The sequence below is a fragment of the Actinomyces sp. HMSC065F12 genome (genome assembly GCF_001814535.1).
Taxonomy (GTDB): Bacteria; Actinomycetota; Actinomycetes; order Actinomycetales; family Actinomycetaceae; genus Pauljensenia; species Pauljensenia radingae_A.
In genome coordinates, this window is record NZ_KV817041.1 from 114,763 (window position 1) to 172,433 (window position 57,671).

Consider the following 57,671-nt stretch of genomic DNA (forward strand, 5'->3'; position numbering starts at 1 on the left):
CTTTTGATAGTCGCTGTCCAATCTGTTGCATAAGCTGCCTCGACCATAGAAAGGAGGTTTTGAGCGCAGCAGACTCTGTCTTCTCAACAGTGGCTCATCACGCGCATCGGGCGCACTTGACGCAGCATTGGTCACATGTGACCCCGCATGAGGGTGTGCCCGCTCCCCTGCCTCAGCCCGGGAGCAAACCTACAGTGTTACTTCACATCACTGCGCTTGCGGCGCGTTGTCAACGCAACATCTCCCAGCAAGAGCACTCCAGCAAGAACATCCGTGTTGAGCGTGTACACGTGGCTTCCGTGAGACCTAGACACGTCGGTTTTGCACACGAAATTTATTAAAACTGGCGTGAGCTGCATGAAGATTCACGGAGGTGCTAACCTGCGGTGTGCCCGACCGACGCCACAGGGAAAAACCCGCCGTACTGCAATAAGATGACCCTGATGCAAGAAACACACTTGTCCGCCAGGACATGCCAGGAACTGCGATCTCACATCGACCAGCATCTGAAGCCCGGTGACCGTCTTCCCTCGGAAAAAGACCTCGCCACACTGCTGTCGGTGTCGCGTACCACTGTGCGCGCAGCCCTCGAACAGCTCTGGCTTGAAGGCAAAGTGGAACGCCGCTGGGGTGCCGGTACATTCGTGCGCAAATCCGCCGAGCTCCCTCAGCACATTGACCAGGTCTTCGTCGACGTCCAGTCAATCGACACCGTGTTCGGCACATTCGTCCAGCGCGGCCACCAGGTTTCCTACCTGGATACCGCGTGCGAAAAAGTCACGCCACCCACGATTGTGCGCGCGCTTCTGCCACCCACCTCTGAGAAGGAATGCTGGCGCATCACGCGCGTCATCGGTGTGGATGGGGCTCCCGCAATGCTGGTCTACGATCACATTCCGCTCAGCATTGACGGCGTTGACCTGGATCCGAGCCCGATGATCGAGTCAGTGACCACGCTGACCAAACTCACCGACGAATGGGGTATCCGCATCGAACGCAACGACGCGACTGTGGAAGCCATATGCGCTCCGCTGGCAGTTGCCGAAACGCTCGGCATCAAATTGCGCACCCCCATCCTGCGATCCACTCAAACCGCCGAAGTGCGCGACGGCCTGGCCGTTGCCGTCACGCTGATCTATCAGAACCCGGCAGTGATGAGCGCACGCGTCGTCCGCGCGCAGCGATCCAACTGACGCCCGACGATTCGATCAACACACGGCGTCGCCCTCGCCAATTCTCCAAAAAGAGTTATTGACGAGGGCGCCCGACCGCCGCGAACCGGCGACCTAGAAACGCGAACGCAGCGCGCTTTCCTGCATGTCGCGAAGCTCGGTGATGTCAGCCATCCAGCCGTTGCCGTTGCCTGAATCAGTCAGTACGTCACCGCCGGTGATCACCACCATGTCGCCACCGGTCGTGCCGATGCGCGCCGCCTGCACGCCCTCAGCCTCTGCAGCTGCGTACACCGCCGGCAAGGATTCTTCGGCCACGGCCACCATCGCTCGGCCCTGCGACTCAGACAGCAACATGACGAAGTCATCCACGCCTGCGATGCCAGCTGCCTGCGCGATGTCGAAACTGCCGCCGATGCCGAAACGAAGCGCCGAATCCACCAGCGACTGGATCAGACCACCATTCGACAGATCATGTGCCGCGCGGATCAAAGGCTGTCCATCAGGGCCGTCAGCCGCAGACAGTGCTTCCAGGACTCGGCCCAATGCCATCTCGGCTTCCAGATCAACCTTCGGGGGCAGGCCACCGAGGTGATCATGCACGATGCGTGCCCACGCCGACCCGTCCAGCTCATCGCGGGTGGAGCCGAGCAGCACCACAGCCAGCCCTTCAGCGGTCCAGCCAGACGGATTTGCGCGACGCACGTCATCCATCACGCCCAGCAAGCCGACCACCGGGGTGGGGTTGATCGAGGAATCAAACTGACCTTTTTCCGTTCCCGAGGAGTTGTACAGGGAGACGTTTCCGCCGGTCACCGGCACACCCATCTCCACGCAACCGTCAGCCAGGCCTTCCATCGCGGTGACCAGCTGCCACATCGCGTCCGTATCCTCCGGATTACCGAAGTTCAGGCAGTTCGTGATTGCCACGGGGCGAGCACCCACCGTCGCGACATTGCGGTAGGCTTCCGCGAGCGCCTGGCGGGCACCCTCGTACGGGTCAAGTTTGGTGAACCAGCCGTTCGCGTCCGTTGACAGCGCCACGCCCGCACCGGTTTCTTCGTCGACGCGCACCACGCCGGCATCATCGGGCTGCGCGAGCGCCGTGTTGCCCTGCACGTAACGGTCGTACTGATCTGTCACCCACGCTTTCGACCCCTGGTTGACGTCCGACAGCACCGTGCGCAGCGCCTCATCCAACTCGGCGGCAGTCTGCGGGCGCGCCAAGCCGGCTGCCTCCACAGTGTTGTCCTGCAGCTCGTCCTGCCATGCGGGACGCGCGTACGGGCGGTCATAGACCGGTCCTTCATTCGCCACGGTCTTGGGATCCACATCCACGATGCGCTGGCCGAAGTGGTCGATCGTCAGGCGGCCATCACCGGTGACCGTGCCGATCACGGCGGCTTCCACGTCCCACTTGTCGATGATTTCGAAGAAGCGCTCACGATCTTCAGGGGTCACGATCGCCATCATGCGTTCCTGCGATTCGGACATGAGGATCTCACCGGCTGTCAGGGTCGGGTCACGCAGCAGCACGTTCTCAAGATCCACATGCATACCGGAATCGCCGTTGGCAGCCAGTTCCGAGGTGGCGCACGAGATTCCCGCCGCGCCCAGGTCCTGAATGGCCTGCACCACGCCTGCGTCGAACAGCTCGAGGCAGCATTCGATCAGCACTTTTTCCATGAAGGGGTCACCGACCTGCACCGAGGGGCGCTTAGTGGGCATGCCGTCGTCGAAGGTTTCCGACGCCAGAATCGAGGCGCCGCCGATGCCGTCGCCACCGGTGCGTGCACCGAACAGCACCACCAGGTTGCCTTCACCGGACGCGTTCGCCAGGTGGATATCGTCGTGACGCAGCACGCCCAGGCACAGGGCGTTGACCAGCGGGTTGCCCTGGTAGGACGGGTCGAACTCGGTTTCGCCGCCGATGTTCGGCAGGCCCAGGCAGTTGCCGTATCCGCCGACACCGGCCACCACGCCGTGCACGACACGGGCGGTGTCCGGGTGGTCGAGTGCGCCGAAACGCAGCTGGTCCATCACGGCTACCGGGCGTGCACCCATCGACATGATGTCGCGGACGATGCCGCCCACACCCGTGGCAGCACCTTGATAGGGTTCCACGAATGAGGGGTGGTTGTGCGATTCGACTTTGAATGTCACAGCCCAGCCGTTGCCGACGTCGACGACGCCGGCGTTCTGTCCCATGCCGACCAGCAGGTGTTCGCGCATGTCGTCAGTGGTTTTCTTGCCGAACTGTTCGCCCAGGTGTTTCTTCGAGGACTTGTATGAGCAGTGCTCGGACCACATCACCGAGTACATGGCCAGTTCCGCGTTGGTGGGGCGGCGTCCCAGGATCTCGCAGATGCGCTGGTATTCGTCGTCTTTCAGGCCGAGTTCGCGGTAGGGCATCGCTGTGTCGGGCGTGCGCGCGGCGTCCTCAACGGTGTCGGGGGTTTCGACCGGGATAGGCGCGCCTGCCGCGCCGCGGTCAGCGTCATGTGTGGGGGTCATGTCAAGCTCCAGATTCTCAGTTGTCCACAGGCTGTGTCCACATGCTTGTGGACGGTGGCGCCGTCGCGCCTGCTTCCCTGTGGATCAAATTGTGTATGGGTTGTGGATAGCGGGGTCATGGACGAGGGCGAACGCCGCTGCGTCGTCATGCCTCACTTACCCCACCAATGTGGCCAGTGCGGAAGCGAACAGTGTCAGGCCGTCGGTGCCGCCATGTCCGGAAACCTCAACGGAGCCGTCCCCGCCGAATGATTTCGAGCGCTGCGCGCGACGAACCGGTCCGAAACCGCTTTCCACGGCGTGCTCGGGGTGCGGCATGAGGCCAACAACGTTGCCCTGCTTATTCGTGATGCCGGCAATGTCGTGAGCCGACCCGTTCGGATTGACATCCACGTAGCGGAACACGACGCGACCCTCATCCTCAAGCCGCTTGATCGTGTCGGCGTCAGCCTGGAAGCAGCCTTCGCCATTCTTGAGTGGGACTGTGATCGTCTGTCCCTGCGTCAGGCTCGAGGTCCACGCGGTGTCCGCGTTCTCCACACGCAGCGTCTGATCGCGGCAAATGAACTTCTGGTGCGTGTTGCGGATCAGTGCGCCTTCCAGCAGGTGTGACTCACACAGAACCTGGAAACCGTTGCAGATGCCCAGCACCGGCATGCCTGTGCGGGCCGCGTCAACGATCGGCCCCATAATGGCGGACACCGCTGCAATGGCGCCGCACCGCAGGTAGTCACCGTAGGAAAAGCCACCGGGCAGAATTACTGCGCCCACGCCCTGCAGGTCCGTGTCCTTGTGCCACAGGCGCACCGGCTCACCTCCGGCCAGACGCACAGCGCGAGCCGCATCCTGGTCATCGAGCGTGCCCGGGAAAGTCACGACTCCGATTTTCACCTTCGGACTCATTGCGCATCACCGTGAGCGCCCTCGTCAACGAGAAGTTCTTCGACGCGCACGACGTCCTCAATAATCGGGTTTGACAGGACTTCTTCAGCGGCGCGGCGTGCCTGGGCGAGGTGCTCATCCGTGACGGCGCCCTCCACATCCAGGTGGAAGCACTTGCCCTGACGCACAGATGTGAAACTGGAAATTCCCAGTCGCGGCAGTGCGGATCCGACTGCTTTTCCTTGCGGGTCAAGGATTTCTGGTTTCGGCATCACTTCAACAATGATTCGGCCCACTGGGTCCTCCTGGTTTCTTAAGGTGTCGGCGGTTAATGTGGTAGCTCTGTCAAACGGTTCACTGACGTGGCTGGTTGCCCGGTTCCGGTGCCTGACCGGTGAGCAGCGTGTACGCATCGACGTAGCGTTGACGTGTCGCCTCAACGATCCGGTCAGGCAGGCGCGGCGGCTGCTCGCCACTGGCGCGATCCCACCCGGATTCTGCGGAGGTCAGCCAGTCGCGCACATACTGTTTGTCGAAGCTGGGGGTCACCTGGCCTTCAACCCACTGGTCGGCGGGCCAAAAACGCGACGAGTCCGGTGTGAGTGCCTCATCAGCCAGGACCAGCTCACCGCTGTCCGGGTCAACACCGAACTCGAACTTGGTGTCAGCGATGATGACGCCGCGCTCGCGAGCGATGCGCGCCGCCTCCGAATACAGCTTGATGGACGTGTCGCGCAGCGCTGCCGCCACGTCGCGCCCCACCATGTCGGCTGCACGCTCGAAGGAGATGTTTTCGTCGTGTTCACCCAGTTCAGCCTTGGCTGCGGGGGTGAAGATCGGTTCAGGCAGTTTCGAAGCTTCGGTCAGGCCTTCCGGCAGGCGGATCTCGCACACTGTGCCGGACTGCTTATATTCCGCCAGACCGGAGCCGGTCAGGTATCCACGCACCACGCATTCGATGGGATACATGGTGAGCTTCTTGCACACTACTGCGCGCCCTGCGACCTGGGCGGGCACCGGCTCATCAAGCAGATGGTTCCCCACAATCGAATCGAGCTTGTTCATCCACCACGTCGACAGTCCTGTCAGCACCAGGCCCTTGCCGGGGATTTCGGTGGGCAGAATATAGTCGTAGGCGCTGATACGGTCCGACGTGACCATCAGGAGTACGCGCCCGTCCTCACTTTGGTACAGGTCACGCACCTTGCCAGAATTAACGTGTGTCCACCCGTCCAGTTCGACTGCCTCACTCATTTTCTTCTCCCTCACTCCTTGCGCTGAACTGCTGATATGCGTGCGCCTAGGCGCTGAGTCCGTCTGGCCATTGCGCGATGTCACGCCGAAATTGGCATTCAGGGAAGTCAATGCGTTCGATTGCCTCATACGCTGCGCGGCGTGCCTCGTCAATGGTTGCTGCACGCGCCACGACGTCCAGTACGCGTCCCCCATCAGCGACGAGGGTGGCGTGCGCTTCACTGTCCTGCGCTGCGCCGACACTTTTCGTGCCGGCGTGGATGAGGTGGACTCCGGGGAGTTCCTCTGCGGCTTCGGCTCCGCGGATCGTTTGGCCGGTGCGCGCACGAACGGGGTATCCAGGTGAGGCCAGGACGACGGTGACTGCCGCATCGTCACTCCAGGTCGGGGCCGCGACTTGGTCAAGGGTACCGCGCGATGCTGCGTCGAGCAGGTCAAGCAGTGGGGATTCGAGGCGCTCCAGGACGACCTGTGTTTCCGGGTCACCGAAGCGGACGTTGAATTCGACGACACGCACTCCGTTCGAGGACATCGCCAGCCCGCAGTACAGCAGACCGGTGAACGGCGTACCGCGCTGCGCCATGCGGCGCACCGTTGGTTCTGCGATGGTGCGAACAACCTCGTCGGCAAGTCCGTCGTGGAGCCACGGCAGCGGCGAGTAGGCACCCATTCCACCGGTGTTCGGCCCTTCATTGGCGTCCTGAAGGCGTTTGAAGTCCTGTGCCGGAACCAGTGGGACGACGTGTGTACCGTCGCTGATGCAGAACAGGGAGACTTCCGGCCCATCGAGGTAGTCCTCGATGACAACGGCACCGTCGGGACGATCCAGACAGTGGCGCGCATGTTCGCGTGCAGCGTCAGAGTCAGCGGTAACCAGCACACCTTTGCCTGCGGCCAGTTGATCGTCTTTGACAACGTGAGGGGTGGTGCATGTGCGGAGCGCCTGGTCGACCTCATCCATTGTTTGACAGGTGAAGGAGCGGGCAGTGGCGACGCCGGCCTCGTCCATGACAGTTTTGGCAAAAGATTTTGATGCTTCGAGGCGGGCGGCTTCCTTGCCTGGGCCGAAGCATGCGATGCCCTGCGCGCGAACCGCGTCAGCCAGTCCGGCGACGAGGGGGGCTTCCGGTCCGATGATGACCAGGTCAGCGTTCAGGTCGCGTGCGCGCTGCGCGATGGCGTCCGAGCTGTTCGGGTCAGCGGGGTTGGCATCACCGAAGTCCACGGGCGTGGCGATGCGGTCGATTCCGGGGTTTCCGGCTTGAGCGAACAGTTCAAGCGGTGTGCCGCGTTCAGCCAGAACACGGGAGTGTGCGCCAGTACGGATCAGTGCGCGCGCGATGGCATGTTCGCGCCCACCATTGCCAATGAGCAGAACCTTCACACCTTCAGCCTACCGAACTGTCAGGCCGTAAACGACGCCTCAGTCCCTTACTTTCGGTTAGACCAGTCACCCCCACAGGCTTTGTCATGTCCTATGTCGAGTACATATGACCGGACAAATACGGCGGAGCCTGTACGCGATCTCTGTCTAAGCCGGTCGTGTCACCACTTGCCATTCGGCCTGGTGTCGCGGCTGCCATCCAACGGGTCGACGTCACTGTTGGTTTCCTTCGAGCGCCGGTTGAGTTCCTCGCGGCGGTCCTTCTCCTCCTGGGTTTCATCCGCGTACGGATCTTCGCGCTTTTCTGGAGCAGGCGTGGAGTTCGGATCATTGCCTTGATCGGGCTTCGGCTGGGGCTGACGGGTGCCGCCACCCTGGCCATCAGAATCGTCCTGTTCCCCGTCCTTTCGATCCTTCTGACCGTCAGGCAGCTGGTCATTCGCACGATCGCGCTTAGGTGAAATGCGGTCATTTGTCTGATCCGCCGGCGAGGACTGCTGATCGGACTGCGAACCAGAACCGGAATCAGAGTCGGAATCCGAGTCGGAATCTGAATCTGAGCCGGAGTCCGAATCCGACCCGCCACCGCTTTGCGACTGGTCGCTGCTTTGCGACTGATCACTGCTCTGGGATTGATCACCGCTTTGGGAATTATCGCCACTTTGTGACTGATCACTTTGCGGCTCGTCGCCGCTTTGAGACTGGTCACCGCTTTGCGGCTGACTGGTATCATCGGGCGCCCGGCAGATCTGAATCAGTTCGAGCGCCTCGTCGTAGGTATCACGCGCGCCCAGATGATCACCCTGGGCTTCCAGCCCGTCAGCCATGATTTCTTTTCCAACGGCCAGGTTGTTCCTGACCATGCATTCATAGGAGTAAGGCTCGATCGTGCCGTCCTCGTTCCTGACGGCCTTGGGCACCAGCTCGAACGCAGTCGACAACTGAGAAACACCGCCGTCAACCTCGCCTTCAGCCAGGAAAGTCGTGCCCTTGTTGTAGAACGCAAGCCACCGCTCCGGTCCGCGCTGAGTGACCGTCATCTGACCGTCGTAGCCGCCCATCGCTTTGTCGTAATTTCCGGAGCGGTATGCCACCCCAGATGCGTGCGACCACAGTGTCAATCCGATCAGGAATGCCGCTGCCAGCAAGACGATCAGCATGAGCGGCAACGTCCACCACAATAATGCGAGCGACCCGCGGGCACGGGTCTTCGACGCAGCTTTACCGGCAGAGCGCCCACCGTGCGACGACGCACCTGCACGCGAAGGATGCGCGCTGGCATCGTCATGTGGAGCCTGCGCACTGGCTCCGCCCGCAGAGGATTGCGGACGAGCAGAGTCGTACGGTGGCTGATCAGATGACATGAGCCCTCCTCATCTTGCGCATGCGGGCCACGATTGCCGAGGCTTCCCATGCCAGCAACACGGCAAACACCAATGCGAACGGCCAGACGTAGTAGCGGTACACCTCAACTGTGTCACGTGACTCCGATATCAGCTTGCCCTCAGAGTTGAACTGAGCAGCATGGTCAATAATCGACCCGTTATCGGGCGAATGGACATAGTCAGCACCGAGCTGACTGGCGACCTCACGCAAGGCACCTTCATCCGCAGATGAGATCCCGTCCCTGGAAGGGTCCTGTGGGTCGGGGATGTAGCCGGACTGGGATTGATCGAGTGAACGCGCCTTCATCCGGCCCCCCTCGGCAGTTCCATACCCGATGACCAGCGCACCGTCACATGCCTCTGCCACTGAACGCCAGTCCCCAACTCCCTGCGAGGCATCCTCGGTGTTCTCCCCATCGCCCATGACGACGACATAGCGCGAGTTTCCGCCGCGCGATTCCTGAGCCTTGGTGAGGTAGCTGCGCAGGTCACTCACAGGGCGCGCCAATGATGAGCCCTGGGACGAGGAGGACAGTTCCTGGCCCATGATCTGCATGTACGAGTCGATCGCGCCGATGTCGCTGGTGACGGGCAAAACCCGCTCAATGTCACGATCCCACGTGAAGATTGAGAACCTGGCGGCAGGCATGTGGTCAACGATCGTGGCAATATCCGCTTTGACGCCGTCGAGGCGCGGCAAACGGTCAGGACCATAATCTTCGGCCGCCATCGATCCTGTGCGGTCGATAACGAACCACAGTTCAACATCCGAGGTGGTGCTGTGCGACTCCTGCTTGATGGACGGGCCGGCAAGCATGAATGTCATGAGTGAGACGATCAGAAGGCGGCGAACCAGATTCACGCGCGAACTCATCGCACGTCTGCGAGCGCCCCAGACGCACAGTGCCACGCATGCAATAAAGAAGATGGCGAGGACCCACAGGGAGACAATGGGGCGGAAAATCACGCGTCTATCTCCTTCGCCTCAGCTCGGTTGCCTGGTGCGCCGACCCGTTCCCACAAGTGGAAACCTCCTGCGAGGAATGCTCCCCGTGAAGGTCGCTTCCGCCATAGGGGACTTCTCGCGCAGGAACTCTGGTCTGCAAGTACCACAGTAGCGGAAATCAGAAAATTGGAACATCCGTCACGACCCATGATGCTCAAGTCGTTTTCCATCCGTTACGCTCGTGTCATCACAGCTGCCTCACCCTTGCGCGAGTACATTGGTGTGACCCACAAAGAAGGGCCCGACCAGTTTCGACTTACATGCCCCACGTGCTGCGGATCGCCTGGGCAAGCATGCGGGTTTCGGTGACCAGGTCCGTGCCGAACACGGTGGCCTTGTCTTTGTCGTGGCACGCTCGGGCCGCCAGCCACTGCACCTGCAGCCCGTCAGAAAGAGCTACCAGACAGCGCGCGAGAGATCGAGACGGCGCATCCGGTCTTACAGTTCCCGCTTTCTTCCCCTCATCAAAAGCGCGGGTCAACATTTCAATCGTTGTGGCGAGGTGACCGGTAAACCATTCATGAGCCGGATGCTCATCGCTCACGGCAGCGCCACTCATCACCGAGTAGAGCGCCACCCCGGTGGGATCCTGCACATTCCGTTCAATCAGGTGCACCCACTGGTCAAGGAGCTTCCACGGGTCGTCGGTCGAATCGAGGAGGAATTCCTCGTGAGTTTTCTGGTCACGCTGGGTCAGAACGGCCGCGAAAAGCGCATCCTTGGACGGGAAGTAATGCAGCAACCCGGCTTTGGAGATCTCCGCTGCCCGCGCGATCTCCGCCAGAGATGTTCCCGCATATCCCTGATGAGCGAAAAGCTCGACCGCCTCGTGCAGGACTCGGGCGCGCTTGTCTTCACTGCCGGCGGGAGGACGTCCCGGCTGACGGCGCTTTCGTGGTTCTTCGCGTGTGGCCATAGTGTGATTGTTCCCCGAGGATGGCTCATTTTCAATCACCATGCGCAGCTCACCGGTTTTCGACATGCTGTCACGCTACAAAACAGCAACAAAGCGACCATATTGCGGGCGCCAATGCCTCCTCACGCTTCGCGCAGCCACCGACCGGTCCTCTGCGTTTCCTCGCCCCACGGCGCCGCTCACCCTGGGAGCAGCCCATCGACGCCACGCGCCCCGGCGCCACCGCGCAGAGGCACGCGCGCCTTGATGTCACCACCATCCCTGAACCGTCAATCGCCGGCGATGACACGCTTCTGGTCAACGTTTTTACGCCTCATCCCGGCCGCACCGATGCGCGCGCACCCGTCATGGTATGGATCCACGGCGGTGGATACGTCGCAGGGTCTCCCTCGTCCCCCTGGTACGACGGGAACGCCTTCAACCGCGACGGCATTGTGACGGTCAGCGTGTCGTATCGCCTTGGCTTCGACGGTTTCGGCTGGGTCGACGGCTCCGATGCGCCCACGAACAGAGCGCTGCTCGATCTGATCATGGCGCTGACCTGGGTGCGAGACAATATCGCGAGCTTTGGCGGTGACCCCGATAACGTCACCGTGGCAGGTCACAGCGCGGGAGCAGCCTGCATCCACGCACTCATGGCATCCGGGCAAGCCGAGGGACTATTCCACGCCGCCATCTGTCAGTCACCTCTGCCCATCACGCTGACCGTTGACGACTCTCACGTCACGGCCGTACACATGGCCCTCGCAGCGGGTATCCCCGCCACCCTCGACGGTTGGTGTTCCCTGAGCGAGGAAACCATCTACTCCGCTCAACAGCACCTCATCATCGCGCTGGGCGAGACGGCACACATACAGGGTGACGCTGACGGTTGCAATCCACTCACCATCGAATGCCCGCAACGCTCCCCCTTCGGCCCCGTCATCGGAGACTCAGTCCTGCCTGATCATCCGGCCGCAATTGCGCGCACGCCCGGCCACACCTCGGTGCCACTGCTGATCGGTTCGACGGCGCACGAGTTCACAGGTGAAAACGACACAGGCACTAACCCGGCCACCACCGAGCAGGCCGCAGCCATTGCCTCCGCGCTGCAGACGTGCGGTTGGACCGCGGACGATGCCCGCCGATTCGTCGCACGCTGGAGCGCCTTGCGCGACCCTCGCCAGATCCTGAACCAAGCGATCAGCACCGAGCCGCTCGTCCACGCCCCGCTTCGTCGCTGCCTGCAGTCCAGGGACGAGGGTGGCGCTGCTACCTGGCGCTACTGTTTTCAATGGCCGTGGCCGCGTCAACTCTCCCAGCACTGCTTCGATCTGCCGTTCTCATTCGATGTGCACCACAATCCAGAAGCTCAGACCGCGTTGGTACGCTTCCCCACTGACATCGAGCCGCCGCAATCCGCGCTCACCACGCTGCGCAACAGTTTCGACGCGCCGGTTTATGACGGGGAACTGGATGAGGACAGTCTCTCCATGCATGAGGACTGGGTGTATTTCATTCGCCACCACAGTGCGCCGTGGCCGCGGTGGGATCCGCATTCCGCGCAGGTGCGCCTGTACTTCTAGCGACCGGCAGCGTCCACGTTTTCAGCGCCATCTGCGCCCGCACTCTCAGCAACCACACGTGACAGTGGCGCCGCGGTCCCCTCGTCAATGACCCTGACGAGCGGTAGTGGTGCTAGATGCGCATCCATGCCGCCAATGCAAGCAGGCCGAGCAGGCACCAGCCGCCGAACGACAGAGCACCTTCAGGCCGGTCCGTTTCCACAACCTCACCCGTTGACAGTTCGGCGGTCTGCTCATCCTCGATCTCCTGCACCACCGAATCTGTCAGGCTCGGGTCACCCAGCGCGTACATCTGCCCACCGGTGCGTTCGACCTGCTCCTGCATCTCTTCTGCTTCACCGAAGCTCAGGGACAGGTCCGGGTACAGGCCCGTGACAGTCACGCCGTACTCGATCGCCAGGTCAGTGGCCTCCTGCAGGGTATACAAAGGCGTGCCCTGAATCATGTTGTCGGTGGCGAACAGGACCGTGCGTGAGCGCTCCTTGTCTGTGTGGTCGAAGCCGTACACACAGGACGCCAGGCCGTCACCCGACTGCGAGGAGACGATGTCGGAGGTGTCCGGATCAGGGTCGTTGGGGTCAATATCCCAGATCTTCGGGTCATTGATGTGGCGGAATAAACGCTCCACCTCCGGTGTCATGACCCAGAAACTGTCCGGCAAGTTGAAGTTGCCGGAATCGATCGTGTCAATAATCTCGGCAAAGACTTCATGCACCATGTCGTAGTCATCGGTCAGAGGAAACACAATCCAGGAACGGCCCGACCACAGCTGCAGGGAGACACGCTCGCCGGCAAATCCCGACACAATCGAATCGAAGGTTTCAATGATCTGCATGTCGTATGGCAGCATCGACCCTGACGCATCCAGGCACATGATCATGTCACGAGACTGCACGCTGTGGTTATCCACTCGCCGGTCAACCGGCGATGCCGCCACCACGGCAGTGCTCAACGTCAAACCCAGCAGCAGCATCACCACACCCAGCAACGCCAGGCGCGAAAGGTTTTGCAGCTGGCGGTACTTCGGCAACGTCCGCACGAACCCACTGTTGGCAACCCACGCTTCATGGCGGTGAGCGCGCGACCGGTCACGGAAGAAGATCCAGCTGGTCAGCGACCCTAAAACGACAATGCCGATGACGACAGCAATAAACAGTGGGAATTTCATGAGTCCACCACCCGCCGCGCCTGAGCGATCACGGCACGCGTGTCAGCCTGGTTCTCCTCCTGGAACGAGGGGTCTTCGCACGCGTTCAGCACGTCAGCCAGCTCTGTCCACGTGGGCACCAGCTGGCGGATCTCTTCAACGGTGGCCACTTCCAGGTCACGCCCCGTTCGCTGAGTTCCCAGCGCACGCATCAAACCGGCAACGGCCAGGTGCACGCCGCGTGTGTCCAGGTCGCCCTCGTCCTGCCGGGCGGCAATCTGCGTGAGAAGTTCGTTGTAGCGTTTCTTTTCGGCCTGTGAAATCGTCATCAGTTCGGGGTGGTCCGCTTCGCGCGCATTGCGCCACCTCCACAGGCAGATCGACAGCCATGCAATGACCAGGAGGATCAGGACGCAGCCGGTGATCCACATCCAATGCGGGTAGGTCAGCGTATCCTGCAGCGAATCAGTGGGCACGACCGCTCCTTTCAAGCGCTGTGACAAGGGCACCAGGCACCGCCGCAACCGAATCCATCGACACCTGAGTGACCCCCACTCGCGCCAGCATCTCCGACACTGCCTGCTTGCGTTGATGCGCCACGATCGCGGCCTGCTCCGCCAGTTTCTTGTCACCGATGACGAATTCAGGCAGCTGACCGGCGTTGACGTCGATCACTTCGGTCCCTTTCGGCAAGGATGCCGCCAGCATGTCTCCCACCTGCATGACGATCACGCGGTGACGCACCGTGAGGCGTTTCAGAGCCTGCTCATCGGACAACTGCGGGCGCGTCTCATCTGTCACGATGACGATCAGGGATCGGCGGCGGGTTGCGGCGAACGCCCTCGTCAATAGCCTGTGCATGTCCGAGGGAGGCGCTGTCAGGTCGATGTTCGCCTTGAGCTGGCGCAAAATCATCTCCGCATGCTGGTTGCCGGAGCGAGCGGGCACGTGCCGCAAACGACGTGAATCGCCCGCAACCATACCTACCTGGTCGCCGCGCATGGAAGCCAGCCACGCGACAATGCGGCACGCTTCCAGGGCAACTTCGTTCTTTGACTCCCCCGAAGGTGCGAGGGCGCCCATGGATCGCCCGGCGTCGACCACCAGCATCATCTGCACGTTGGCGGTTGCTTCACGACGCTTGACGATGGGTTCCCCGGCTCGGGCGGTCGCTTTCCAGTCAATGTCCTTGACATCGTCGCCGCGCTGGTAGACCGCCATGTCACGAAACTCCATGCCCCGCCCGGTTCGTTCGGACGAGTGCCGACCTTCCATCACCGACAGGAGACGCCGCATGACAGGCAATTCGACGCGAGTGCCGATTGCCTGGAGCGTGCCGCGAGACGTGCCTGATGCCATGATGCAGATCCTTCTGGGTGTTTACGGCACCGGGACGGCGTTGAAGACAGAATCGATCAGGCGATCCACGTCCACACCGTCAGCGATCGCATCATAGGTGCGGATCATGCGGTGACGCAGCACTGCATGGCGCATCGCTTTGATTTCCTCAGGGGTGACGTAGTTGCGACCTGACATCAAGGCGAGGGCCTGAGAGACGCGCATCAGGGCGATACCGCCACGCGGGGAGGCTCCTACGCGCAGCAGTTTGCTCACCGGCTCGACGTAGCGAGGACCCTGGCCGCGCGTGGTGTTGATGATGTCAACGATGTAGGCCTTCAGGGTGTGGTGAATGAAGACGCGGTTCGTCATCTTCTGCAGCGTTGTCAGATCCTCGAGGCTGATCGGTTCTTCCTGGATCTGCGCATCCATCGTGCCCGCGTCGATGCGTTCGAGGACTTCGAGTTCTTCACGAGGCTGAGGGTAGGTGATGATCTGCTTCATCAGGAAGCGGTCCATCTGAGCTTCGGGCAGAACGTAAGTGCCTTCTTCTTCGATGGGGTTTTGCGTAGCCATGACCATGAAGGGTATGGGCAATGGGTAGTTCACGCCGCCGATCGTTGTCTGAGCTTCCTGCATGGCCTCGAGCATGGCTGACTGGGTTTTCGCTGAGGAACGGTTGATTTCGTCCAGGAGCACGAGGTTGGCGTGAACAGGTCCGAGCTGCGTGACCATTTCGCCTGTCGCCTGGTTATAGACCTGCGCGCCGATAATGTCATTGGGCATGAGGTCAGGTGTGCATTGGATACGCCTGAAGGATCCGGATACTGCTGAAGCCAGGGTCTGGGCTGCTGTTGTCTTGGCCAGGCCAGGGACAGATTCAAGCAGGATGTGCCCGCGTGCCAGCAGTGACGCGATCAGTGCACGCCGCAGGTCATCCTGTCCCACCACACGGGAAGCGAAAATGCGTTCCACCCGAGACAGCAGGTCTCTGGCGTGGGAGAGTTCCTCGTCAGTCAGATAGTTCGGGCTCTGGCTCATGAACAGTATCTTTCTTCTTCAACTGTGCGATCGACGCACTCATTGTCTCACTTTGGTTGATGCGCCGCTGAGGCTAGTCTACGTTCGAGAAGATCACGATGGCTAGATAAAGACGAAGGGGCCCGTCTGGTTTCCCAGACGAGCCCCTGAACGTTCAGGCTGCGAGCCTCACTGGGAGACTGCGCACCACCGATCTGCGGGTTCTGCAGATCGCATCGTCACTTGGCAGCTGCAATGCGATCGCGGAACTTCTTGAGCTGCTCGGTAATTTCTGCCGGCAGATGATCACCGAACTGTTCGAAGTACTTCTCGGTATCATCCATTTCGGCTTCCCACGCCTCAGGATCGATGAAGAACAGCTTGTCCCAAGCCTCTTTGTCAAGATCGAGTCCTTCAAGGTTGAAGTCCTCGAACTTCGGGTACAGGCCGGTGACGCCTTCGACGGCTTCGACCTCGCCGGCTGCGCGGCGAACGATCCAGTCGAGAACGCGGGAGTTGTCGCCGTATCCCGGCCACATGAACTTGCCGTCCTCGTCCTTACGGAACCAGTTGACCTGGTAGACCTTCGGGAACCTGTCGCCCAGTTCCTTCTGCATCTCCAGCCAGTGGCCCCAGTAGTCAGCCATGTTGTATCCGCAGAAGGGCAGCATGGCGAATGGGTCGTGGCGCAGGGAGCCGACTGAACCTTCAGCAGCAGCGGTCTGCTCGGATGCAACGGATGCACCAATGAACACACCGTGTGCAGGCTCGTACTGCTCAGCAACCAACGGAACGTTGGAAGCGCGGCGGCCGCCGAACAGGATTGCGGTGACCGGCACGCCTTCTGGTGCTTCCCAGTCGGGGCAGATGATCGGGCACTGCGATGCTGGAACCGTGAAACGTGAGTTCGGGTGTGCTGCCGGTGCATCGGACTCCGGCGTCCAGTCCTTGCCGTGCCAGTCGATCAGGTGCTCAGGCACGTCGCCGTCGATGCCTTCCCACCACACGTCGCCATCGTCAGTCAGTGCAACGTTGGTGAAGATGGAGTTGGCCTTGGCGGTTTCCATTGCCATCGGGTTGGTCTTGTAGGACGTTCCGGGGGCAACACCGAAGAAGCCGGCTTCCGGGTTGATGGCGCGCAGGGTGCCATCGGGACCGGGGCGCATCCATGCGATATCGTCACCGACGGTCTCAACCTTGTAGCCGTCAATGGTCGGCTGCAGCATAGCGAGGTTGGTCTTGCCACATGCTGACGGGAAGGCAGCGGTGATGTGGTACTGCTCGCCGGTCTTCTCAGAGGTCAGGCGCAGGATGAGCATGTGCTCCGCCATCCAGCCGTCGCGGCGAGCCATCGTCGATGCAATACGCAGCGCGAAGCACTTCTTGCCCAGCAGAGCGTTGCCGCCGTAACCGGAGCCGTAAGACCAGATCTCGTTGGTCTCAGGGAAGTGCGTGATGTACTTTTCGTCGTTGCACGGCCACTCGGTATCGGTCTCGCCCTCGGCAAGCGGCTTGCCGACGGAGTGAACTGCAGGAACCCACGGCTTGCCCTCGTTGATGAGGTCCATAGCCTTGGCACCCATGCGGGTCATGATGCGCATGTTGCACACAACGTACGGCGAGTCGGTGATCTCAATGCCGAGCTGAGAAATCGGGCCACCCAGCGGTCCCATGGAGAACGGCACCACGTACATGGTGCGTCCCTTCATCGCGCCGGTGAACTTCTCCTTCAGAGTTGCCTTCATCTCCTTGGGATCTGCCCAGTGATTCGTCGGGCCGGCGTCTTCTTCCTTCTCGCAGCAGATGAATGTGCGGGATTCGACACGGGCGACGTCAGACGGCAGAGAACGAGCCAGGAAGGAGTTGGGGCGCTTCTCTTCGTTCAGACGCGTGAACATGCCTGAGTCAACCATCTGCTCAGTCAGACGATCCCATTCTTCCTGGGAGCCATCAGAGAACTCGATGGCATCAGGTGTGGTCAGAGCAGCAATCTCGGCCACCCAACTCACGACGTCTTCGGGAGCATTTGATGGCGCTGCGGAGCGGACATCTTGTTCGGTCACGGACATACTTTTGCCTCCTGAGGCACTCGGTACTCCAGGGCGCGGTCACGCCCTCGATCTACGATCCCATCATCTCGCACCATAGGGGTTTTCGCTAGGGCGAATAGTCCCACCGCTGGTGTGTCCGACTCCACATTCACCGCCGGTTTGGCGCACGATTCCGCGCCAGCCTTAGAATAAACGCGTGCGAAAATCCTTATTTAGCTCGCCAGCACACCTGCACGTATGCGCGAGGATTTCGCGAAATTAACTGCTTGTGTGAAACTTGCAGCGATTTGCCCTAATGTTAACTATGTCTGACAGACATGTGAATACTGGGAGTCCGTATGCCTTTACGTAAGTCCGATGGGCCGTCGTTTTTCGATCTACTCACTAAGCAAGCAGCACTTTTAGTATCAGCTGTCGATCTTCTGGGATCCATGCTCGGCTCACTGCCCCTGGAGCGAGTCGCCCTCCGCGACAAGCTTCACGAAATTGAACACGAGGCAGATGAGCTTAACCATGCGTTAACGAAAAAGCTCAATATGTCGTTCGTGACCCCGTTCGACCGTGAAGACCTCGGCTTCCTTGCCGGTCGGCTCGACGACTGCATGGACTACATGGACGAGGCTGGCGACCTGATCGTGCTGTACGGCCTCGACGACATTCCCGAGGACGTCGCCACGCTCCTCGCAGCACAGATCAACGTTCTGGTGCGCTGCGCAGATCAGACCGCGACCGCTCTACCCGGCCTGAAGTCTCCACTTGACCTGCGTGACTACTGGGTGGAGATCAACCGCCTCGAAAACGAGGGCGACAAGGCCTACCGTCACACTCTGACAGCACTGTTCGACTCCTCCCTGGATCCAGTCACCATCATCAAACTCAAAGACGTCGTGCAGGTTCTTGAGCGAGGAACCGACGCATTTGAGGACCTCGCCAACGGTATTGAAGCCATTGCCGTGAAGGAGTCCTGAAGCGGTGGATCTCAATCTGATCCTTGTCGTAATGGTGATCGTCATCGCCCTGATTTTCGACTTCACCAACGGATTCCACGATGCTGCCAACGCAATCGCGACGTCCGTGTCGACCCGCGCGCTGACCCCCCGCGTCGCCTTGATCATGGCCGCCGTCATGAACATCTTCGGCGCGCTCATGGGCACGGAAGTCGCCAAGACTATCGGTGAAGGCATCATCGACATCTCTCACTACTCTCTGTCAACGGATACGGGTCTGCAACGCGAGGGCCTCGTCATTGTTCTGGCAGCCCTGGTGGGGGCCTGCACGTGGAACCTGATTACGTGGTGGTTTGGGTTGCCGTCCTCGTCATCGCATGCGTTGATCGGCGGTCTGGTCGGTGCCGGGCTTGCGTCCGCGACTGCCGTGAAGTGGACCGGCATCGTGCAGCACGTCATCGTCCCCATGTTTGCCTCCCCCGTCATTGGCTTCCTGCTGGGTTTCATCCTCATGAAGATTGTGCTGTGGCTGTTCGCAAACTTCCCGTATCACCGCACGATGCGTAACTTCCGTCTGGCGCAGACACTGTCAGCTGCAGCAATGGCATTGGGTCATGGTCTGCAGGATGCTCAAAAGACGATGGGTGTCATCGTCATGGCCCTCATTGCAGGCGGCTACGGTGAGACCCACCAGGTGTTCGACCCTGCCACCGGCGACATGCAGATTCCTCTGTGGGTCAAGCTCGCCGCTGCAGGCGCGATCTCTCTTGGCACGTACTCGGGCGGCTGGCGAATCATGCGCACCCTTGGCCGCAAAATCATCGACCTGGATCCTGCACGCGGTTTCGTTGCGGAGACCATTTCTGCCGCCGTGCTCTACCTGTCGGCGTTCGTCTTCCACGCACCGATTTCGACGACGCACACCATCACCTCGGCAATTCTGGGCGTGGGTTCAACCCGGCGATTCTCAGCGGTGCGCTGGGGCGTGGCTGGAAACATCGTGATCGCATGGTTCCTCACACTGCCCGCTGCGGCGGCAGTGGCGGCAGTGATGTTCTTCGCCATCCACGGTCTGGTTGGCATCGTCTAGAAGCACGTACGCTCGCTGCGCAGCCCCCGCCGAATCACACGTGCTCGCGCTGAGCGTCCGCGCTGCGTTTTTCGACGAGTTCGCGCCGGTTTTCGTCGAAAATTCTCTATCTTTTTCATGCCCCGTTCGATACCATGAAAGTGTCCTGACAACTCAGCTGTCGCCTCCGTTGCAGGTGGCGTTTTCCTCTCATCCACTCATTTACGAGGGCGACTGCGCGACGCTAAGTGAGAACGATATGCTGAACTTTCAAGACCTTTCTTCTTCGCATCGCCCGACATCACGAACCGTGTGTGCAGCATTGAGTGCATGCGGGTTCGCAGTGGCGGCATCCATGCTGGCCGGGTGTTCGTTCCTCGGATCGGGTAACGACACGTCAGCTTTTGACCTGAAGGTTGGCCAGTGTATCGAGGCCCCGCCTGAAGATGAGATCGTGGAATCCCTGCCCGTGGTTGAATGCTCGGAACCCCATGTCGGCGAAGTCATGTACGACTATGAGATTGACGCCCCGGAGTACTCTGAGTCGCTGTCGGATGAGGCCACCGTTGAGTGCGCGAAGCACTTCGAAGAATATGTCGGTGTCCCTTTGGAAGCCTCGCAGTTGGACGTGGCGCCGTTGAGCCCATCTGAAGATTCATGGAAAGAAGGCGACCGCGTGGTTTCCTGCCTCATTTTCCACGAGACTGGCCAGACACTGAATCAGTCAGTTAGGGATTCCAAGATGTAATGCTCCGCGTAAAGGTTGAAAACGCGATAATCGTGGGGCGCCCTCGCCAGTGATTGACGTGGGCGCCCCACGGCATACAAAACCCGGCGGGCAACCCCTCACCCTATGTCTGACAGTAGGCCGCGAGGCCTCATAAGTGGTGAGAAGCTGCCCGCCGGAAGCATTGCCGGGCCAGGAAGCCCGCGATCTTATCCGAAGCGTCCGGAGATGTAGTCCTCGGTCGCCTGCTTGGACGGATTCGAGAAGATCGTCTCGGTGTCGTCGAATTCGACGAGCTCGCCGGAGCCGCCCGTTTCCTTCAGGTTGAAGAAACCGGTCTTATCCGACACACGCGATGCCTGCTGCATGTTGTGCGTGACGATAACGATCGTGTACTCCGACTTCAGCTCGTTCATCAGGTCCTCAATGGCGAGCGTGGAGATCGGGTCGAGAGCCGAACACGGCTCGTCCATCAGAAGGACCTCGGGGCGCACCGCGATGGCGCGTGCAATACACAGACGCTGCTGCTGGCCACCAGACAGTGAAGATCCCGGGATGTCCAGCCTGTCTTTAACTTCGTTCCACAGGTTCGCACCGCGAAGTGACTTTTCAACGATCTCGTCCTGCATCGCCTTGTTCATACGTCGCGCGTTGAGCTTCATGCCAGCGAGCACGTTCTCACGAATCGACATCGTGGGGAACGGGTTCGCGCGCTGGAACACCATGCCGACATGGCGACGCACCTGGACGGGGTCGATCTTCTTGTCGTAGATGTCGACGCCTTCCAGCTCAACTTTGCCTTCCACATGCGCACCGGGGATCACCTCGTGCATGCGGTTCAGGGAACGCAGGAATGTCGACTTGCCACATCCTGATGGGCCAATCAACGCGGTGATCGCGTGGCGTGGAATTTCCACCGTCACATCTTTCACGGCAAGAAAATCGCCGTAGTAGATCTGTTCATCGGTGATATTGAAACACGTCGTCATCGTTTTAACTCCGTCTTTTTTCACTGTCAGATTTGAAGGCGACGCGTCACGTGGCTCATCGTAAGCGCGTTCCGTCTGCGTTGCCACGGCTGTCTGTGTGCCCTGCCCCGCGGGATTATCCATTGTGCTCATCGTTTAGCGTCCTCCCTTGGGAGCAAAAATCTTGGCGATCACTCGGGCAATCAGGTTCAGAACCATCACCAACAGGATGAGGACGAGGGCGGCCGCCCACGCGCGTTCATAGTTGATGGTGGGTACGCAGTTAGCCACACCTTCACGGCAGGTGGCCAAGCCCTGCGAGTACTGTCGGTAAATGTATACCGGCAGTGTCGCCATGCGGCCATCCATCACATTGGCGTTCATGCGTCCAATGAAGCCTGCGGTGATCAGCAGCGGGGCTGTTTCACCGATGACGCGGGCGATAGCCAGCATAACGGAGGTAGTCAGGCCTGCTGCAGCGGTACGCAGTACGACTTTCACCACGACACGCCACTTTGGCACGCCCAGAGCGTAGGCAGCTTCACGCAGTTCGTTAGGAACCAGGCGCAGCATTTCCTCACTGGAACGCACCACTGTCGGGATCATCAACACCGACAAGGCGATCGCGCCGATGATGCCTGCTCGATAGGAGGGGTCGTACAACATGAAGATCGAGGCGGCGAACAGACCAGCAACAATCGAGGGGATGCCGGTCATGACGTCGACGAAAAATGTCGTGGCCTTCGACAGGAGCCCGTTGTTACCGTATTCGACCAAGTAGATTGCCGTGAAGATACCGATCGGCGCAGAAATCAGTGTCGCCCACAGCGTCACGAGGGTCGTTCCGACCAGTGCGTGGGCGATACCGCCGCCCACTTTACCGCCGAACATGCCGACCATATCGCTGACGAGGAAGTCCCACGTGGTGCGCAGGTAGCCATTACTGATCACCGTGACCAACACCGTGACCAGCGGAATCATGGCAAGAGCGAATGCGACAGTCACCAGAACTGTCACGAAGCCATTGGTGAGTTTTCTTCCGATTGGCAGCGACTCATGGATCGGGCTCTGATGGCCGCGATTGTTGTCTGAATCGGAAACGTCCTTCGGCGAAGTGTTCGTACCAAGTGTTGCTGTGCTCATCAGTTCGCTCCTGAGAATGCGGCTCGACGCGAGACGATCCAGCGCGCAATCGAGTTGACGATGAGGGTGATCGCGAACAGAGCAAGACCCGTTGCGATCAGAGCCGACGAGTTGATGCCCGTTGATTCGGGGAACTGCAAGGCAATGTTGGCCGCAATCGTGGAGTGCTGACCTGCCTCGAGGATGTGCCATGAAATATTGCTGCCGACTGACAGCACCATGACGACAGCCATTGTTTCACCAAGAGCTCGGCCAAGGCCCAGCATGGACGCTGACACGATACCGGAGCGTCCGAACGGCAGAACGGCCATCTTGATCATTTCCCACTTCGTGGCACCAAGGGCCAAAGCAGCCTCTTCGTGCAGGCGCGGGGTCTGCAGGAAGACCTCTCGCGACACGGAAGTAATGATGGGCAAAATCATGACAGCAAGGATCACCACCGCGGAGGCGAGTACACGGCCCGTTGGGGACACTGTGCCGGCGAAGAGTGGGAACCAGTCGAAGTACTTACCCAGGAAGTCATAGAGCGGCATGAGGATCGGGATCAACCAGATCGCACCCCAGAGGCCGTAAATAACGGACGGAACTGCCGCAAGCAGGTCAACGAGGTATCCAAGAACCTGGCTGATACGCGGAGGTGCGTAATGGGAAATAAAGAGGGCGACACCGACTGCAACAGGAACGGACAGGAGCAGTGCCAGCACTGCTGCCAGGATCGTGCCGAATATCTGCGGCGCCGTGAACTTCCAAATCGTGACTTCCTCAGCCGACCCCATCATCTTGAAACGCAGGGAAGGGTCGGAAATCGCGGGCCACGCCCGCAGCAGTAGGAAGATCGCTACTGCTGCGAGCGTGCACAAGATTAACGAAGCAGCGGCGGTTGAGAGGCCAGCGAAAACCTTGTTACCGATTCTCCCTGGCGTTCTCTCCCAGCTCTTATTCTTCGTTGTTGTAGGTGTCGTAACCAACGCGAACCTGTACCTTACTTGATCTGGTCCAGAACGCCGTTGATTTCACTGCGCATTGCTTCGGAAATGGGAGCCGCACCAGCGTTGTCGGCTGCCATCTGCTGGCCTTCCTCGGAAGCCTGGTATCCGATGAATGCCTTGACCAGTTCGGCCTCGTTCGCATCCTCGTAGGTGGAGCACACGATTGAGTAGGAGATCAGAATCAGCGGGTAGGAGTCGTTCGTCTCGGGCACGCGGTTCACGGACAGTGCGATGTCGTTGGCATCGCGATCCGCAACGCGCTCAGCCGTTTCAGCGGCCTTGGCTGCTGTCTCAGCGGAGAAGGAGACGTAGGTTCCGTCGGCTGCTGCCAGTGCGACAGTTCCGAGGTTGCCGGCCTGAGAAGCATCGGCGTAGCCGATGGTGCCGTTACCGGCCTGGACGGCCTGGACAAGTCCAGAGGTCTTGTCACCGGATTCGCCACCGGAGACTGGCCATTCCTTGCCTGGATCCGTCGGCCATGCCTCGGGAGCAGCTGAGTGCAGGTAGTCGGTGAAGTTCTCGGTCGTACCTGACTTGTCGGAACGGTGAACAGGGGTGATGGCGAGATCTGGGAGCTTCGCATCCGGGTTTGCCTTGGCAATTGCCGGATCGTTCCAGTTGGTGATTTCGCCGGCGAAGATCTTGGCGATGGTTGCGGCATCCATGTTCAGGGAGTCGACACCCTCAAGGTTGAAGATGACGGCAACCGGGGAGATGTACACCGGAAGGTCCCATGCAGGTCCACCACAGCGTGCTTCGGCTGCTGCGATCTCGTCGCCTTCAAGCGGGGCGTCCGATCCGGCCCATGCAACCTGCTTGCTGGTGAACTGTGTGATACCGGTACCTGAGCCAACTGCCTCGTAGGAAACAGTCACATCAGGGTTAAGTTCGTTGAAGCCTGCCTTCCAAGCTTCCATCGCGGCTTCCTGGGAGGACGCACCCGAACCGGCAACCGAACCTGAGAGGTCAGTCGCAGGTGCAACTTCATCCTGAGCTGACTGAGAGTCGCCGGATGCTCCGTTGTCCGCGCCTGTGCTTTCCGCTTTGTCTCCGCCGCCGCAAGCAGCCAGAGCGAGCGTCATGGTGGTGGCACCTGCCAGAGTGGCGAGAAGCTTTGTACGAGCATGCACTGTCATTGATCATCTTCCGTTCTGCCGCCACTGTGGCGGCGCGTTGACGATAGACCCGGAATGTCCCGGATATTGCTCACGCTAAGAGGGGGAAGTGACAGCAAAGCCGGTTAAAGATGAACAAATGGTGAACTTGCACGTGAGGGTGCCCACACAGTTATAAAGTTGTAACCTTTGCCCGGTTTTTAGGGCCTGAAATTCATTCAAACGTGACAATTCCGGACGCGATTTGCGCCCATCAGAGCGTCGCCAGCTTGGTGAGAGGGCGATACGTTTCCACGGCAACAACGCACGGGCCGCCCTCGTGCATGACGATATGAGCCAGGAGCATCTGAGCAGTCTTGAGCCACGGCGACTCCGCTGGGAACGCGGCGTGCAACGATGAGGGCGAGTACGAGCGTATCGGCTCAAACAGGGCAGGCAGCGTGGGCCTGTGCGCGCAGATAATCGTCGGCGCGGACCCGGGGTTTTCAATTGCTTCATTGACGAGGGCGGAGCCTGCGGCCGGGTTGTCTGTCATCGCGCTTTCATCCAGCTCGTCGAACAGCTCCATGCCGATGCCGGTCAGTGACGCGTACGGTCCGACGGTGGACGCACAGCGTCGCCACGACGAGGACAGGACCTTCGTGATGCCAAATGCTGACATGAGATCGATCAAGTCGATGCTCTGGCGAACGCCGATACGCGCCAGGGGGCGATCCGCATCCGACCCTTCCCAACGCCCGCGCTTCACGGCCTTTGAGTGGCGCACAATGGCCAGCGTGGAGCTGACAAGTCCACCGCTTTCAGCCAGAGCTACGAGCTCATCCAGCAGACGACGATCGCCTCGGCGGGTCAACGTGCGGCGTGCAAGTGACGGGCTCACCCAGCGCGTATTGTCGATCTCGCGGCGGGAGGCCTGATGGACAGGCGGGCGGCTGAGCAGTGCCGGAGAATCGGGCTGGCAGGCCTGTCCGACCCAGTAGTGGACCTCCTTGATGTGGCCCGCGCCAAGTCGGTAGCGCTGAATGGTCAGTGGCGCTCCCAGCGTGACCGGCAGGCCGGTTTCTTCTTCCACTTCCCGCACGGCGGCCACCGGCAGCGGCTCGTTGAGTTCAGTCTTACCTTTGGGCCACGACCAGTCGTTGTAGCGCGGCCGATGGACCAGCAGGACCTCTATGTCATCGGGATCAATGACGTCACCGAGGGTGGCGTCGCGGTCAGACTGCGTAAATCTCCACACCAATGCACCGGCGGCTCTGACTAGCCGGCTCGGTATCGGTGACGGATGGGAACGGGACACGTCATAAGCGTATCTGACCCAGTGCCATGATGCCGACGATGGGCAAAAATACGATCGACTCCACGCGGTGGGCGGGCCGCCGAGGCTGCGCACTGTGGCGCAAACCCCGTCCGCGTGTCCCTTAGCTGCGGCCGACGACGCGGGCCGATGCCTCCGCCATCAGTGTTTCCTGCAGATCCTCCAGACGTTTGCCCTCGTCATCGCGGTTGTGCCGCTTCCACGTGCCGTCAGCTTGCAGATGCCATGAAGAGGTTGTCGACGCCACGCCTCGACGCACCAGGTCAGCAAGATAACTGACCTGCGACGGATCCACGATACGCACCAGAGCCTCCACGCGGCGATCCAGATTGCGGTGCATCAGGTCAGCCGACCCGATCCATACTTCCTCTTCGCCTTCCGGGCCAAACGCGTAGATACGCGAATGCTCCAGGAAGCGACCCAGGATGGAGCGAACCCGAATATTCTCCGATAAGCCGGGCACTCCGGCCTGAATTGCGCAGATACCTCGAACCAGCACATCCACCTGAACACCGGCCTGGCTGGCGCGATACAGAGCATCGATCACTGCTTCGTCAACAACCGAATTCACCTTGAAACCGATCCAGGCAGGTTGACCGTTCCGCGCGCGCTCAATCTGCTGGTAAATCCGCTCGATCAAACCGGGTCGGATTTCCAGCGGTGCGACCAGCAGGCGGTGGAACGTGGAGCGTGGCGCGTAGCCGGACAGCTGGTTGAACAGTCGCGTCAGATCCTGACCCACATCGCGGTTATAGGTCAGCAACCCCAGATCCTCGTAGCCGCGCGCCGTCTTCGGGTGGTAGTTACCGGTTCCCACGTGGCAATAGCGTCGCAGCTGATCGCCCTCCTGGCGCACCACCAGTGACAGTTTGCAGTGCGTCTTCAGACCCACCATGCCGTAGACGACGTGCACTCCGGCGCGTTCAAGCTTGCGCGCCCACTCGATGTTGGCTTCCTCGTCGAAACGGGCCTTGATCTCCACGATCGCGACCACCTGCTTGCCGTTCTCGGCCGCTTCGATCAGCGCAGACACAATCGGAGAATCGCCCGAGGTGCGGTACAGCGTCTGCTTCATGGCCAGCACATTGGGATCACGCGCAGCCTGAGTAATGAAGTTCTGGATGGAGGTGGCGAAAGAATCATACGGGTGGTGCAGCAGCACGTCGTGCGACCGGATCGCGCCGAAAATATCCGTCGGGCGCGCCGATTCAACCTCTGCCAGTCCGGCAGGAGTCACCGGCACATACGGTTCATACTTCAGGCGCGGAATATCGAGTGCCTGCAGCTCATTGCACAGCGTCAGGTCAAGCGGTGCCGGCACCATAATCACGTCAGCGGGCGTGATTTCCAGCTTGCTGATCAGAAAGTCCAGTACGAAGCGTGAGATCGTATCCTCAACTTCGAGGCGAACCACCGGCCCAAACTTTCGGCGCAGCAGTTCTTCTTCCATCGCGGTCAGCAGGTTTTCCGCATCATCCTCTTCTACTTCGAGGTCCTCGTTACGGGTCAGTCTGAACGAGTGTGCCTCGACAATCTCAACACCTGGGAACAGGTGGTCCAGGTGCGCGGCAATGACTGATTCGAGGGTGATGAACGTGGCGCCCTCATCAGTGTCGACATAACTTTCCGCGTTCCCCTCGCCCATTGCGGAGTCGATGTTGATCAGGCGCGGCATCGACGGCGGCACCTTGATGCGCGCGAAGTGCAGCTTCGAGGTAATCGGGTTGCGCACCACGACCGCGAGGTTCAGTGACAGCCCCGAAATGTATGGGAAGGGGTGCGACGGGTCCACGGCAAGTGGCGTGATGACGGGGAAAATCTGCCGACGGAAATAAGTCGTCATCTTGGAGCGCTGGTCATCTGTGAGCTGATCCCACCCGCGCAGATGAATCCCCTGCTCGTCCAGCTTGGGCAGGATGTCGTTCTGGAACTCGCGTGCCTGACGCTCGCTGAGTTCGCGCGTGCGCATCTGGATACCGTCCAGGACCTGACGCGGAGACAGACCAGCGGCAGACGGTTTGGCAATGCCGGCGTTGATGCGGCGCTTCAGTCCGGCCACACGCACCATGTAAAACTCATCAAGGTTGGAGGAGAAAATCGCGGAGAACCATCCGCGTTCCAGCAGCGGCAAATCCTCATCTTCACTTTGCTCCAGGACGCGCTCGTTGAACGCCATCCATGACAGTTCACGTTCTGCGAAGCGTTTGTCCGGCAACTCGCCGAAATCTTCAACGGTCGAGGCTGGTGCGGCGCTGGCCTGGGCATCTTCAGCGCGCTCCTCATAGGAGTTCGCGTCGGCGCCCACCGTGATGTGCTCACCATCCTGGATGCCGTCGGTAGCTTCGTCTTCCTCGTCGTATTCGGAGTCTTCGTGTTCGACACCGACGAGCTGTTCATTGTCGGCAGGGATCACCAATTCGCTCGCCAGGGCAGCTTCAACCGCGCTGCCACTGGTGACGTGAGCGCTGTGAGCGTCACCCTCGCCGTTGGTGTCGTCTGCTGGCCAGTGTTCATCTGGCGCCGAGAATGTTTGGTCCGAATTGCCTGCATGTTCCGGGTTCGTCATCATTCTTCCTCACACTGGCGACTAGTTGAGCGCACCGATGTGCGCTTCTTCAGCTGATCGGTCAAGTTCATCTGCGGTCTGAATCAGCGCGCGGGCGCGCGTGGTGACGGGGTATGCCAACGGGTCCCGCGGGTCGACGATCCATTTGCCACCCTCGGCGTCTCCAGCTGCAACGATCCGCATCGCCCGTGACGTTGCAGTAATGATGGCAGCCAGGTCGTCGTCGTGGCGGCGCCCTTCGAGCAATTGGTCAACCTCGTGTACCACGTGCTCCAGATCGGGAATGTCAACGGGATGTTCAAGGCCGGGGATGATGTCCGCATGGCTTCCGCGCACAAAACGGTCGCGCACCAACGCAGTGTCGCGGTGGTACCAGCGCGACCACAGGTAGAGTCGCCACAAGGCTCCGGGCAATGTGAATTCCGGGCTGCGTGACCACATGTCGGCCAGCACGTCCACGCCTTCCGTACGCACGGCGGTGCGCAGGCGTTCGATTTCGTCAGGCCCGAAGTCGTCGTCACTGACTCCCATCAAAGCCCATGCTGACGAGTGCGCAATCGCAGACATTTCCGCAGGGTCGGAGTCGCCGACGATTTGTTCGGCGTCGGCCGGGTCCAACATTGCTGGCCGACGAGGGCGACGCTGTTGGCTGTTCATCTGTGACTCCTTCTCGGTGATATGACGAGCCTACCGCCTGAAGGTGAACGGCGTTGATCAAGTAGTTGAACGGAGTGGGCACCCTCGCCAATCCTGATCCGAGGGGGATCGTGGTTTTTCCCACGTCACGTTGATTAGTGCAACGTGGGACTGATGCATTACCATGCTCTCATGGGCCTATAGCTCAATTGGCAGAGCAACGGACTTTTAATCCGTGGGTTGGGGGTTCGATTCCCCCTGGGCCTACCATTATGATGTGTCGGGGCATCGTTGACAATCAGTTAGCGGTGTCCCGGTCTTTCACTATATGGCCGACCTTGCCGCGTATGCCCTAACCGCAGATCACTCGGTGGAATGCGACTGCTGTCCGGCCACAACACACCAGAACGCGCACAATCCCCTAGATTTAAGCCCTCCGTGTGCATATACCCCTAGTTCTAACCTCGCCTCGTGCACATACCCCTAGTTCTAGCCCCACCTCGTGCACATACCCCTAGATTTAAGCCCTCCGCGTGCACATACCCCTAAAAAGTCTTGTAAAAATGCACAATCCCCTAGATTTAACGCGTGAGGCTCGAGGCCGCCGGAAGCTACTGACGGCTGACCTGCGAAAACGGGATTTCTCCCTTGAGAGTGCCGACTTTAGCTAGGGGTATGTGCAATATTCGCGTCAAATCTAGGGGAATGTGCACCAAAGCAGGGAAGATCTAGGGGAATGTGCGCGGTCACGCCTAAGATCTAGGGGAATGTGCGCGGTCACGCCTAAGATCTAGGGGAATGTGCACAAATGCGCGTCTATTTGAGGGGATGTACACCGAGCCGTTTAAAGCGGAGAAAAGCGTACAACCTGCGCACAGTGCTCCAAGACGGAGACGGCATCAATCCGAGACAGAGCCAGGCATCAATCCGAGATACGGCCGCACGGACGCAGACGCCAAGGCCACACGCAGGTACAAAGCTTCGGAAGGTACGGCGGTGCAAACACCCATACAGAAGCTCGCCAAACGAGCTTAATCGTCAGGCGAGCTGAAGCGCCATGCAGACGCCACGCGGGCTTAAGCATCGAACAGACGACAAGCAGGCTTAATCGCCAAGCGACCTCAAGCGGCGAGCAGACATAAAGAAAGGCCCGGCCATTTCTGACCGAGCCTTTCCACAGTCTGCGGATCCGCTGACGTTACTTCGTCAGGGAGTTCGACTTGCCCTGAATTGCGAGGAAGACACCGATAAGCAGGAATGCCACGACTGCGCCGATGATCCAGCGAAGCACTGTGCCCACTCCAAGCGCACCAGCGATCCATCCGGCGATACCGTAACCGGCAGCACCCAAGATAATAGTCCAGATGATGCCCATACCCTCGTCGCCCTTCATGAAGACGCGAGCGATTGCACCGATAACGGCGCCGGCAATAATCATCCACAAGATGTCCAACATGATCGTTCTCTCATTCTGTTGATCAGCAGAGACATCTTCATGATCTCATACGTTTTGCGTCAATGCGAGACCAAATACGGCCAGTTCTGGTCTAGCGGACATCTCGCCCGCATCTGCCCCGTCAAGTCGGCGTTGACGCAAGCTGCTCGCGCTGCAAGGTCACAGCAAGGCAGTCGACCTGGAACAGCTCAGGCAGGTAGTAGCGGCGCTAGCGTCACCCTCGTCGATGATGCGGCTGAGGCGGGTAGGAGGCGAGCCCGACAGCAACTGAAATCAACACAAGACCCACCAGAGACCAGGCACTGGGCAGTTGCCGCAATGTCACCGCACCGATCAGCGCCGACGTTGCCGGCAACAGGGAGTTGAACAGGGCAAACATGGCGGCACTGAGGCGGCCCATGGCGAGCGCCTCCAACGAGTACGGGATCACCGTTGACAAGACTCCGACACCGACCGCCATGACGACCAGTTTCGGTGAATTCAACGCGCTGACCGCTCCGACCGAAAAGAACGGGGCGAACACAAGTGCGGCAGTGCCACAGCCCAGCGCCAGATTCGTGATGCCTGAGCGGCGCGACGCGATCGACTGCCCCATCACGATGTACCCCGCCCATAGGGCTGCAGCCCCGAGCACCCAGGCCGCACCAACGAGCTGCCTGGTGTCGCTCAGATCCAGTCCGAGGCCACCGATGCAGGCCACTCCGGCAAAAGCCAGCGCTCCTGCGATACGTCCGGACCAGCCCCCGGAGGTCACCACCGCAACCGTGACCGGGCCGAGGAACTCCAGGGAGACCGCCACGCCCAGCGGCAGAATGTGGATCGCCTCGTAAAAGCAGATATTCATGCCGCCCAGCACGATGCCGAACAGGGCCGACGCAGCCAGGTCACGCGGATTGAAGCGCCATATACGAGGGCGGCGCCACGCCAGCAGCACAACCGCACCCGTTGCGATGCGGACCCATGCTACTTCAGCGGGTGTCATAACGGCGAACAGGGTCACTGCCAGCGCTGCACCGAGGTACTGCGTGAGCCCCGATCCGACCAGAAAGAAAGGCGCGGGAATCGCGATTGAAGCAGCTCGCAGAGCGGAGCCTTTACCTCGGGAAGCAGGTCGGTGTACGGAAGCAGGTCGGTGTACAGAAGCAGGTCGGTGTGCCGATAACGGTTCCGGTCCCGGCATCAGCGCTCTTCAAAGTCGAGGCTGACAGAGTTCATGCAGTAACGCAGCCCTGTTGGCTGACGGGGAGCATCGTCAAAGACATGACCCAGGTGAGAATCGCAGCGAGCGCACCGCACCTCCGTGCGCACCATGCCGTGTGAACGGTCCTCACTGGTGGTCACAGCTGCATCTTCTGGCTGATAGAAGCTCGGCCAGCCGCACAGAGAATCGAACTTGGTGGTTGAGCGGAACAGTTCCGCGCCGCACGCTTTACAGCGGTAGATACCCTCGCGATCCTCGTGGAGCAGTGCACCGGTGTGCGCCATCTCAGTGCCGCCCTCGCGCAGGACGTGGTATTCCATGGGGTCGAGTATGCGGCGCCATTCTTCCTCGCTGCGCACTACCTTGCCGTTAGTGTCGGTAACCGCTTTGCCGTTACTGTCAGCAACCGCTTCGTCGGCGTTGCCATTAACCGCCCCGCCGTCGTTGTCACCGCTCTCCCGCAGGTCGCGGGCGCCTTGATCATTCTGCGTTTCACTCACGGCTCGATCCTCCCAGTAGTCCTGAGCCCTTTTCCTGGCGGATCTGCGACTCACGTTTTCTTTCTTCCAGTACTTCCGGGTCAGGGCCCGAAAATGCGGCACTGCGCTCTTCCGCGTCGGGCGAGCCGGAAAAGACCCGCTCCCCCGTCGTGGTTGTCTCATCGTCCGAGTCTGCTCGACCAGTCGCGTCTGCCACTGCACCGTCGGGGTCGCTGCCGACCTGGTTCGCACTGGTCAGATCCACACTCGTATTGTCCGCACGTGCAGGGCTCGCATCGCCAGCCTGTGCACCGCTGGTGGGCGCACTACTGCCCGCTTCCGCGCCATCGTCATCGGCCTGCTTCTTGGGCTTGCCATCTGCTCCAATGGCCGGCATCACGGCAGTTTCCGCTACGCCTGACGCAGAACGAGCTATCTGACCCGCTCCCTCTGCAGACGCTGCTTCCGACGCCTGGTTAGCCTGACCAGGAGCCCCGCTGCCAGCATCGGACTTGACACGCAGATGCCCCTGCGCCTGCGCAATGATCTTGTCAACCTCTTCTGGCGTGAACACGTGGGTCGTGCCCGTGCCGTTCGTCTGAGTAGTATCCGCTGCAGCGTTCGCTCCCCCGCCGCCAGTCCGCTTCACAGCTGCTGTAGGTCCGTCCTCCGCTCCAGCCTCGGCATTCTCCGTTCTTTCGAGGCGGTCGCGGTTGCGCTGCGACATGGCCCGTCGACGCGCCATCTTCGCGCGTTGGCGCGCCGCCAGCATACGAGCAGCGTGCACAGGGTCGAACGGGTCTCGCTTGTCACCATCATGCGTAGCAGCATCGCCGTGGTCACCCTCGTCAGTCTTGTTGTCCGAGGGGGACCCACCGGATGTATCTGAACCTGCAATACCGGATAGTTCAGTGGCCAGGCGCGCGATCAGTTCCTGGGACTCATCCTTTGTCACCTCTTTGATCTCGCGCGGCTGAATGATGCGGGCGGGGCGTGCCCACGGGTATTCCTTGGAGATCCACGCGATGAGCTGCTCGCGCATGAAGCAGCGCAGATCCCACAAGTTGCCCGAATTTGACGCTGACAGGGAGACCCTGACGGTGACGGTCTGATCAGTCGAATCAGTCACCTGCACGGCCCAGGAGCGGCGATCCCACAGATCCGTGCTGTTCAGGAGTTGCTCGACTTTTTGACGCACCACCGCCACCGGCACCGCCCAGTCGGTGTAGATCTCCACGGTGCCGAGGAGTTTGGTGGCCTTGCGGGTCCAGTTTTCAAAAGCAGACGACGTGAACTTCGAGGACGGCACGATCAGGCGGCGATCATCCCAGATATGCAGGACAACGTACGTCAACGTGATCTCCTCGACCACGCCCATCGTTTCCTTGTCCCCCACGACAACAACAATGTCGTCAACACGGATGGCGTCCGTGAAAGCCAGCTGCAGGCCGGCGAACACGTTGCCGAGCGTGGACTGGGCGGCAAGACCGGCGATCACGGAGACGATGCCGGCCGAAGCAAGCACCGTCGTCAACGCCTGCTGAGCCCCGGGGAATGTAAACAGGACTGCGGCAAAGCCGAGGATCCAGACCACGACCTGCAGGACGCGGCGCAGAACCTGAGCCTGAGTCTTGAATCTGCGCGAGCGTCCGTGATCGGAGCGGTTGCGCACGTGCGCGGCGTCTTCGATCACCCACACGGCGGCGGCGATGACCCATGTCGTTGCCAGGAGTGCGAGGATCAACAACCCGTGGTCGAGATATTTCACCCACGTGGGCTGATTGCTGACATCGGTGCTGCCCAGCGCAACAGCGCATCCGGCAAGCGCGCCCCACGCCATAAGTGCCCAGTACGAAGGCGCGTGGATGCGGCGCTGCAAGGCTTTCAGCAATCGAAGTTTGCGGAGCGCAAATCGGCTGACGCGCGCAAGAATGAATGCGACCACAATTCCGACCAGGATGCCTACCACGATTCCGAGGAATACGCTAGCCACGTCGAATGCGGTTTCAACAGCTTCGGCAGGTGCAGAGGGGTCCCCGATCGGCATAATTGTGCCGAAAACGAGGCTTGACTGCGCGCGGCAGCCCGTGAGAACGGCGGAGAAATCAGGTCCGAAAACTGTCATACCCCTAGCCTAGAAGCTTCCAGGCTCATTTGCGTTCGGTGAGAGGCTTCACATGGATCCGTTTTGCACTCGGAGGTCATTCCTGCTTATTATTCTACTCGTCGCCGAACGACAAGTTCGTGGACAAGGCCCCCATCGTCTAGAGGCCTAGGACACCGCCCTTTCACGGCGGCGACACGGGTTCAAATCCCGTTGGGGGTACGATCCGTGTCAGCCCTGCTGGGACGGGTTCAACAAGTGAATAAGGTAGACTTTTCAGGTCTCACTTTTTCGAGGCCCCGTAGCGCAGTTGGTTAGCGCGCCGCCCTGTCACGGCGGAGGTCGCGGGTTCAAGTCCCGTCGGGGTCGCTGACCCACCTTTTGGTGGGGTTTTGGCTCTGTAGCTCAGTTGGTAGAGCGTTCGACTGAAAATCGAAAGGTCACCGGATCGACGCCGGTCGGAGCCACCACTGCTTCAGCTCGCGAGATTTACGCGAGTTTCTTTCTGATAGTCAAGCGCCATTTCACGTCAGTCTTCATCGTCTTGCGCTTCCTCGTCGTCAATGATTTCTTCACGAGGTCCCTCAACTCTGAGCATGGAACGCACACTTTCAACGGAAGTCAGTTGCTGTGCGAGCTCCACATCGTGTTGATGAACGAATCCCTGCTCCGCCCCTTCGATCAGTCGCTGGCGTTCGTCCTCGACAAATTCCTGCACCTCTGCAATATCAACACCCGAATCTTTCTCGAGCGCTTCTTCAATGATGATCAGCAGTCTCAGCAGTTCGAATGTGACATCCGGGCTGGGAGAACAGAACCTTCGGATGGGAACGACAAAATCTTCCAAGAAATCTCGCACAGTCGGGGTCGGCACAGATGCAACGGGCTGCCCCTTATCGTTCAGAATCACCTCATGATTCGGAGGTGAGACAACCAGGCCTCGCAGCACCGGTGTTGCTCTGGTGATCACGTGTCGCCCAGTTGACGGATCGTTGGTTCCAGGGGACAAAGCTCGCACGACGATGTCTGCCAACTGGTGAAAAGACAAGCGCAAATCCTGGTCGGACACGCGTTCAGCTTCAACAGAGACCGCCGAGTCGGCCAGTTTGCGAAGCTCGTCGCCGCTAAGCTCACTGTCTGAGGAGTCAGCAGCAGATGTCCCACGTCGTTCGGCCCACGCCCACGCGTAGGTCTGTCCGGCACTGACTGCATCGCCGGGCGCGACGGTGAACACGACGCGCTGTCCGTGTTTGCGAGCCCACCTTGCCGCCGCTTCCACATCAATGGAACGCACATATCCCGAGAAGTGCCCACGAACGTCGCGCGCGTGCGGTGGGATCTCGGGGATCTGGCAGGCGACGTCCCATTTCTCTCGGTGCGCATCCAGGAGACGTTCTGCACGCGTGGCTACCTGCTCAATAATTGCGTCCACTCGCACCATTCGCACCACCGCGCTGACATACCAGACGAAGGTCGCGATAGCCAGAAATACCAGCAGCATTGCGATCGCCATTGCGAGCTGCGGAGGGGCCTCGCGTGACTCGGCTGATACCGAGCGTTGCAACACAACAACGTAGACGAATACGCCGATGAATACGCCAAAGATTCCCTTCACAGCCCGGGACTGGATGTAGTCACGCAGCAGCTGGTGCGAAAACTGACCAGAAGCCACCTGCAACACGATCAGTGTCATGGAAACCGTGGTCGTCAGCACCGTCAGCATGGAGGAGGCGATGAAGCCCAACAGAGAGGATGCTGCCGAAATATCTCCGGGCCAGAAGATTCGAGAAATGAGCCATTGAGTGGGCCATGAGATCGGTGCCAGGACTCCCGCCGCTATCGTGGCAAGGAGGGCGGCTACGAGCGGGGGCACCCACAGCTGATTCGATACCAGATACTTGATGCGGCGAAAGAAGGTCATAACGCCATAGTAGTTAGAGACCAGATTGTGCCCGCTTCCATTGGCCTGCATTGACTACGCTTCGCTTGGACCGCGCTGAAAGACGAGACGGCAGCAGCCAGGCCAGAACACGCGTTCTGCTCACTCGCGATAGTCTGACAGCGTGGCTCACCATTCGATTGAGGATTACTTCCCCGACGGCAACATCCCTAACCTGCGGATCAAGAACACGCCCGTGCCTCCGGCTGAAGATGCGCGACCCGATCCCACGGATGTGTCGGCCGCCCTCGAACCTGTTGTCGAACTGCTCGACGGTAAGCTCATCGCGGTGATCACCGGTGCGGGAATTTCCACGGACTCCGGCCTGCCGGATTACCGATCCCCCGGCGCAGTTGACCGGCACCCTATGACACTGCAGCAGTTCATGTCAGATGAGTCGTACCGCCGTCATTACTGGGCGCGCAACCATTCCGGCTGGCTCGCGCCTCTGCGCGCACAACCCAACGCCGGCCACCTCGCCCTGGCGCAGATGGAACGTGACGGGATCATCGACGGCGTCATTACGCAAAACGTCGACATGCTGCACGCCCGAGCCGGCACCCACTCACTGGTCAACCTGCATGGCCGCTTTGACCGCGTCATGTGCACCAGTTGCCACAGAATTTTTCCGAGGGCGGCCCTGCACAAGCGCCTCGTTGAACTCAACCCCACGTGGCAGATCAGCATTGACGAGGGGGACGTCGCGCCCGATGCCGATCTGGATGTGGGCGACACAAGTGGTTTCGTCATCGCCAACTGCCCGGCGTGCGGCGGCATTTTGCGAACTGACGTTGTTTTCTTCGGCGGCACCGTCCGTCCACATATTGTCCGCGCGGCGCGCACCCTGGTTGAGAAAGCTGATGCGCTGCTGGTGGCAGGCTCATCCCTTGCCGTAGGCTCAGCGATGCGTTTCGTGCGCCAGGCTCATCACGAGGACAAGCCCATCGCGATTATCAATCGCGGCGCGACGCGCGGGGATCGTTTCGCACAGGTGAGGGTCAACATAGGGACGTCAACGGCGCTGCCGTATCTGGCTGAACGGCTCCACGCTTCTGCCGCCCCGCGCCAGGCGCGGCCTGTTTTTTCGCGATGAGGGCACCCCGGCCAACAACACATGCGGCGTTTGCCTTCATCAAGCTCTTCAAGAGTGCGTCGGATGCGTCGCTGGCGCGTAGCTTCCTGCTTCGCACTGGTGACCCAGCAGATGAATTCGTTTCGCGCAAGGGTGGTGATGTCACGCCACGCGGTTTCAGCCGTAGCGAGAATTTTGCGACCCTTTCGGGGCACAATAGGTCTATGTCTGATTCGCGCGGCTTTCGGAAGCGGTGGTGGCGGCCCTGTTCGTGGTTCCGCCATTCATCAGTGGATCAGTCCGCAACCGACGATACCGCGTCCGAGTCGTCGACGCTGGAGCTTGAGCCGGACGGGTCATCGAACACTGAAATGGACGAGTCAGTTACCCCTTCGAGCAAAGATGGCGACTCGCCCAGCCACCCTCGTCAATCTGACGATGCGGATAGTGGAGCGGGCGGCGACGGTGGTGAGCTGTCTGCGGCCGATCGCAGCACCCACAATCATATGAGCGAGTTGCCTGAGGAAAGCCGGCGCGTCCTTGAGAAAGCGCAGGAAGTCTTCTCGCAGCTGCCAGGGCCTATCGCACCTGAACGCTGACGCAGCAACCGCTCTGGCTGCCGGCGCCTGGCCTGGCTCTCGGTCGCGGATAGCCGCCTGCACACGAGCTGTCTCCCGGCCGCAGAGGACTCCCGCACAAGGCTTAGATCTCGCTTAAACCCGCCGCCCGCGCACGACCTACCTCCCGTTGCGCGCATGGAGGAAATCCGGTCGGATTTTACTGTCCACTGCACCAAAAAGCTCCAAATCTGCAACACTTGGGTTTATACACTTCTAACAGGCGAGTTAGAAGGCCGAAATCACTGACGGCGCGAAGGAGAATCATCCATGTCGACGAACCGCTTCCGCTCGAACTCGAGCGCGCAGCCGGTCACTTCGACGTCCGATACGACTCGGACGTCCTATACAGCAACCGACGCGAATGCATCACGAAAATCAGGGCCGACCATCGGTGAGCTCTTTGCCACCCTGTCCGCTCAGCTCACTACGTTGGTGCGTGGTGAGATTGAACTGACGAAGACGAAGGCAACCGCATTCCTGGGAAAGATCGGCATGGGTGGCGGCCTGCTCGCTGGAGCAGCCGTTTTCGCACTGTTCATGCTGGGCTGGATTTTCCACACGATCGAGCTCGGCATTGCACAAGCTCTGCCTCGTTGGGCGGCATCGCTGATCGTTGTCGGAATTCTCCTCATCATCGTGTTGATTCTGGCGCTGGTTGGTGTCTCCGCCCTGAAGAAGGCAAAGGAAGACACGCCTGCTCCTCAGGAAGGCCTGAAAGATGACGTCGATGCGCTGAAGAAGGGATTGGGTAAATGAGCCAGTCAGAACCCCGCAAAGCTGAAGGTCGTTCTCCCGAGGAGATTGAGCGCGAACTGGAGCGCACCCGCGCACAGATGAGCGTCACCGTTGACGAACTGGTGAAAACCATCAGCCCGTCCAACCAGGCTCGCCTCGCGAAGGAAGCTGCACAGGAGAAGGCCAAGGATTACCAGGCCAAAGCACAGTTACTGGTCGACGATGCCCGTGCGGGTGATTCAGACGCCATCATGAAAGTTGCGGCGGCAGCGGTGGGCGTGAGCGCCCTCGTGGGCCTCGTGATCTTCAGGATCGTCAAACGCTGAATCGCCACGTCATCCTCGTGTAGAGGTTCTCGGCCCGCAGGCGACACGATGTCTCATGTCACACGAATAGGTGACATGGCTTTGAACACGCTATGATGTGGACACGACAGAATTTTGACCAACATAGGACACCGCTTTACGCGGATCCGCACACCGTGGAGGGGGTCGACGCCATGGGGCGCGGCCGTCAGAAGGCCAAGCAGACGAAAGTCGCACGTAAGCTGAAGTATTTCAGTCCCGATACTGATCTGGAAGCCCTCCAGAGAGAGCTGGCTGCCGAGCGTAAGGGAGCCGATCCAGATGACCCATACGCAAAATACATCGACGATGACGATCAGCAGGATGATTCCTATGAGGATCTGTACGAAGACCGTTACGCCGACATGTTCGCGGATGAGGATGACGAGGACGATGACTACGGCGCATACGAAAGCGACCAGAGTTCACGCTGAGTGACGTCCACTGTGACGTACGTTGTTTCACACGATTGACGAGGGCGGCGCGCTACGCACCGTCCTCGTTTTATGTTTGCGCGCGACGCGGCGCCCGGAGTCCGCGGATTGACGGCACATTTCCCTTGGATCTAACTGAGCTGTGTGCACAACCCCCTGGATCTAAGCCACCGGCGTGCACGAACCCCTGGTTCTAACCCGTTCGCGTGCACAATCCCCTAGATCTTCCGATTTGCGTGCACAACCCCCTAGATTTAACCGGAGTTCATTTCTCGCGTTTTACATATGCGCAGGTCAGGAGCCAGATGTACTGCCGCGCGCATCCGCAGGTGGGGTTTATCTAGGGGATCGTGCACAAATCACTTTAGATCTAGGGGATTGTGCGAGAAAACTGTTTAAATCTAGGGGGTTGTGCATAGGGTGCAGCGAACGCGGGGCCTGGTGTGCGACAACCGGTGGACGACGGCCTGCACGCGGTGCAGCGAACGCGGTGCACTCCACCATAGCCGCTGGCATCAGCCTGCTACCGAAGCCGCTCAGCTCACGCGATAACTGCCGGATAGCGCCACGGCCCCGGCATCGACTCCCTTGGCACCGCAGATCAGTCGCGGCTGGGACGTGCTCAAGGCGGCTCCCGTTGTGGCATGGCCCGCTGCAGCAGTGTGTTCTACGGAAGAGCCTTCAGCAGCAGTGCGTTCTACGGAAGAGCCTTCAGCAGCAGTGCGTTCTGCAGCGGAACCCTCTGAGGCGATGACCTCGCCCAGCACCCACGCCTCTATCCCAGCGTCGGCAGCGAGCGACATGCACTGGTCAGCAGTGGACTGCCCGACTACAGCGACCATGCCAACACCCAGGTTCAGTGAATCCTCCAGAGCGTCCCATGTCACGTCACCGTTGCGGCGCACCCACTCGAACACGGCAGGCACAGTCCATGAACCACGATCCACAGTCGCGCACAAACCGCTGGGAATGACTCGGGACAAGTTGGCTCCCAATCCCCCGCCGGTGACGTGGCTCAGGGCGTGCAGGCCACCCTCGTCAACACCAAGAGAATCCAGCATGTCGAGGCACACACGGGTGTACAGACGTGTGGGTTCAAGCAGTTCCTCCCCCACTGTTCGACCGAAGTCGGCGCACTGCGATTCCAGAGAGGTTCCGGAGATGTCCAGAACGCGTCGCACCAGCGAATAACCGTTGGAATGCAGGCCAGATGATGCCAGAGCGATCACGGCGTCACCCTCGCGCACGCGGTCAGGGCCGATCATCTTGTCCGCGTCCACCACGCCGGTTGCAGCACCGGCGATGTCGTAATCGTCCGGATCCATCACTCCGGGATGCTCAGCAGTTTCGCCGCCCACCAGCGGGCAGTCGACTTGTTCGCACGCCTGGGCGATGCCGTGCACGATCGCCGCGATCTTTTCCGGCACAACCTTGCCGCACGCGATGTAATCAGTCATGAGCAACGGCCGCGCACCCACAACGACGATGTCATCAACGACCATGCCTACCAGGTCTTGGCCGATGGTGTCGTGAATATCCAGCGCCTGCGCCAACGCAATCTTCGTGCCCACACCGTCAGTAGAGGTGGCCAGCAGCGGGCGCGTCATTCCGAGCAGAGCGCTCGCATCAACCATGCCGGCGAACCCGCCGGTTGCTCCTACAACGGTGGAGTTATGCGTGCGGCTGATGGCGTTCTTCATCAGTTCCACCGCGCGGTCACCGGCCGCAGTGTCCACGCCTGCTGTCGCGTAATCAAGATGCTCGCTCACAAGATCCTCCGAGTTGTAGCTGTGTGACTAGACCGTTGCGCCCGGCGTGCCGGGGATGGGTGTGCCGCGTGTGACAGGTTCGGGGTACGCGCCGGTGAAACACCCTACGCACAGGTTATCGCCTTGCCCGGTTGCGCGGACCATGCCGGGAAGTGAGAGGTAGGCCAGCGAATCAGCACCAATGGAGCGACAGATTTCGTCCACATCCATCGACGAGGCAATCAGTTCCGCCCTCGTCGGAAAATCAATGCCGAAGAAGCAGGGCCACAGCACCGGCGGCGAGGAGATACGCACATGAACTTCCAGCGCGCCTGCTTCGCGCAGCATACGCACCAACGCGCGCTGAGTGTTCCCGCGCACGATCGAATCGTCGATGACGATGAGTCGTTTGCCGGCGATAACTTCCTTGAGCGGGTTGAGCTTGAGTCGGATACCCAGCTGACGCAGCGACTGCGTGGGCTGGATAAACGTGCGGCCCACATAGGAGTTCTTCACAAGTCCCTGCGCAAAAGGGATGCCTGATTCTTCGGCGTACCCGATCGCAGCGGGTGTTCCCGATTCGGGTGTCGGCATGACCAGGTCAGCCTCGGCCGGATTCTCCTTAGCCAGGATTGCTCCCATTTGCCGACGAGCCGCCACGATCTGACGATCCCCGATCACCGTGTCGGGGCGCGCAAGGTAGACGTATTCAAAGACGCATGTTGCGCTGGCGGCCTGCGCAAACGTGTAGGAACGCACTCCAGAAGAGTCAATGACCACCAGTTCGCCCGGCTTGATTTCTCGCACGAACGAGGCGCCCACCAGATCCAGTGCAGACGTTTCCGAGGCGAGCACCCATCCGCGCGACAGGCGTCCCAGCACGAGTGGGCGGTATCCGTGCGGATCACGCGCACCATACATGGCGTGCTCGTCCATGAACACCAGTGAGAATGCGCCGCGCAGCAGTGGCAGAACCTTGAGCGCGGAGGGCACCAGTGAACCGTGGTCCTCATCGTCGCCGGCTTCCCTGGCCTGGCGTATCGCCTCTGACAGGGCGCCCGGATCGATTTCTCCGGATGCGCGGCGTGCGGCCTGGAATGCGGCTTCAGAAGGGCGGCCGGGCTGCGCGTTGTCTGCTCCTGCGGGCGCGGTATCGGCTTGTGCGGTGGGCGTGGTGGGCTCGGAGCCGAGCGCGGTCCGCGCGGCAGGTTTGGCAGAGGCTGGTGCGGTAGTGGGTGCAGCGGACGTGGCTGCGTCGCCCTCGTCCACATCTTCGACAGCCCCTTCTTCGCCGCGCCACGGGGCGGGCAACCGGTCAGCTTTACCCAGCAGGTCAGTAATGATCGAGGTGTCAGTGGTCGAATTTCGGTCTGCCCGGCGTTCGCCATGACTGATTTCATCGACGAGGGTGCTCAGCGCAGCCGTGTTGATCAGGTTGCCGTTATGTCCTAGCGCGACTGTGCCCCACGGTGTCGGGCCGAGCGTGGGCTGGGCGTTGTGCCAGTTGTCTGCACCGGTGGTGGCGTAGCGGACATGTCCGAGGGCGATGTGTCCACGCAGACCTGTCAGGGTTTGCTCGTTGAACACTTGGTTGACCAGGCCCTGATCCTTGTACACGAGGATGTTGTTACCGTCAGAGGCGGCAATACCCGCCGACTGCTGGCCACGATGCTGCAGCGCGTACAGGCCAAAATATGTCAGGCGTGAAACATCTTCGCCTGGCGCCCACACGCCGAAAACGCCGCAATGGTCGTGTGGATGATCGTCAGTGTCGTCAGGAAGCGACATGCTCATAGTCACGCCTCTACTGTGTCATATCCACTGGTCGCAGAGCCAATCTTCAGACCATGAGATTGCACCCTTTTTAGGACTGTCGGAGCGTGGCTGAAGTTGGCGGGGCGTCATCCCATTCTGAGAGCAGGCCGAGGAAGCTCAACAGGAAACGATCAGGGCGCGTCAATCATCGACGAGGAGGACATGTCATCGGTCAGATCATCGACCAGAAGATGCTCTGAATCCCAATTCCCCGTGAGATAGGTCGCTCGACCCACGAGGTGCGACGACACGGGCGCGGTAATGACCTGCAGGACGAGGACTGCGACGGCGAGCACTGCCCAGCGCCAGTTATGTAATTCGACCGCCATGCCAACGCAGATGAACATCAGTCCGAGCAGCTGAGGTTTTGATGCCGCATGCATGCGCGTGAACAGATCCGGCATGTTGATCAGGCCGATCGCTGCAATCAATGTAAAGGCCACGCCGATAAAGACCAGGATGGCGCCGATCCATTCCATCACCATCAGTGTTCCTCCTGCGTGCCGTGTTCGGGGTCATGCACCAGTTCCAGGTCGTGCGCTGCGTCAACGGCTCCCGTCTGGCGGGCATCGTGCACGCTGCGCTGAGCGTCCTCAGTTTCTTCACGCTGAGCTTCTTCAGCCTGCCGCTCACGTTCAGCTACCTGCTCCTGGGCCTCTTCCTCACTCAGGATGCGCTGCTGGCTGCGGTCGATACGTGTGGCGAAGCGTGAGACCACGACGCCGGACATGAATGCGGTCAGCGCCAGAATGATGAGCAGGACGCTCAGGTCGTAGCGATGCCACCACACGATCATCACGGCGATCATCCCGATTCCCGCGGCCGTCAACACGTCGAATGCGACGGTTCGGTCCAGCAGACCGGGGCCTTTGGCAATGCGGATCGTGGCGAGTACTGCCGCGAGCACGGTCATAAGTCCTGTCAGGGCATGCAGGAGGTCAAGCGCTGAAAAGTCGCCGATCATTGATCCTCCTCACCGCGCGCGCCAGGTTCACCGGCAGTGTCCGAGGCAAAAGCATCACCGGGCTCTTCGGCATTGCCCGAGGCATGGGTATCGCCAGGTTCACCGGCAGTGTCCGAGGCAAAAGCATCACCCAAGCCTTGACCCTCCCCAGACTTCGTCGTTTCTGTTACGTCCAGCCCACGCTCTTCTTCCGGCACGACCTTTGTCAGATCCACCATTCCGGAAATGTCTCCCTGCGTGGCATCGCGCAAAGCCTTCGCGTGATCAACAGTGTCTCGCACATCGTCGCCGTGATTCCTCTGCGTTCCTTCGCCGGATGCGGGTTCCTCATGATGGTCCTCGCCGGTGGGCGTCACCTCACGCAGCGGCGGCTGAGCCTGAGTCGTCTCAACTGTGTCTTCGACGGGAACGCACCTCTCCGAGGCAGTCGGAGATTTCTTGCTCCACGACCAAATCGGCTTCACCGGCAGGTCAATCCCCCACTGCTCCAGGTGCTCGCTGGCTGCAATGGCACGCAGCATGCGTGCTTCCTGAGCGCGAATCGACTCTTTGACCCCGTCGATACCGCCCTGAGCCGGAACGTCAAGCACATGCAGGTACAGCCCGGCTGAAAGCCTGTCCACGCGCAGCACGACGGTCCCTGGCACCAGTGACGTCATTGCTGACTGAATCGTCAGGTGTACCGGGTTCGATGATCGCAGATCGACTCGCACGATCGCATTGTCCACGCGCTTATTGAGCAGCACGACTTTTGACACCTGCAGCCCGGCCACGATGACATCGCGCGTGAAGGTCAGCAGCACCCACAGCACGTACAGCGGACGGATATGCCACAGGCGAGTGATGTGCGGCAGTGGGAACGCCACCTGGACGGCGAGGGCGACCAGCACACCTGAAATAATCGTCAACCAGTCAAAATGTCCAAAGATCAGGCACCACATGATCGTCAGCCACAGCGTCATCGCGATGGAGAGGCGCTTACCCAGAGGGGTGTGGCGTCGTGACACGTGCGGTTCCGGCCCGGCCGGGTTCGACGAGGTTACTGAGGCTGTCATGATCGCCTCCCATCCTGCGATGTACCACCCTGCCCACGCGTTTCGCCACTTTGGTTACCGGCATCTGACTGGCCGCTTTGACCCGATTGTGCATCGCGCCCGGACTGGGCCGAATCCGACTGAGAATCGTGATCCGACTGAGGCGCGTCGCCCTCGCCCTCACTTTGCTGATCTTCAATGGGTGAAGCCGTGGGGTCAGGTGAGGGAACGACCGGCGTGGTGCCGCCCGATTCCGTATCTGACGTGCCGCTACCGCGCCCGTCGCCTCCCAGAACGGCGTTGATGTAGGGCGTGCGTGCCATCTGGTCGCGCGCGCCTTCTTCCACATAATTCCAGATCGGTCCGGACAGTGCGGCCATCGCGATCTGCACGCCGACAAGGACGGCCACGGTTGCCGACATCAGTCGTGAGGTTCCTCCAGACTTCGCTTCCGCTTCAGTCAGCGCGGATCGAGCCACTTCCTGAGAGTGCTGGAGGGAGCTGCGCATAGTGCGCTGGGCTCGGTCAAACTGGCGTGACAGGCGCGACGAGCTATTCGATGACATACCCGGAATGGGCAGAGATGAAGCCAATGCGAGCGGCGCATCATCTTCTGTTTGCCAAAACGCCTGGTGCCACCATTTGATGACGACGTACAGCGTGAGGAACGAGGTGATGATGCCGCCTGCCAGCAGTGCCCATGCGCTGAACGTGCCCGCTTCGACAGATGCCTGCGCCAGGGCGAACTTCCCGATGAAACCGGTCAGGGGCGGAACACCCACCAGGTTGACACCGGCGATGAAGAACATGATCGACACGATGGGGGCGCTCCTGGCAAAACCGGACAGTTTGGCCAGCGATGTCGTTCCCGCTCGTCGTTCGATAAGACCAGCAATCAGGAACAGTGCCGTTTGCACCAGAATGTGGTGGGCTGCGTAGTAAATGACTGCCGCGACACCCACGCGCGAGGAGATCGCCAGGCCCCACATCATGAAGCCGATGTGCGAGACCAGCGTGAAGGACAGCAGACGTTTAATGTCATCCTGGGCAACAGCCCCCAGAATGCCGCCGATCATGGTCGCAATGCCGACGACTGTCAGTATCGGGGCGAAGCGATCACCGGGGAAAAGCAGGACTTCAAGCCTGATCAGCGCGTACACGCCTACCTTCGTCATCAAGCCGGCGAACACTGCCGTCACGGGCGCCGGTGCCGTCGGGTAGGAGTCAGGAAGCCAGGCCTGCAGTGGGAACAACGCTGCCTTGATGCCGAAGGCCACCAGCAGCAGCATGTGGATCATCGTGGCCACGTTCTGATCAATCTCCGGTAGGCGCAACGCCAGTTGCGCCATGTTGACCGTGCCGGTGGCAGCGTAGGTCAATGCGATGCCGGCCAGGAAAATCGACGATGACAGCAGGGAGACGACCACGTACACAGCGCCCGCACGCACTCGCCCTCGCGTGCCGCCCAACATGATCAGGACGAACGAGGCGGCCAGCAGGATCTCAAAACCCACGAACAGGTTGAACAGGTCACCGGTCAAAAATGCGTTAGCCACGCCTGCTGACAGAACCAGGAACGTCGGGAAGTAGATGGCGATCGGCATGTTCGGCTCGTCGTCAGCCAGATTCTGAGCCAGGGAATAGACCAGAACAGCCAGCGTCACGATCTGCGAAACCACCAGAAACGCGCCGGAAACCCGGTCAACGACCAGCGTGATGCCGATGGGAGCAGCCCACGATCCCACGTCGAGCACGACGCGACCGGTGTGCGCCGCACCTGCCAGAACGACCGATGAAACGGTGGTCAGTGACAATGCGACCAAGGCGATGAGCTGTTGAATCTTGGGGTGCCGTGACAGCGCCAGCGCCAGTCCTGCGCTCAGCAGTGGCAGCGCCACGGGAATGGGAACGAGCCAGTCCAGGGAGGTCATGGTCGGGCCTCCTCAGCGTCGTCAACGTCATCAACGCCGTCAGCGTCGTCAGTGCCGTCCGCGTCATCCTCGTCAGATTGGGAATCCTCATCGTAGTTAATGTCTTCGTCCTCATCACCGGAGGAGGCCACATCCTGAGCCTCGGTAATTTCAGCTTCGGTGCGGCGCGCCAGCAGGCGGTCTTCCACATCATCGACCACTTCATCGTGTCCGAGCAGTCGCCAGGAGCGGTACGCCAGTGCCAGGCCGAAAGCAGTGGTGCCCAACGAGAGCACGATGGAGGTGAGGATCATAGCCTGCGGCAGTGGATCAGCCATTGCCGTCGGGTCTTCACTGCCCAGCAGGGGTGGGCGTCCGGCTGCTCCACCGCCGGACAAAATCAAGACATTCACGCCGTGTGTGATCAGGCTCAGGCCGATGAAGATACGTGACAGGGTGCGCTCAAGCAGCAAGTACACGCCCGTGGCCACCAAAACTCCGGCAATCACCAGCATCGTCAGGGAAGCAACGCTCATCAGTGTTTCCTCCCTGTCTTTTGCTGTGAAATCGGGGTCGGAGCCTGCTGATCGATTTCAGCACCGGCCGAGGCCACCAGGTCCAGCACCAGGCCGACCACCAGGATGTACACGCCGACATCCAGGATCATGGCGGTGGTGAAGTGAATGTCGCCCAGCACGCCGACGTCAATGGTCAGCGGCGTGGATTGGAGCACCGAGTTGCCATACAGCAATGGCATCAGCGCACCGCCGGCAGCCACGAACAGGCCCGTGCCCAGGACGCGGCCCGCTGGAATCGGGATCGCTTCAGCCAACTCATAACGCCCACCTGCCAGGTAGCGCAGGACAAAAGCCAGGCCTGCGACCACACCGCCAGAGAAGCCACCACCCGGATTATTGTGACCGATCAGCAGCAGCCACAACGACACGACAATCATGGTCGGGAACAGCAGGCGGGTCACTACTTCCAGAACAGTTGAGCGATCCTGGGAACGCAGGGCGGGTGCTGCAGGCAGGAAAGAGGTGGACTCCCTCGTCAAGTCACGCGGGGCACGCTCCACCCGTCCGACACGTGAGGACACGTAGATCAGCGAGGCGACACCTGTTGCCGTGACCAGCAGGACTGACAGCTCACCAACCGTGTCCCAAGCGCGGATATCCACCAGGATCACGTTGACGATGTTCTCGCCGTAGCCGAATTCGGAGGCCTCGTTAGGCATCAGCTCCGACACTGCGGAGTGGACGCGCGCAGACGAGGCATACAGCCCAACAAACACAGTGCCGATCCCCATGAGCAGGGCGACGATGAAACGCCACCAGCGTGAACGTGCCAGCGGCCTGTCGGAGAAGAAGCGTGGGAGGCGGCGCAGCACGAGCACGAAAATCACCATCGACACCGATTCAACAACGATCTGCGTCAATGCCAGGTCAGGTGCGCCCTGCGATGCATACAGCACCGCCACACCTAGGCCCACGCCACCGAGCGCGAAGACGGCACGCATGCGTCGCCTGGAGCGGGCGGTGAGCAGAGCACAGATGATGATGACAATACCGATGCCGACCTGCAGTATGGAGTCCCACGGACGGATGACGTAGGTGCTGGGTCGGAAGATCAACACCGCAGAGCCCACACCGATCAGCATTGTCACGACGATTGTCGACAGGTCCCAGGGCAGCGAACCGCGCTGGATAAGTCGGGTGACGCGTGTTGCGATTATTTCCAGTTCACGCACCGACCAGGAGTAGATGTAAATGGCGGACAGCGGGGAGCGTGGCTTGGGTGAGATCAGCCCACTCGAATATCCAAACGCTGCCAGCAGCGCGCCACCTGCGAAAATGGCGAGTGTGATCAGTGCCGGTTCCCAGCCCGACCACCAGGCCACGTGTACCGAGCCGTCCAGGTCATACGCCCCGTGTAGTCTGAGCACGTCTTCCAGCCCGGTCGGCGCCAGCCCGATCAGTGCGCCGAGGGAAAGCAGGCAAATCGGGGTCAGCATCAACAACGGGACGGGTTTGACGCGCACCAGCTGACCGTTCGCATCGACCTCAGGGGCTGATTTCTGGGTCACAGCAGCTGATCCTTCGGTGTTTTTCTTCTGCTCGGTCGGGGTCAGTGTGCGCGTCCCGAATGCGCCCCACCATGCGCGCCATGAGTATGCGACAGTCAGCATCGATCCGATTGCGATCACGGCAAGAACAATGAGGTCAAATAGGGTTGGCCCCGAGTATGCGGCCTGCGCCCCCGTCCACGGCGCTCCTGAACCTCCCAAAAGGGTGGAGATCATGGATTCTTTGCCGACATATCCCACTGTGATGGGAACACCCGCCATTGACAGGCATGCCAGCGCGGCAGCTACGGCAAGCACGGGAAGGCGTCGCGCCAGACCGGTCAGACGGCGAAGATCGCGCGTGCCGGTCGAGGATTCAACCGCACCGACTGTCAGGAACAGCGTGGATTTGAAGCACGAGTGTGCGATCAGCATGATCAGTCCCGCCACCATTGCGCCGTGACTGCCGAACCCGACTGTCGCTGTGATCAGCCCCAGTTGCGAGACGGTACCGAATGCCAACACAAGTTTGAGGTCTGTTTGACGCAGTGCGCGCCACCCGCCCAGAACCATCGTGATCAGTCCAATAGTCACGATCAGCGGGGACCATAAAGCGATGTGGGTTGCACCGGGTGTCAGGCGGGCAACCAGGTACACACCTGCTTTGACCATTGCCGCCGCGTGCAGGTATGCGGACACAGGTGTGGGTGCAGCCATCGCGCCGGGCAGCCAGAAGTGAGCAGGGAAGAGCGCGCTCTTTGTGAATGCGCCGAGCAGGACGAGGACAGCCGCGGTCGCCACAAGCGGCGATCCGGCATCCATCGTGCCGTCGGCCAGGTTCGCGGCCAGCTCGGACAGGCGGAAGGAGCCACCGGGAGCCAGGCCCCACATGACGAAGCCTGCGAACATGGCCAGTGAGCCTGATGTGGTGATCAGCAGTGCCTGCCGGGCTGCAGCTCGTGCGGGCCGGCGGTCAAAGTGGTGTCCGATCAGCAGGAATGACAAAAGCGATGTGGCTTCCCAGAAGGTGTATAGGCCCATCGTGTGATCAACGGTGACCACGCCGAGCATGGCTCCGGCAAAGCCGACAAAGACTGCTGCGAATCGCCCGCTTCCAACCGCTGAGTGCCCAAAATACCGTGACGAGTACAGCAGGACGAGGGCGCCCACGCCCCCCACGATCATCGTCATCAGCCACGACAGCATGTCCATGCGGAACCAGATGTCCAGATCCAGTCCCGGAACCCACATCACGTGTTCAGCTGGAATCGTGTCAGCATTGCCCGACAACACCTGGGAGGTATGGACCAGTGCCCACACGAATGCTGATCCTGGCACCAGGGCCAACAACATGAACGCAGTGCGATGCAATCGCCCGACAAGCCACGGCGCTACAATTGCCGCGCATATATGCGCGGCAAGCAGCGTAATCATTCAGGACCTCCGCAGCGGTCGTCGTTCTCAGCGGGCAGATGGGCGCCGTGCGCGGGGCAAGCACACAGGTACGTCCCGCATTTACGAACGGTCACTTCTAGGATAATGCACCTGCTGATAATCTGCGTGCCCTGTCCAAAAGGCCTCAGCCACGGGCAGAGCTGATCGGTCGCATGCGCGAGGGGCTCTGCGTGAGAGGATAATGAGACACATCAGGATCAACAGACCGATCATTCCAGGAGGAAAAAACTCACATGGCCTCTCCCGTCATCGTCACGGTTTCATGGGTTTTCGCCTGGCTGGTCACTCTGATTGCCCTGGTGTCGCTAGGCCGAGGCATCGCCCATCTGGTTCGCCAGTTCTCACAGGGCCAGCCGGATCACACGAGGATGCGTCCTGTCGGGAAACGCCTGTGGACGATGCTCTCCACGATCATCACGCACCGCGAGTTCACACACAAACCAATCGTGAAAGTCGCGCACTGGTTTGTCATGGTCTCCTTCCCCCTGCTTTTCCTGACCTTGATCAGTGGCTATGCGCATCTGCGCAACCCTCGCTGGTCGCTGCCGCTGATCGGCACGTGGGCGCCGTGGCAATGGCTCGTCGATATTTTTGCATGGGCCGGGTTGCTGGCGATCATCGTGTTGATGGTGATCCGTTACCGGAGCGAACACCGCCCCAAGCCGCTTCCGGCCGACACACCATTGCGTAAGCGCACGTCCCGTTTCTTCGGTTCGACCCGCTGGCAGGCCCTTTTCGTTGAATGGGTCATTGTCATCGTGTGCGGGTGCGTGGTGGTGTTGCGCGGATTGGAGGCCGCCCTCGTCGTTGCTGATGGAGGCGATGCGTCGTGGTGGCACTATCCGCTGACCGGTTGGATTGGATCGTTGGCGTCCTCGGCGGCTCCTTCCACGCTCGCCACGGCAATTGTGCTGGTCAGTCTGCTGAAGATTCTTGTGTCGATGCTGTGGATGATCGTGATCGGCGTGCAGACGTCAATGGGTGTGGCATGGCACCGCTTCCTCGCCATCATCAACCTGTATGCGCGGCGCAACGCCGACGGCGCGAAGTCACTGGGGCCGGCAGCACCGATGCTCGTTGATGGCGAGCCGCTCACTGACCTGGACCGCCTCGACGACCTGCCTGATGACGTGCCGCTCGGCGTGGGAACCGCGCTGGACCTGACGTGGAAGCAGCGTCTGGACCTGTATTCGTGTACCGAATGCGGCCGCTGCCAGGAATTGTGTCCGGCGTGGAACACGGAAAAACCGCTGTCGCCTAAGCTGCTCGTCCTGGCGTTGCGCGACCATGTGGAATCTGTTTCCCGCGTGGAACTGACCGACATGGACGTGCCTGAGGAGATTGATCCGGGCGAAGACAAGACCCTGATCGAAAAGGGCGTCCTTCCCTCCCCGCACACCAGCGACGTCCTGCATGCCTTGTCGTCCTCCGGTGCGACCGGTCCGCTTGGGGTGCGCGACACCGACGGGCCGCTCGTTCCCGACGTCATTGACGAGGGTGTCCTGTGGGACTGCACGATGTGTGGTGCGTGTGTGGATCAATGCCCGGTCGATATTGAACACGTTGACGACATCTTGAATCTGCGACGCCACCGGGTGTTGATGGAGTCAGCATTCCCACGCGACCTGGCGCGTCCGTTCCGCGGGATGGAAATGAAGGGGAATCCGTATAACCAGTCGGCTCGCAAGCGCATGGAGTGGGCGAAGAACCTGGACTTCGACGTGCCGGTGATTGGAGAGGATATTGACTCTGCCGATGACGTGGAGTACGTGCTGTGGGTCGGATGCGCGGGTGCGTACGATGATCGTGCGAAAAAGACCACTGCCGCGCTGGCGGAATTGCTGCACACCGCTGGCGTGACGTTCGGGGTGCTTGGATCGGCTGAGTCGTGTACTGGGGATCCGGCGCGCCGTGCGGGCAATGAAATCTTGTTCCAGATGCTGGCGAGCGCCGCCATTGACACGTTGAACGAGGCTCACGCGAGGAAGATTGTGGTGACGTGCGCTCACTGCTTCAACACGATTGCCGGAGAGTTCCCGCAGCTGGGCGGTACTTTCGAAGTGATCCACCATACGCAGTTGCTGAACCGTCTGGTGCGCGAGAACAGGCTCACTCCCCTGCCGCCCGCACCCGGCGAGCAGCATCAGACGATTACGTATCACGATCCCTGCTTCCTGGGCAGGCACAACCGTATCTTTGAGGCGCCGCGCGATCTGCTGGGATCACTGCCGAGTGTGGACATGGTGGAGATGCCGCGCAATCGCGAGCGCGCACTGTGCTGTGGTGCAGGTGGCGCGCGGGCGTGGATGGAGGAAACACGTGGCACGCGCATTGCGGATAACCGCATGGATGAGGCGCGTGAAACCGGAGCACACGTCGTGGCAACTGCGTGCCCCTACTGCTCGCAGATGCTGGGATCGGCGCACGGTGAGAATATGCCTGAAGTCAAGGACGTTGCCGTGTTGCTGCTCGAGGGCGTCCACCGCCACCGCGATGCAGCCGGAGACGACGGCACCATCACCTAGCACCAGTGGAACAGGTCTGCAGATGTGTTAGTCGCCCTGGTCGCTCATGGCGACCAGGAAGTCATCCTCGTCAACCACGAAGCCACCCACTGCGGAGACGATCAATCCGGCGGCGCGCTCAATGTCGCGTGCCGAGCGTGCCCGCTCAAGCCTGGCTGTCCGGGTGAGCATATTCGTCGGCGCATGCACTTTCAGATCCGCATGGTTCAACCAGTGCAGCCTGTAGCAGATCACCGACTGTGATTCCCATATTTCCCAGCGCAGGACTCGAGGAATGTCGCGCGTGACGGTGACTTCGCAGGAAAACTCAGACCGGTTACCAGCCGGCGCGACCAGGCAGTAACCGTCAAGCACCTGGTCGCGGGTTGCCGCCTCGGCTCGGTCGCGTTTGAGTCTCTGAGCGATGTCTTCTCTCAATGCCGGCGTTGAGCTCTGGATCGCGCGCGCAGCTTCAACTTCACGCTGTGTCAGGCGGCGCTGCTGCCTGACACCCAATTCCCGCGAGTCAACCACCGTTGGGAAATCCCTGTGCAGCAGCTCCATCAGTTCATCGGGGTCCAGCCAGCGCCTCGAATACAGGGTCAGCCCCACTGCCGAATCCGGGTCAGGCTGAATGACATCACCGGACGTGTCGGTCGCGATGCGCAGCGCACCACCCAGGCGTCGAGCCATGCGATACAGGACCAGCAAGACTTTGTACTCCAGTCCTATCGGCATGCCGTCTGGGAATGCGCGCGCCCACCTGTCACGCTCTTTCATGTCCTCATCTGGAGCTTTCCCACGTGACGCGGGACAATTCAGGATCCACGCACGCGTCAGGTCCGCGCCCGATCCAAGCTCGGCGCGAGTCGCCGCATCCACGCTCCACGGGCCATTGAGCCGCGCGGACTGGCACAGCGTCAAGTTTCCTGCCCCGGCCCATCCGGCGTCATCCCACACAGAAATTGCCAGCGCTTCGAGTTCTTCGGGGTCGACCTCCGGGCTGAGCAACAGCACATGGTGCTCACGCGCACTGTCCACGTCGAGTGGGTGCGGGTCCTCCAGGCGTGTCAGCGGCGCACTGATCGGTGCTCCCGAGTCATCGCGGGCCGCGCGGCCCCCCTCGTCAATGCGGAACGAATCCGTCAAAACGTTCAGGCCGCTCAGCGCCGTCAATGACGTGTCAGCCAGAAGGCTGGGTGCCTCGCGCTGCGCGGCCCGTTCACTTTCGGTCGCGTCGGCAGCCTCCCCCTGCTGCTCTGCACGCTTTTCAACACGGCGGTCCGCCTGGGCGAAGCGGTCATGAATTGAAATGCGCGTGGGTTGGCCAGGCGCAGTGTTGTGCGACGAGGGTGCCTCTGCGCCACTGTCAGGTGATGACGTGTCAGTCATCAGCCCCACGCTCAATTCTGGTGCGCGTAAAGCGCACATGCGTGCGGGACGGGGTCGGCCCGCGTTGGCCCTGATAGTGGGAGCCGGCCGCAGCTGATCCGTACGGGTTCTTCGCGGGCGAGGACAGATCAAAGAAACACAACTGTCCGACCTTCATGCCGGGGTGCAGCAAAATCGGCATCGTCGCTGTGTTCGACAGCTCCAAGGTCACATGGCCACAAAATCCGGGGTCAATGAACCCTGCAGTCGAGTGCGTCAGCAATCCGAGCCGGCCCAGCGACGATTTGCCTTCCAGGCGCGCGGCGATGTCATCAGCCAGGGTGACCTGTTCGTAGGTGGCTCCCAACACAAACTCGCCGGGATGCAGCACGAACGGGTCGTCCGGTCCCACATCAATCAGATGTGTCAGGTCTGACTGGTCGGCCGCCGGATCGATCACCGAATAGCGGTGGTTGTTGAACAGGCGGAAGAGTCGGTCGAGGCGTACGTCGATACTGGCGGGCTGAATCATCGAGCGGTCAAGCGGATCGAGATTGATCCGCCCCGAATCCAGGCTGGCAGCAATGTCACGGTCACTCAGGAGCATGTGTTGATTGTCCCACGTCGGCGCCCCAGCTCCAACTGAACGGCAACTTGCCCGTAGGCTGTAGTCATGTTTGACGCGGTAACGACCTGGTACAGGCACAATCGGCGTGACCTTCCGATGCGTTCTGACCATGTCAGCCCGTGGGCCACCCTGGTTTTTGAAGTGATGAGCCAGCAGACCCCGATACCGCGGGTCCAGCCGATCTGGGAGCGGTGGATGGAACGCTGGCCCACGCCTGTTGATCTGGCCCGTGCCAGGCGCTCCGATGTTCTGGTGGCGTGGGACCACCTGGGCTACCCGTCGCGAGCCCTGCGTCTGCATGCATGCGCTCAGGTGATCGCCAACCGCCCCGGTTCCCGTGTCCCGGCCGATATGGATGCCCTGCTGGAACTGCCGGGAATCGGCCCCTACACCGCTTCAGCTGTCGCATCCTTCTCCTTCCACCAACGTGTCCCTGTATTGGACACCAACATTCGTCGGGTCCTCACCCGAGTCTTTGACGGCCGCCAGTTCGCCCGCAAATCGGCTCCTTCACGGGCCGAACGTGAGCGCGCATGGTCATTGCTTCCGGACGAGGGCGACGCTTGCGCCTTGTGGAACGTGGCCATCATGGAGCTTGGCGCACTGGTGTGTACGCAGCGCGCACCGCTGTGCGATCAATGCCCGATCAGTGAGCGGTGCCGATGGCTTGCTGACGGTCAGCCTGCCGATGCGGTCAAACCGCGCGGCCAGGCGTGGGCGGGAACCGACCGTCAGGCTCGTGGCCGCGTCATGGCGCTGCTGCGTGATGCTCACGCTTCTTCAGCGGAGCGCGTCGGCCGCGATGCAGTCATTGAAGCGGCCACCTTGCCCGGCGCTCCAGCCGACCAGGCAGTGCAAGTGGTGGATGCCCTCGTCAATGACGGGTTGATCGAAGTGGATCGACGCGGAACGTATGGCCTGCCTGACTAGAGCGCTGACCGCCCATTAGAGGGCCGCATAAAGCCCGCTCTTGCGGTCAGGACGGCCTGCGCAGAAGGCAGTCCCTTGGTAGCTGATTAGTAGCGAATCGCGTCGATCGGGCGCACCCGGATGGCTGCCACTGCCGGAATAATGCCGCACAGAGCGCCAACTGCAGATGCGATCCCGACGCCGGCGGCGGCCGCGGAAGTGGGGAACGCCGGTCGGTCCTGCAATATGATGTCCATTGACTCGAGCGGAATGAACTGCAGGATCACGATCGCAATGCCTACCCCGATTATGCCTGCAACAAAGGTCGCGACCACTGATTCCATGAACACGGCGAAGAAAACTCTGCCGGCCGAGGCACCCATTGCGCGTCGGATGCCGATTTCCCGGATACGTTGACGCACCGTCACGATCGCCACGTTCAGCAAGCCCAATGCGCCCAGGGAGATGACGATCGCGCCGATGATCATGACTATCAGGCGCAGCGTCTGAGTCTGATCCTGCACACTTTCGAACTGCTCGCCGCCACTCACATCCACGCGCCAGCCCTGACCCAGAATCGCACTCAGTGCTGCGGGTAGTTCGGTGCGTGCCTGGTCAACCTGGTCTTCACCGCTCCACACCAGCATCGTCGGAAAACCTCCGATGCCTCCTGCCATTGTCGGGTCGGCCGTGTCCTGTGGTTTGGTCAGCTGCCAGGCGTCGTAGTGCATGTAGATGATGGGCTGATCCCAGGCGGATTTCGCCCTGACCACTCCGACTACACGCAGCTGCTGTGTCTGCTTGCCGGTCACGTTCAGCACAATCGGGTCAGCAATGTTGGGCTTGCCCAGGTATTCCCACAAAATACTGTTGATAACAACAGGGCTGACCCGCTGGTTGATGTCACTGTCCTGCAGCCAGCGTCCCTGCACCGGCTTCAGGCGGAACAGCACCTGATAATTCGGATCCACCGCCTGCAGTGCCAATCCTCCAAATCCGTATTTAGGCTCCACAACCGGAACCCCGCGGAACGACCCGGTTTGCTGGGCTCGATCGACTTCTTCGATCTGAATGGGGGAATCTTCCAGTCGTGACCAGTACGGAATTGAGAAGCGGTCCGCCAGCGTTTTCATGGCGGTAGACACCGGGTCGGCCACGATACCGGTCGCCTGATCGGACCAGCCCATCTGGTCCTGGTCTTCCGGCTCAGTTGAATCCGGTGCCGCGTCTTCGGCATACGCCACGGCGCCACCGCTTCCCACGACCATGCCGCCACCAGGTGGCGCGCCCGCAGTGTCGCCACCGCCGTCTCCGGTTTTTTGCGGCATGAGCCGCAGCGTAATATCCCGGCCGTTGAACGCTTCATTCATTTCCTTGTCCGCCTGCCCGACGATGTCACCCAACGCAATTACCGTTGACATGGCGGCAACAGCTGCCACGACACCCACCAGGGAGAGGATCACGCGCGCTTTCTGCACGCGCACCTCACCCCACGCTTCGACGAGTGCGCCCACAATCTGGCTCAGGATCCTCATGGCGTCACCTCATTTCCACGGGGTTCCCCGTCCTCCGTGACGGTCACTTCCTCAATGGTGGCTGTGTCTGTTTCTTCGTCGCACAGTTCAGGCGCGGCCGAAGCCTCACCCTCGTTGCTCATTGACATGTCCGATGGCGACTGGGGTGTCTGATCGTGCCCTGTATCCTGCGACATGACGGGCACCCCGTCTGAAACGGCGGCAACGGTGTGCTCAGACAAATCGTCAACATCGTGCAGG

At 60.6% G+C, this 57,671-nt stretch carries 49 protein-coding genes, 4 tRNA genes and 1 pseudogene (1 of these 54 running past the window's edge); 16 read left to right on the forward strand and 38 right to left on the reverse strand.

Annotated elements, in window-relative coordinates:
• Positions 1-443: 443 nt before the first annotated feature.
• Entirely contained in the window at positions 444-1,193 is a 750-nt protein-coding gene (locus HMPREF2975_RS10705) for a GntR family transcriptional regulator (protein WP_058237314.1), read from the forward strand.
• A 93-nt stretch (positions 1,194-1,286) separates the two neighbouring features.
• On the opposite strand, the gene purL is transcribed toward HMPREF2975_RS10705, so the two are convergent.
• From purL to HMPREF2975_RS10745, 8 genes are all read right to left on the reverse strand, one after another.
• Positions 1,287-3,686 (reverse strand): phosphoribosylformylglycinamidine synthase subunit PurL, encoded by a 2,400-nt coding sequence (gene purL / locus HMPREF2975_RS10710; protein ID WP_058237315.1) that lies wholly within the window; start codon positions 3,684-3,686, stop codon positions 1,287-1,289.
• A 156-nt stretch (positions 3,687-3,842) separates the two neighbouring features.
• A complete protein-coding gene (gene purQ / locus HMPREF2975_RS10715; RefSeq protein ID WP_257525574.1) occupies positions 3,843-4,577 on the reverse strand; it encodes a phosphoribosylformylglycinamidine synthase subunit PurQ in 735 nt (244 codons plus the stop codon).
• Between the two features lie 8 nt (positions 4,578-4,585).
• Positions 4,586-4,864 (reverse strand): phosphoribosylformylglycinamidine synthase subunit PurS, encoded by a 279-nt coding sequence (locus HMPREF2975_RS10720; RefSeq protein ID WP_058237317.1) that lies wholly within the window; start codon positions 4,862-4,864, stop codon positions 4,586-4,588.
• A 58-nt stretch (positions 4,865-4,922) separates the two neighbouring features.
• Positions 4,923-5,822 (reverse strand): phosphoribosylaminoimidazolesuccinocarboxamide synthase, encoded by a 900-nt coding sequence (locus HMPREF2975_RS10725; RefSeq protein WP_058237318.1) that lies wholly within the window; start codon positions 5,820-5,822, stop codon positions 4,923-4,925.
• A gap of 46 nt (positions 5,823-5,868) precedes the next feature.
• Positions 5,869-7,206, reverse strand: coding sequence for a phosphoribosylamine--glycine ligase (gene purD, locus HMPREF2975_RS10730; RefSeq protein ID WP_070727764.1), 1,338 nt, complete (start codon positions 7,204-7,206; stop codon positions 5,869-5,871).
• A 161-nt stretch (positions 7,207-7,367) separates the two neighbouring features.
• Positions 7,368-8,570 (reverse strand): hypothetical protein, encoded by a 1,203-nt coding sequence (locus HMPREF2975_RS10735; protein ID WP_070727767.1) that lies wholly within the window; start codon positions 8,568-8,570, stop codon positions 7,368-7,370.
• Positions 8,560-9,558, reverse strand: coding sequence for a VWA domain-containing protein (locus HMPREF2975_RS10740; RefSeq protein ID WP_070727769.1), 999 nt, complete (start codon positions 9,556-9,558; stop codon positions 8,560-8,562). The genes HMPREF2975_RS10735 and HMPREF2975_RS10740 overlap by 11 nt, the downstream gene beginning before the upstream one ends.
• A gap of 295 nt (positions 9,559-9,853) precedes the next feature.
• On the reverse strand, positions 9,854-10,513 hold the full coding sequence (locus tag HMPREF2975_RS10745; protein ID WP_157886394.1) for a TetR/AcrR family transcriptional regulator: 660 nt from the start codon (positions 10,511-10,513) through the stop codon (positions 9,854-9,856).
• 20 nt (positions 10,514-10,533) lie between these two features.
• Between HMPREF2975_RS10745 and HMPREF2975_RS10750 the strand changes: the two genes are divergently transcribed.
• Positions 10,534-12,078: a carboxylesterase family protein gene (locus HMPREF2975_RS10750; RefSeq protein ID WP_083314547.1), complete on the forward strand. Its 1,545-nt coding sequence runs from the start codon at positions 10,534-10,536 to the stop codon at positions 12,076-12,078.
• A gap of 112 nt (positions 12,079-12,190) precedes the next feature.
• On the opposite strand, the gene HMPREF2975_RS10755 is transcribed toward HMPREF2975_RS10750, so the two are convergent.
• The 5 genes from HMPREF2975_RS10755 to HMPREF2975_RS10775 form a co-directional block, all read right to left on the reverse strand.
• Positions 12,191-13,246, reverse strand: a complete 1,056-nt coding sequence (locus HMPREF2975_RS10755; RefSeq protein WP_070727775.1) for a vWA domain-containing protein — start codon at positions 13,244-13,246, stop codon at positions 12,191-12,193.
• Positions 13,243-13,701 (reverse strand): hypothetical protein, encoded by a 459-nt coding sequence (locus HMPREF2975_RS10760; protein ID WP_058237325.1) that lies wholly within the window; start codon positions 13,699-13,701, stop codon positions 13,243-13,245. The genes HMPREF2975_RS10755 and HMPREF2975_RS10760 overlap by 4 nt, the downstream gene beginning before the upstream one ends.
• The gene (locus tag HMPREF2975_RS10765) at positions 13,691-14,584 is read right to left on the reverse strand and encodes a DUF58 domain-containing protein (protein ID WP_070727780.1); all 894 of its coding nucleotides are present in this window, start codon (positions 14,582-14,584) and stop codon (positions 13,691-13,693) included. Before HMPREF2975_RS10765 ends, HMPREF2975_RS10760 begins: the two co-directional genes overlap by 11 nt.
• Positions 14,585-14,605: 21 nt before the next feature.
• A complete protein-coding gene (locus HMPREF2975_RS10770; RefSeq protein ID WP_070727783.1) occupies positions 14,606-15,604 on the reverse strand; it encodes an AAA family ATPase in 999 nt (332 codons plus the stop codon).
• A 218-nt stretch (positions 15,605-15,822) separates the two neighbouring features.
• Entirely contained in the window at positions 15,823-17,652 is a 1,830-nt protein-coding gene (locus tag HMPREF2975_RS10775; protein WP_070727785.1) for a phosphoenolpyruvate carboxykinase (GTP), read from the reverse strand.
• Between the two features lie 320 nt (positions 17,653-17,972).
• Here HMPREF2975_RS10775 and HMPREF2975_RS10780 point away from each other — a divergent pair, with 320 nt between their 5' ends.
• From HMPREF2975_RS10780 to HMPREF2975_RS10790, 3 genes are all read left to right on the forward strand, one after another.
• Entirely contained in the window at positions 17,973-18,602 is a 630-nt protein-coding gene (locus HMPREF2975_RS10780; RefSeq protein ID WP_058237329.1) for a DUF47 domain-containing protein, read from the forward strand.
• A gap of 4 nt (positions 18,603-18,606) precedes the next feature.
• The gene (locus tag HMPREF2975_RS10785) at positions 18,607-19,671 is read left to right on the forward strand and encodes an inorganic phosphate transporter (protein WP_070727788.1); all 1,065 of its coding nucleotides are present in this window, start codon (positions 18,607-18,609) and stop codon (positions 19,669-19,671) included.
• Positions 19,672-19,909: 238 nt separating this feature from the next.
• Positions 19,910-20,398 carry a septum formation family protein gene (locus HMPREF2975_RS10790; RefSeq protein WP_058237331.1) on the forward strand — a complete coding sequence of 163 codons (489 nt, stop codon included), beginning with the start codon at positions 19,910-19,912 and terminating at the stop codon, positions 20,396-20,398.
• Positions 20,399-20,586: 188 nt separating this feature from the next.
• Here HMPREF2975_RS10790 and pstB read toward each other — a convergent pair whose 3' ends face one another.
• The 7 genes from pstB to HMPREF2975_RS10825 all read right to left on the reverse strand — a co-directional run bounded on the left by pstB (position 20,587) and on the right by HMPREF2975_RS10825 (position 29,130).
• Positions 20,587-21,366, reverse strand: coding sequence for a phosphate ABC transporter ATP-binding protein PstB (gene pstB / locus HMPREF2975_RS10795; protein WP_058237898.1), 780 nt, complete (start codon positions 21,364-21,366; stop codon positions 20,587-20,589).
• 135 nt (positions 21,367-21,501) lie between these two features.
• Positions 21,502-22,488, reverse strand: coding sequence for a phosphate ABC transporter permease PstA (gene pstA / locus HMPREF2975_RS10800; RefSeq protein WP_083314548.1), 987 nt, complete (start codon positions 22,486-22,488; stop codon positions 21,502-21,504).
• Positions 22,488-23,456: a phosphate ABC transporter permease subunit PstC gene (pstC, locus tag HMPREF2975_RS10805; protein ID WP_058237332.1), complete on the reverse strand. Its 969-nt coding sequence runs from the start codon at positions 23,454-23,456 to the stop codon at positions 22,488-22,490. The genes pstA and pstC overlap by 1 nt, the downstream gene beginning before the upstream one ends.
• Positions 23,457-23,470: 14 nt before the next feature.
• Positions 23,471-24,613, reverse strand: coding sequence for a phosphate ABC transporter substrate-binding protein PstS (pstS, locus tag HMPREF2975_RS10810; protein WP_058237333.1), 1,143 nt, complete (start codon positions 24,611-24,613; stop codon positions 23,471-23,473).
• A 232-nt stretch (positions 24,614-24,845) separates the two neighbouring features.
• Complete coding sequence (locus HMPREF2975_RS10815) at positions 24,846-25,829, reverse strand: NUDIX hydrolase (protein WP_070727794.1); 984 nt, start codon at positions 25,827-25,829, stop codon at positions 24,846-24,848.
• A 181-nt stretch (positions 25,830-26,010) separates the two neighbouring features.
• Entirely contained in the window at positions 26,011-28,473 is a 2,463-nt protein-coding gene (locus HMPREF2975_RS10820) for an RNA degradosome polyphosphate kinase (RefSeq protein ID WP_070727983.1), read from the reverse strand.
• A gap of 21 nt (positions 28,474-28,494) precedes the next feature.
• Positions 28,495-29,130, reverse strand: coding sequence for a hypothetical protein (locus HMPREF2975_RS10825; RefSeq protein WP_058237336.1), 636 nt, complete (start codon positions 29,128-29,130; stop codon positions 28,495-28,497).
• 173 nt (positions 29,131-29,303) lie between these two features.
• Between HMPREF2975_RS10825 and HMPREF2975_RS10830 the strand changes: the two genes are divergently transcribed.
• Positions 29,304-29,379: transfer RNA gene (locus HMPREF2975_RS10830), tRNA-Lys, on the forward strand.
• A gap of 928 nt (positions 29,380-30,307) precedes the next feature.
• On the opposite strand, the gene HMPREF2975_RS10835 is transcribed toward HMPREF2975_RS10830, so the two are convergent.
• The 4 genes from HMPREF2975_RS10835 to HMPREF2975_RS12865 form a co-directional block, all read right to left on the reverse strand.
• Positions 30,308-30,565: a GlsB/YeaQ/YmgE family stress response membrane protein gene (locus HMPREF2975_RS10835; protein ID WP_058237337.1), complete on the reverse strand. Its 258-nt coding sequence runs from the start codon at positions 30,563-30,565 to the stop codon at positions 30,308-30,310.
• A gap of 214 nt (positions 30,566-30,779) precedes the next feature.
• Positions 30,780-31,745: an EamA family transporter gene (locus HMPREF2975_RS10840; protein WP_083314549.1), complete on the reverse strand. Its 966-nt coding sequence runs from the start codon at positions 31,743-31,745 to the stop codon at positions 30,780-30,782.
• Positions 31,745-32,125 (reverse strand): peptide-methionine (R)-S-oxide reductase MsrB, encoded by a 381-nt coding sequence (gene msrB / locus HMPREF2975_RS12860; protein WP_070727990.1) that lies wholly within the window; start codon positions 32,123-32,125, stop codon positions 31,745-31,747. Before msrB ends, HMPREF2975_RS10840 begins: the two co-directional genes overlap by 1 nt.
• A 133-nt stretch (positions 32,126-32,258) precedes the next feature.
• On the reverse strand, positions 32,259-34,370 hold the full coding sequence (locus HMPREF2975_RS12865; protein WP_070727799.1) for a mechanosensitive ion channel family protein: 2,112 nt from the start codon (positions 34,368-34,370) through the stop codon (positions 32,259-32,261).
• 128 nt (positions 34,371-34,498) lie between these two features.
• On the opposite strand from HMPREF2975_RS12865, the gene HMPREF2975_RS10855 reads away from it, so the two are divergent.
• From HMPREF2975_RS10855 to HMPREF2975_RS10865, 3 genes are all read left to right on the forward strand, one after another.
• A tRNA-Glu gene (locus tag HMPREF2975_RS10855) sits at positions 34,499-34,571 on the forward strand.
• A 73-nt stretch (positions 34,572-34,644) separates the two neighbouring features.
• Positions 34,645-34,718: transfer RNA gene (locus HMPREF2975_RS10860), tRNA-Asp, on the forward strand.
• 25 nt (positions 34,719-34,743) lie between these two features.
• A tRNA-Phe gene (locus HMPREF2975_RS10865) sits at positions 34,744-34,819 on the forward strand.
• A gap of 59 nt (positions 34,820-34,878) precedes the next feature.
• Here HMPREF2975_RS10865 and HMPREF2975_RS10870 read toward each other — a convergent pair.
• Positions 34,879-36,270, reverse strand: coding sequence for a DUF2254 domain-containing protein (locus tag HMPREF2975_RS10870; RefSeq protein WP_070727802.1), 1,392 nt, complete (start codon positions 36,268-36,270; stop codon positions 34,879-34,881).
• A gap of 142 nt (positions 36,271-36,412) precedes the next feature.
• Between HMPREF2975_RS10870 and HMPREF2975_RS10875 the strand changes: the two genes are divergently transcribed.
• Complete coding sequence (locus tag HMPREF2975_RS10875) at positions 36,413-37,381, forward strand: Sir2 family NAD-dependent protein deacetylase (RefSeq protein WP_117394373.1); 969 nt, start codon at positions 36,413-36,415, stop codon at positions 37,379-37,381.
• Positions 37,382-37,425: 44 nt separating this feature from the next.
• Here the strand turns inward: HMPREF2975_RS10875 and HMPREF2975_RS13155 are convergent.
• Positions 37,426-37,644 (reverse strand): annotated as a pseudogene (locus HMPREF2975_RS13155) (YdeI/OmpD-associated family protein); the annotation flags it as partial.
• Between HMPREF2975_RS13155 and HMPREF2975_RS12340 the strand changes: the two are divergent.
• From HMPREF2975_RS12340 to HMPREF2975_RS10895, 4 genes are all read left to right on the forward strand, one after another.
• Positions 37,585-37,959: a hypothetical protein gene (locus HMPREF2975_RS12340; RefSeq protein WP_070727804.1), complete on the forward strand. Its 375-nt coding sequence runs from the start codon at positions 37,585-37,587 to the stop codon at positions 37,957-37,959. The pseudogene HMPREF2975_RS13155 and the gene HMPREF2975_RS12340 sit on opposite strands and share 60 nt — an antisense overlap.
• A gap of 288 nt (positions 37,960-38,247) precedes the next feature.
• A complete protein-coding gene (locus tag HMPREF2975_RS10885; RefSeq protein ID WP_082628598.1) occupies positions 38,248-38,736 on the forward strand; it encodes a phage holin family protein in 489 nt (162 codons plus the stop codon).
• The gene (locus HMPREF2975_RS10890; RefSeq protein ID WP_058237341.1) at positions 38,733-39,041 is read left to right on the forward strand and encodes a DUF3618 domain-containing protein; all 309 of its coding nucleotides are present in this window, start codon (positions 38,733-38,735) and stop codon (positions 39,039-39,041) included. The genes HMPREF2975_RS10885 and HMPREF2975_RS10890 overlap by 4 nt, the downstream gene beginning before the upstream one ends.
• A 173-nt stretch (positions 39,042-39,214) precedes the next feature.
• On the forward strand, positions 39,215-39,493 hold the full coding sequence (locus HMPREF2975_RS10895) for a DUF3073 domain-containing protein (protein WP_058237904.1): 279 nt from the start codon (positions 39,215-39,217) through the stop codon (positions 39,491-39,493).
• 536 nt (positions 39,494-40,029) lie between these two features.
• On the opposite strand, the gene purM is transcribed toward HMPREF2975_RS10895, so the two are convergent.
• The 8 genes from purM to HMPREF2975_RS10935 form a co-directional block, all read right to left on the reverse strand.
• Positions 40,030-41,262: a phosphoribosylformylglycinamidine cyclo-ligase gene (gene purM / locus HMPREF2975_RS10900; protein ID WP_070727807.1), complete on the reverse strand. Its 1,233-nt coding sequence runs from the start codon at positions 41,260-41,262 to the stop codon at positions 40,030-40,032.
• A 27-nt stretch (positions 41,263-41,289) separates the two neighbouring features.
• Positions 41,290-43,035, reverse strand: coding sequence for an amidophosphoribosyltransferase (gene purF, locus HMPREF2975_RS10905; protein ID WP_070727810.1), 1,746 nt, complete (start codon positions 43,033-43,035; stop codon positions 41,290-41,292).
• Between the two features lie 152 nt (positions 43,036-43,187).
• Complete coding sequence (gene mnhG / locus HMPREF2975_RS10910; RefSeq protein ID WP_058237344.1) at positions 43,188-43,541, reverse strand: monovalent cation/H(+) antiporter subunit G; 354 nt, start codon at positions 43,539-43,541, stop codon at positions 43,188-43,190.
• Positions 43,541-44,020, reverse strand: a complete 480-nt coding sequence (locus HMPREF2975_RS10915) for an MrpF/PhaF family protein (protein ID WP_070727812.1) — start codon at positions 44,018-44,020, stop codon at positions 43,541-43,543. Before HMPREF2975_RS10915 ends, mnhG begins: the two co-directional genes overlap by 1 nt.
• On the reverse strand, positions 44,017-45,075 hold the full coding sequence (locus HMPREF2975_RS10920) for a Na+/H+ antiporter subunit E (RefSeq protein ID WP_070727815.1): 1,059 nt from the start codon (positions 45,073-45,075) through the stop codon (positions 44,017-44,019). Before HMPREF2975_RS10920 ends, HMPREF2975_RS10915 begins: the two co-directional genes overlap by 4 nt.
• A complete protein-coding gene (locus tag HMPREF2975_RS10925) occupies positions 45,072-46,985 on the reverse strand; it encodes a Na+/H+ antiporter subunit D (protein ID WP_070727819.1) in 1,914 nt (637 codons plus the stop codon). Before HMPREF2975_RS10925 ends, HMPREF2975_RS10920 begins: the two co-directional genes overlap by 4 nt.
• Positions 46,982-47,500 carry a Na(+)/H(+) antiporter subunit C gene (locus HMPREF2975_RS10930; protein ID WP_070727822.1) on the reverse strand — a complete coding sequence of 173 codons (519 nt, stop codon included), beginning with the start codon at positions 47,498-47,500 and terminating at the stop codon, positions 46,982-46,984. The genes HMPREF2975_RS10925 and HMPREF2975_RS10930 overlap by 4 nt, the downstream gene beginning before the upstream one ends.
• Positions 47,500-50,463, reverse strand: a complete 2,964-nt coding sequence (locus HMPREF2975_RS10935; protein WP_070727826.1) for a Na+/H+ antiporter subunit A — start codon at positions 50,461-50,463, stop codon at positions 47,500-47,502. The genes HMPREF2975_RS10930 and HMPREF2975_RS10935 overlap by 1 nt, the downstream gene beginning before the upstream one ends.
• 254 nt (positions 50,464-50,717) lie before the next feature.
• On the opposite strand from HMPREF2975_RS10935, the gene HMPREF2975_RS10940 reads away from it, so the two are divergent.
• Positions 50,718-53,009 carry a (Fe-S)-binding protein gene (locus HMPREF2975_RS10940; protein WP_070727827.1) on the forward strand — a complete coding sequence of 764 codons (2,292 nt, stop codon included), beginning with the start codon at positions 50,718-50,720 and terminating at the stop codon, positions 53,007-53,009.
• A 27-nt stretch (positions 53,010-53,036) separates the two neighbouring features.
• Here the strand turns inward: HMPREF2975_RS10940 and HMPREF2975_RS10945 are convergent, their stop codons facing one another.
• Positions 53,037-54,380 (reverse strand): hypothetical protein, encoded by a 1,344-nt coding sequence (locus HMPREF2975_RS10945; RefSeq protein ID WP_058237350.1) that lies wholly within the window; start codon positions 54,378-54,380, stop codon positions 53,037-53,039.
• Positions 54,373-54,966, reverse strand: coding sequence for a dCTP deaminase (gene dcd / locus HMPREF2975_RS10950; RefSeq protein ID WP_058237351.1), 594 nt, complete (start codon positions 54,964-54,966; stop codon positions 54,373-54,375). The genes HMPREF2975_RS10945 and dcd overlap by 8 nt, the downstream gene beginning before the upstream one ends.
• 66 nt (positions 54,967-55,032) lie before the next feature.
• On the opposite strand from dcd, the gene HMPREF2975_RS10955 reads away from it, so the two are divergent.
• Entirely contained in the window at positions 55,033-55,917 is an 885-nt protein-coding gene (locus HMPREF2975_RS10955) for an HhH-GPD family protein (protein ID WP_070727830.1), read from the forward strand.
• An 86-nt stretch (positions 55,918-56,003) separates the two neighbouring features.
• On the opposite strand, the gene HMPREF2975_RS10960 is transcribed toward HMPREF2975_RS10955, so the two are convergent.
• Both HMPREF2975_RS10960 and HMPREF2975_RS10965 read right to left on the reverse strand, forming a co-directional pair.
• Positions 56,004-57,431 carry an ABC transporter permease gene (locus HMPREF2975_RS10960; RefSeq protein WP_070727833.1) on the reverse strand — a complete coding sequence of 476 codons (1,428 nt, stop codon included), beginning with the start codon at positions 57,429-57,431 and terminating at the stop codon, positions 56,004-56,006.
• Positions 57,428-57,671: the 3' end of an ABC transporter ATP-binding protein gene (locus tag HMPREF2975_RS10965; protein ID WP_083314561.1), read on the reverse strand. The gene runs 665 nt beyond the window's last position; 244 of the gene's 909 nt are visible here — the last part of the coding sequence; the start codon falls outside the window, past its right edge; it ends in the stop codon at positions 57,428-57,430. The genes HMPREF2975_RS10960 and HMPREF2975_RS10965 overlap by 4 nt, the downstream gene beginning before the upstream one ends.

Bases quoted from the DNA above. Each gene is read 5' to 3' on its own strand.
- HMPREF2975_RS10770 (WP_070727783.1), bottom strand. From the start codon at position 15,604: ATGAGCCAGAGCCCGAACTATCTGACTGACGAGGAACTCTCCCACGCC.
- HMPREF2975_RS10840 (WP_083314549.1), bottom strand. From the start codon at position 31,745: ATGCCGGGACCGGAACCGTTATCGGCACACCGACCTGCTTCTGTACAC.
- HMPREF2975_RS10775 (WP_070727785.1), bottom strand. From the start codon at position 17,652: ATGTCCGTGACCGAACAAGATGTCCGCTCCGCAGCGCCATCAAATGCT.
- HMPREF2975_RS10890 (WP_058237341.1), top strand. From the start codon at position 38,733: ATGAGCCAGTCAGAACCCCGCAAAGCTGAAGGTCGTTCTCCCGAGGAG.
- purL (WP_058237315.1), bottom strand. From the start codon at position 3,686: ATGACCCCCACACATGACGCTGACCGCGGCGCGGCAGGCGCGCCTATC.
- HMPREF2975_RS10920 (WP_070727815.1), bottom strand. From the start codon at position 45,075: ATGACAGCCTCAGTAACCTCGTCGAACCCGGCCGGGCCGGAACCGCAC.
- HMPREF2975_RS10780 (WP_058237329.1), top strand. From the start codon at position 17,973: ATGCCTTTACGTAAGTCCGATGGGCCGTCGTTTTTCGATCTACTCACT.
- HMPREF2975_RS10735 (WP_070727767.1), bottom strand. From the start codon at position 8,570: ATGTCATCTGATCAGCCACCGTACGACTCTGCTCGTCCGCAATCCTCT.
- HMPREF2975_RS10790 (WP_058237331.1), top strand. From the start codon at position 19,910: ATGCTGAACTTTCAAGACCTTTCTTCTTCGCATCGCCCGACATCACGA.
- HMPREF2975_RS10915 (WP_070727812.1), bottom strand. From the start codon at position 44,020: ATGATCGGCGACTTTTCAGCGCTTGACCTCCTGCATGCCCTGACAGGA.
- HMPREF2975_RS10765 (WP_070727780.1), bottom strand. From the start codon at position 14,584: ATGGCATCAGGCACGTCTCGCGGCACGCTCCAGGCAATCGGCACTCGC.
- mnhG (WP_058237344.1), bottom strand. From the start codon at position 43,541: ATGGTGATGGAATGGATCGGCGCCATCCTGGTCTTTATCGGCGTGGCC.
- pstA (WP_083314548.1), bottom strand. From the start codon at position 22,488: ATGAGCACAGCAACACTTGGTACGAACACTTCGCCGAAGGACGTTTCC.
- HMPREF2975_RS10885 (WP_082628598.1), top strand. From the start codon at position 38,248: ATGTCGACGAACCGCTTCCGCTCGAACTCGAGCGCGCAGCCGGTCACT.
- HMPREF2975_RS10955 (WP_070727830.1), top strand. From the start codon at position 55,033: ATGTTTGACGCGGTAACGACCTGGTACAGGCACAATCGGCGTGACCTT.
- HMPREF2975_RS12865 (WP_070727799.1), bottom strand. From the start codon at position 34,370: ATGACAGTTTTCGGACCTGATTTCTCCGCCGTTCTCACGGGCTGCCGC.
- HMPREF2975_RS10960 (WP_070727833.1), bottom strand. From the start codon at position 57,431: ATGAGGATCCTGAGCCAGATTGTGGGCGCACTCGTCGAAGCGTGGGGT.
- HMPREF2975_RS10835 (WP_058237337.1), bottom strand. From the start codon at position 30,565: ATGTTGGACATCTTGTGGATGATTATTGCCGGCGCCGTTATCGGTGCA.
- pstS (WP_058237333.1), bottom strand. From the start codon at position 24,613: ATGACAGTGCATGCTCGTACAAAGCTTCTCGCCACTCTGGCAGGTGCC.
- pstB (WP_058237898.1), bottom strand. From the start codon at position 21,366: ATGACGACGTGTTTCAATATCACCGATGAACAGATCTACTACGGCGAT.
- HMPREF2975_RS10725 (WP_058237318.1), bottom strand. From the start codon at position 5,822: ATGAGTGAGGCAGTCGAACTGGACGGGTGGACACACGTTAATTCTGGC.
- HMPREF2975_RS10745 (WP_157886394.1), bottom strand. From the start codon at position 10,513: ATGGCCACACGCGAAGAACCACGAAAGCGCCGTCAGCCGGGACGTCCT.
- HMPREF2975_RS10930 (WP_070727822.1), bottom strand. From the start codon at position 47,500: ATGAGCGTTGCTTCCCTGACGATGCTGGTGATTGCCGGAGTTTTGGTG.
- purF (WP_070727810.1), bottom strand. From the start codon at position 43,035: ATGAGCATGTCGCTTCCTGACGACACTGACGATCATCCACACGACCAT.
- HMPREF2975_RS10925 (WP_070727819.1), bottom strand. From the start codon at position 46,985: ATGACCTCCCTGGACTGGCTCGTTCCCATTCCCGTGGCGCTGCCACTG.
- HMPREF2975_RS10755 (WP_070727775.1), bottom strand. From the start codon at position 13,246: ATGAAATTCCCACTGTTTATTGCTGTCGTCATCGGCATTGTCGTTTTA.
- dcd (WP_058237351.1), bottom strand. From the start codon at position 54,966: ATGCTCCTGAGTGACCGTGACATTGCTGCCAGCCTGGATTCGGGGCGG.
- HMPREF2975_RS10825 (WP_058237336.1), bottom strand. From the start codon at position 29,130: ATGAACAGCCAACAGCGTCGCCCTCGTCGGCCAGCAATGTTGGACCCG.
- HMPREF2975_RS10750 (WP_083314547.1), top strand. From the start codon at position 10,534: ATGGCTCATTTTCAATCACCATGCGCAGCTCACCGGTTTTCGACATGC.
- HMPREF2975_RS10945 (WP_058237350.1), bottom strand. From the start codon at position 54,380: ATGACTGACACGTCATCACCTGACAGTGGCGCAGAGGCACCCTCGTCG.
- HMPREF2975_RS10820 (WP_070727983.1), bottom strand. From the start codon at position 28,473: ATGACGAACCCGGAACATGCAGGCAATTCGGACCAAACATTCTCGGCG.
- HMPREF2975_RS10870 (WP_070727802.1), bottom strand. From the start codon at position 36,270: ATGACCTTCTTTCGCCGCATCAAGTATCTGGTATCGAATCAGCTGTGG.
- HMPREF2975_RS10895 (WP_058237904.1), top strand. From the start codon at position 39,215: ATGGGGCGCGGCCGTCAGAAGGCCAAGCAGACGAAAGTCGCACGTAAG.
- HMPREF2975_RS10935 (WP_070727826.1), bottom strand. From the start codon at position 50,463: ATGATTACGCTGCTTGCCGCGCATATATGCGCGGCAATTGTAGCGCCG.
- HMPREF2975_RS10705 (WP_058237314.1), top strand. From the start codon at position 444: ATGCAAGAAACACACTTGTCCGCCAGGACATGCCAGGAACTGCGATCT.
- HMPREF2975_RS12340 (WP_070727804.1), top strand. From the start codon at position 37,585: ATGTCTGATTCGCGCGGCTTTCGGAAGCGGTGGTGGCGGCCCTGTTCG.
- HMPREF2975_RS10940 (WP_070727827.1), top strand. From the start codon at position 50,718: ATGGCCTCTCCCGTCATCGTCACGGTTTCATGGGTTTTCGCCTGGCTG.